Origin of the sequence: Streptococcus sp. 2018037, assembly GCF_019754195.1 — a bacterium.
In the GTDB taxonomy this organism is placed as follows: Bacteria; Bacillota; Bacilli; order Lactobacillales; family Streptococcaceae; genus Streptococcus; species Streptococcus hashimotonensis.
The window spans coordinates 1-57,671 of the sequence record NZ_JAIJZQ010000001.1 but is presented as its reverse complement, the minus strand read 5'-3'; the positions used below and the strand labels follow the sequence as shown (position 1 = coordinate 57,671).

54 protein-coding genes (1 of these 54 running past the window's edge) are annotated in these 57,671 nt (G+C 42.4%); 17 read left to right on the top strand and 37 right to left on the bottom strand.

Features of this window, described 5'->3' with window-relative positions; genetic code table 11:
• The 4 genes from K5Q29_RS00270 to K5Q29_RS00255 all read left to right on the top strand — a co-directional run.
• Positions 1-147, top strand: partial view of a hypothetical protein gene (locus K5Q29_RS00270; RefSeq protein ID WP_024410710.1) — the 3' portion only. 54 nt of this gene lie to the left of the window's left edge; the window shows 147 of its 201 coding nt (coding positions 55-201); its start codon lies off the left edge, out of view; its stop codon occupies positions 145-147.
• Positions 148-160: 13 nt separating this feature from the next.
• Positions 161-1,243 carry a DUF3278 domain-containing protein gene (locus K5Q29_RS00265; protein ID WP_024410709.1) on the top strand — a complete coding sequence of 361 codons (1,083 nt, stop codon included), beginning with the start codon at positions 161-163 and terminating at the stop codon, positions 1,241-1,243.
• A 12-nt stretch (positions 1,244-1,255) separates the two neighbouring features.
• Positions 1,256-1,603, top strand: a complete 348-nt coding sequence (locus K5Q29_RS00260) for a hypothetical protein (RefSeq protein WP_024410708.1) — start codon at positions 1,256-1,258, stop codon at positions 1,601-1,603.
• 387 nt (positions 1,604-1,990) lie between these two features.
• Positions 1,991-2,419 carry a NusG domain II-containing protein gene (locus tag K5Q29_RS00255; RefSeq protein ID WP_024410707.1) on the top strand — a complete coding sequence of 143 codons (429 nt, stop codon included), beginning with the start codon at positions 1,991-1,993 and terminating at the stop codon, positions 2,417-2,419.
• A gap of 41 nt (positions 2,420-2,460) precedes the next feature.
• Here the strand turns inward: K5Q29_RS00255 and menA are convergent, their stop codons facing one another.
• The 5 genes from menA to K5Q29_RS00230 all read right to left on the bottom strand — a co-directional run bounded on the left by menA (position 2,461) and on the right by K5Q29_RS00230 (position 7,995).
• On the bottom strand, positions 2,461-3,417 hold the full coding sequence (gene menA / locus K5Q29_RS00250; protein WP_024410706.1) for a 1,4-dihydroxy-2-naphthoate polyprenyltransferase: 957 nt from the start codon (positions 3,415-3,417) through the stop codon (positions 2,461-2,463).
• Positions 3,410-4,459 (bottom strand): FAD:protein FMN transferase, encoded by a 1,050-nt coding sequence (locus K5Q29_RS00245; RefSeq protein WP_024410705.1) that lies wholly within the window; start codon positions 4,457-4,459, stop codon positions 3,410-3,412. Before K5Q29_RS00245 ends, menA begins: the two co-directional genes overlap by 8 nt.
• A gap of 77 nt (positions 4,460-4,536) precedes the next feature.
• On the bottom strand, positions 4,537-5,016 hold the full coding sequence (locus tag K5Q29_RS00240) for an FMN-binding protein (RefSeq protein WP_002938006.1): 480 nt from the start codon (positions 5,014-5,016) through the stop codon (positions 4,537-4,539).
• Positions 5,017-5,094: 78 nt separating this feature from the next.
• Positions 5,095-6,084, bottom strand: a complete 990-nt coding sequence (locus tag K5Q29_RS00235) for a polyprenyl synthetase family protein (protein WP_024410704.1) — start codon at positions 6,082-6,084, stop codon at positions 5,095-5,097.
• Positions 6,085-6,102: 18 nt separating this feature from the next.
• On the bottom strand, positions 6,103-7,995 hold the full coding sequence (locus tag K5Q29_RS00230; RefSeq protein ID WP_024408256.1) for an NAD(P)/FAD-dependent oxidoreductase: 1,893 nt from the start codon (positions 7,993-7,995) through the stop codon (positions 6,103-6,105).
• 183 nt (positions 7,996-8,178) lie between these two features.
• Here K5Q29_RS00230 and K5Q29_RS00225 point away from each other — a divergent pair, with 183 nt between their 5' ends.
• The 4 genes from K5Q29_RS00225 to K5Q29_RS00210 all read left to right on the top strand — a co-directional run bounded on the left by K5Q29_RS00225 (position 8,179) and on the right by K5Q29_RS00210 (position 12,456).
• A complete protein-coding gene (locus K5Q29_RS00225) occupies positions 8,179-8,718 on the top strand; it encodes a Gx transporter family protein (RefSeq protein ID WP_024382894.1) in 540 nt (179 codons plus the stop codon).
• 262 nt (positions 8,719-8,980) lie between these two features.
• A complete protein-coding gene (locus K5Q29_RS00220; protein WP_221876855.1) occupies positions 8,981-10,330 on the top strand; it encodes a TrkH family potassium uptake protein in 1,350 nt (449 codons plus the stop codon).
• Positions 10,331-10,341: 11 nt separating this feature from the next.
• Positions 10,342-11,007, top strand: coding sequence for a TrkA family potassium uptake protein (locus K5Q29_RS00215; protein WP_002938014.1), 666 nt, complete (start codon positions 10,342-10,344; stop codon positions 11,005-11,007).
• 111 nt (positions 11,008-11,118) lie between these two features.
• Entirely contained in the window at positions 11,119-12,456 is a 1,338-nt protein-coding gene (locus K5Q29_RS00210; protein ID WP_105138976.1) for an MATE family efflux transporter, read from the top strand.
• A gap of 21 nt (positions 12,457-12,477) precedes the next feature.
• Here K5Q29_RS00210 and K5Q29_RS00205 read toward each other — a convergent pair whose 3' ends face one another.
• The 11 genes from K5Q29_RS00205 to K5Q29_RS00155 all read right to left on the bottom strand — a co-directional run bounded on the left by K5Q29_RS00205 (position 12,478) and on the right by K5Q29_RS00155 (position 22,714).
• Positions 12,478-12,849 (bottom strand): hypothetical protein, encoded by a 372-nt coding sequence (locus K5Q29_RS00205; RefSeq protein ID WP_044682633.1) that lies wholly within the window; start codon positions 12,847-12,849, stop codon positions 12,478-12,480.
• A 139-nt stretch (positions 12,850-12,988) separates the two neighbouring features.
• The gene (locus K5Q29_RS00200) at positions 12,989-13,246 is read right to left on the bottom strand and encodes a DUF896 family protein (RefSeq protein ID WP_105138977.1); all 258 of its coding nucleotides are present in this window, start codon (positions 13,244-13,246) and stop codon (positions 12,989-12,991) included.
• Positions 13,247-13,255: 9 nt separating this feature from the next.
• Positions 13,256-15,292: a glycine--tRNA ligase subunit beta gene (gene glyS, locus K5Q29_RS00195; protein WP_105138978.1), complete on the bottom strand. Its 2,037-nt coding sequence runs from the start codon at positions 15,290-15,292 to the stop codon at positions 13,256-13,258.
• Positions 15,292-16,209: a glycine--tRNA ligase subunit alpha gene (gene glyQ, locus K5Q29_RS00190; RefSeq protein WP_002939388.1), complete on the bottom strand. Its 918-nt coding sequence runs from the start codon at positions 16,207-16,209 to the stop codon at positions 15,292-15,294. Before glyQ ends, glyS begins: the two co-directional genes overlap by 1 nt.
• Before the next feature lie 33 nt (positions 16,210-16,242).
• On the bottom strand, positions 16,243-16,617 hold the full coding sequence (locus tag K5Q29_RS00185) for a DUF1398 family protein (protein WP_313770355.1): 375 nt from the start codon (positions 16,615-16,617) through the stop codon (positions 16,243-16,245).
• Between the two features lie 243 nt (positions 16,618-16,860).
• A complete protein-coding gene (locus tag K5Q29_RS00180; protein WP_105138979.1) occupies positions 16,861-17,565 on the bottom strand; it encodes a B3/4 domain-containing protein in 705 nt (234 codons plus the stop codon).
• A 182-nt stretch (positions 17,566-17,747) separates the two neighbouring features.
• Complete coding sequence (locus K5Q29_RS00175; RefSeq protein ID WP_024384527.1) at positions 17,748-18,440, bottom strand: methionine ABC transporter permease; 693 nt, start codon at positions 18,438-18,440, stop codon at positions 17,748-17,750.
• On the bottom strand, positions 18,441-19,505 hold the full coding sequence (locus tag K5Q29_RS00170) for a methionine ABC transporter ATP-binding protein (protein WP_105121256.1): 1,065 nt from the start codon (positions 19,503-19,505) through the stop codon (positions 18,441-18,443). It abuts the gene before it with no gap.
• Positions 19,498-20,865 (bottom strand): M20/M25/M40 family metallo-hydrolase, encoded by a 1,368-nt coding sequence (locus K5Q29_RS00165; protein ID WP_105138980.1) that lies wholly within the window; start codon positions 20,863-20,865, stop codon positions 19,498-19,500. The genes K5Q29_RS00170 and K5Q29_RS00165 overlap by 8 nt, the downstream gene beginning before the upstream one ends.
• Positions 20,866-21,021: 156 nt before the next feature.
• On the bottom strand, positions 21,022-21,873 hold the full coding sequence (locus K5Q29_RS00160) for a MetQ/NlpA family ABC transporter substrate-binding protein (RefSeq protein WP_024384525.1): 852 nt from the start codon (positions 21,871-21,873) through the stop codon (positions 21,022-21,024).
• Positions 21,874-22,024: 151 nt separating this feature from the next.
• Complete coding sequence (locus tag K5Q29_RS00155; RefSeq protein WP_105138981.1) at positions 22,025-22,714, bottom strand: gamma-glutamyl-gamma-aminobutyrate hydrolase family protein; 690 nt, start codon at positions 22,712-22,714, stop codon at positions 22,025-22,027.
• A 381-nt stretch (positions 22,715-23,095) separates the two neighbouring features.
• Between K5Q29_RS00155 and metE the strand changes: the two genes are divergently transcribed.
• Together metE and metF are read left to right on the top strand one after the other, a co-directional pair.
• Positions 23,096-25,345, top strand: a complete 2,250-nt coding sequence (gene metE / locus K5Q29_RS00150; protein WP_221876854.1) for a 5-methyltetrahydropteroyltriglutamate--homocysteine S-methyltransferase — start codon at positions 23,096-23,098, stop codon at positions 25,343-25,345.
• Between the two features lie 3 nt (positions 25,346-25,348).
• Positions 25,349-26,209 carry a methylenetetrahydrofolate reductase [NAD(P)H] gene (metF, locus tag K5Q29_RS00145; RefSeq protein WP_029172100.1) on the top strand — a complete coding sequence of 287 codons (861 nt, stop codon included), beginning with the start codon at positions 25,349-25,351 and terminating at the stop codon, positions 26,207-26,209.
• A gap of 349 nt (positions 26,210-26,558) precedes the next feature.
• On the opposite strand, the gene K5Q29_RS00140 is transcribed toward metF, so the two are convergent.
• Positions 26,559-28,019, bottom strand: a complete 1,461-nt coding sequence (locus K5Q29_RS00140; protein WP_024414516.1) for an NCS2 family permease — start codon at positions 28,017-28,019, stop codon at positions 26,559-26,561.
• 344 nt (positions 28,020-28,363) lie between these two features.
• Between K5Q29_RS00140 and K5Q29_RS00135 the strand changes: the two genes are divergently transcribed.
• From K5Q29_RS00135 to serS, 6 genes are all read left to right on the top strand, one after another.
• Entirely contained in the window at positions 28,364-29,176 is an 813-nt protein-coding gene (locus tag K5Q29_RS00135) for a Cof-type HAD-IIB family hydrolase (RefSeq protein WP_024395413.1), read from the top strand.
• A gap of 221 nt (positions 29,177-29,397) precedes the next feature.
• A complete protein-coding gene (locus K5Q29_RS00130; protein ID WP_012775315.1) occupies positions 29,398-30,390 on the top strand; it encodes a PTS sugar transporter subunit IIB in 993 nt (330 codons plus the stop codon).
• Positions 30,391-30,421: 31 nt separating this feature from the next.
• Positions 30,422-31,231 carry a PTS mannose/fructose/sorbose transporter subunit IIC gene (locus K5Q29_RS00125; protein ID WP_015647302.1) on the top strand — a complete coding sequence of 270 codons (810 nt, stop codon included), beginning with the start codon at positions 30,422-30,424 and terminating at the stop codon, positions 31,229-31,231.
• Between the two features lie 17 nt (positions 31,232-31,248).
• Entirely contained in the window at positions 31,249-32,160 is a 912-nt protein-coding gene (locus K5Q29_RS00120) for a PTS system mannose/fructose/sorbose family transporter subunit IID (RefSeq protein WP_044681166.1), read from the top strand.
• Between the two features lie 59 nt (positions 32,161-32,219).
• A complete protein-coding gene (locus tag K5Q29_RS00115; protein ID WP_012027688.1) occupies positions 32,220-32,591 on the top strand; it encodes a DUF956 family protein in 372 nt (123 codons plus the stop codon).
• 217 nt (positions 32,592-32,808) lie between these two features.
• On the top strand, positions 32,809-34,083 hold the full coding sequence (serS, locus tag K5Q29_RS00110; protein ID WP_105138983.1) for a serine--tRNA ligase: 1,275 nt from the start codon (positions 32,809-32,811) through the stop codon (positions 34,081-34,083).
• A gap of 58 nt (positions 34,084-34,141) precedes the next feature.
• Here the strand turns inward: serS and K5Q29_RS00105 are convergent, their stop codons facing one another.
• The 16 genes from K5Q29_RS00105 to K5Q29_RS00030 form a co-directional block, all read right to left on the bottom strand.
• Complete coding sequence (locus K5Q29_RS00105) at positions 34,142-34,774, bottom strand: hypothetical protein (protein WP_105138984.1); 633 nt, start codon at positions 34,772-34,774, stop codon at positions 34,142-34,144.
• Positions 34,767-35,240, bottom strand: a complete 474-nt coding sequence (locus K5Q29_RS00100) for a GNAT family N-acetyltransferase (RefSeq protein WP_105138985.1) — start codon at positions 35,238-35,240, stop codon at positions 34,767-34,769. Before K5Q29_RS00100 ends, K5Q29_RS00105 begins: the two co-directional genes overlap by 8 nt.
• Before the next feature lie 64 nt (positions 35,241-35,304).
• Positions 35,305-36,078: an acetyl-CoA carboxylase carboxyl transferase subunit alpha gene (locus K5Q29_RS00095; protein ID WP_105138986.1), complete on the bottom strand. Its 774-nt coding sequence runs from the start codon at positions 36,076-36,078 to the stop codon at positions 35,305-35,307.
• Complete coding sequence (gene accD / locus K5Q29_RS00090) at positions 36,075-36,941, bottom strand: acetyl-CoA carboxylase, carboxyltransferase subunit beta (RefSeq protein ID WP_105138987.1); 867 nt, start codon at positions 36,939-36,941, stop codon at positions 36,075-36,077. The genes K5Q29_RS00095 and accD overlap by 4 nt, the downstream gene beginning before the upstream one ends.
• A gap of 267 nt (positions 36,942-37,208) precedes the next feature.
• The gene (locus K5Q29_RS00085) at positions 37,209-38,576 is read right to left on the bottom strand and encodes an acetyl-CoA carboxylase biotin carboxylase subunit (RefSeq protein ID WP_105138988.1); all 1,368 of its coding nucleotides are present in this window, start codon (positions 38,574-38,576) and stop codon (positions 37,209-37,211) included.
• Positions 38,577-38,867: 291 nt separating this feature from the next.
• Positions 38,868-39,290: a 3-hydroxyacyl-ACP dehydratase FabZ gene (fabZ, locus tag K5Q29_RS00080; RefSeq protein WP_024378919.1), complete on the bottom strand. Its 423-nt coding sequence runs from the start codon at positions 39,288-39,290 to the stop codon at positions 38,868-38,870.
• Entirely contained in the window at positions 39,287-39,763 is a 477-nt protein-coding gene (gene accB, locus K5Q29_RS00075; RefSeq protein WP_105138989.1) for an acetyl-CoA carboxylase biotin carboxyl carrier protein, read from the bottom strand. The genes fabZ and accB overlap by 4 nt, the downstream gene beginning before the upstream one ends.
• The gene (gene fabF / locus K5Q29_RS00070; RefSeq protein WP_105138990.1) at positions 39,764-40,999 is read right to left on the bottom strand and encodes a beta-ketoacyl-ACP synthase II; all 1,236 of its coding nucleotides are present in this window, start codon (positions 40,997-40,999) and stop codon (positions 39,764-39,766) included.
• A 25-nt stretch (positions 41,000-41,024) separates the two neighbouring features.
• Entirely contained in the window at positions 41,025-41,759 is a 735-nt protein-coding gene (gene fabG, locus K5Q29_RS00065) for a 3-oxoacyl-[acyl-carrier-protein] reductase (RefSeq protein ID WP_024412946.1), read from the bottom strand.
• Between the two features lie 9 nt (positions 41,760-41,768).
• Positions 41,769-42,689 carry an ACP S-malonyltransferase gene (gene fabD, locus K5Q29_RS00060; protein WP_105138991.1) on the bottom strand — a complete coding sequence of 307 codons (921 nt, stop codon included), beginning with the start codon at positions 42,687-42,689 and terminating at the stop codon, positions 41,769-41,771.
• Position 42,690: 1 nt separating this feature from the next.
• Positions 42,691-43,656: an enoyl-[acyl-carrier-protein] reductase FabK gene (gene fabK, locus K5Q29_RS00055; protein ID WP_002938889.1), complete on the bottom strand. Its 966-nt coding sequence runs from the start codon at positions 43,654-43,656 to the stop codon at positions 42,691-42,693.
• Between the two features lie 431 nt (positions 43,657-44,087).
• Positions 44,088-44,312 (bottom strand): acyl carrier protein, encoded by a 225-nt coding sequence (locus K5Q29_RS00050; protein ID WP_002938891.1) that lies wholly within the window; start codon positions 44,310-44,312, stop codon positions 44,088-44,090.
• Positions 44,313-44,371: 59 nt separating this feature from the next.
• Entirely contained in the window at positions 44,372-45,349 is a 978-nt protein-coding gene (locus K5Q29_RS00045; protein ID WP_099832534.1) for a beta-ketoacyl-ACP synthase III, read from the bottom strand.
• Positions 45,346-45,780: a MarR family winged helix-turn-helix transcriptional regulator gene (locus tag K5Q29_RS00040; RefSeq protein ID WP_012775319.1), complete on the bottom strand. Its 435-nt coding sequence runs from the start codon at positions 45,778-45,780 to the stop codon at positions 45,346-45,348. The genes K5Q29_RS00045 and K5Q29_RS00040 overlap by 4 nt, the downstream gene beginning before the upstream one ends.
• A 79-nt stretch (positions 45,781-45,859) precedes the next feature.
• Entirely contained in the window at positions 45,860-46,651 is a 792-nt protein-coding gene (locus tag K5Q29_RS00035) for an enoyl-CoA hydratase (protein WP_105138993.1), read from the bottom strand.
• Positions 46,652-47,089: 438 nt separating this feature from the next.
• Positions 47,090-47,731: an HAD family phosphatase gene (locus K5Q29_RS00030; RefSeq protein ID WP_024412224.1), complete on the bottom strand. Its 642-nt coding sequence runs from the start codon at positions 47,729-47,731 to the stop codon at positions 47,090-47,092.
• A 178-nt stretch (positions 47,732-47,909) separates the two neighbouring features.
• Here K5Q29_RS00030 and K5Q29_RS00025 point away from each other — a divergent pair, with 178 nt between their 5' ends.
• Complete coding sequence (locus K5Q29_RS00025; protein WP_002942489.1) at positions 47,910-49,265, top strand: aspartate kinase; 1,356 nt, start codon at positions 47,910-47,912, stop codon at positions 49,263-49,265.
• A gap of 481 nt (positions 49,266-49,746) precedes the next feature.
• On the opposite strand, the gene alr is transcribed toward K5Q29_RS00025, so the two are convergent.
• The 4 genes from alr to K5Q29_RS00005 form a co-directional block, all read right to left on the bottom strand.
• Complete coding sequence (gene alr / locus K5Q29_RS00020; protein ID WP_105147686.1) at positions 49,747-50,850, bottom strand: alanine racemase; 1,104 nt, start codon at positions 50,848-50,850, stop codon at positions 49,747-49,749.
• Positions 50,843-51,202, bottom strand: a complete 360-nt coding sequence (gene acpS / locus K5Q29_RS00015) for a holo-ACP synthase (RefSeq protein ID WP_012027718.1) — start codon at positions 51,200-51,202, stop codon at positions 50,843-50,845. The genes alr and acpS overlap by 8 nt, the downstream gene beginning before the upstream one ends.
• A gap of 114 nt (positions 51,203-51,316) precedes the next feature.
• Positions 51,317-53,842, bottom strand: coding sequence for a preprotein translocase subunit SecA (secA, locus tag K5Q29_RS00010; RefSeq protein WP_002938259.1), 2,526 nt, complete (start codon positions 53,840-53,842; stop codon positions 51,317-51,319).
• 319 nt (positions 53,843-54,161) lie between these two features.
• Positions 54,162-57,221 carry a transglutaminase domain-containing protein gene (locus tag K5Q29_RS00005; RefSeq protein WP_105138995.1) on the bottom strand — a complete coding sequence of 1,020 codons (3,060 nt, stop codon included), beginning with the start codon at positions 57,219-57,221 and terminating at the stop codon, positions 54,162-54,164.
• Positions 57,222-57,671: the final 450 nt, after the last annotated feature.

The window sequence follows — 57,671 nt, the reverse complement described above, 5'->3', positions numbered from 1 at the left end:
TTTGTCCTCCTTCAGCTTTGGGGCAATAGCAGAGCAGACAGCCTGCACACCATCAGCCAAGCAACATTCTGGGTGAAAGTACTGATTGCTGGAACTGTCTACTTCCTAGGATTATCTTACCTGCCACTCATTTTTCGTCGTAAGTAAATAGGAGTATCGTATGAAAAAGGAAACCTTTCAAGATAAATTAATCAAACGATTTTACGGTATCGCTGGTCCCCTAGATGAATACCGCAAGCAAGAAGCCTTCCGACTAGGCAATACCTGTTTTATCCTGCTCTTTTGGGGCACCATGGCTCTTACCCTACTGGCACTCGCTCTATCCAAACGCTACCCAGAAGTCGTTGCCTTTGGCTATCCCGTTTCTCTGCTCCTAAGCTATCTAGCAACCAGTAGCTACATCATGTATAAACTTCGCCACAGCCAAGTGGACAGTTTAGATGTAGAAGAACTGACTAGCAAGGAACAAAAGAAACTCAAGAGAGCCAGTATCAAATTCGCCCTCTATTTCACCTGTGGTATGTATATCTGGAACACTGGATTTGATGCCTGGATGGAGGGGCTCAATCCTCTCGATCACCTATTTGACCTCCGAAAATTCCTGTCAGCCTGTCTAGTCGGTGTTTTCATGGGCATTTACATTGAAATCACCCTGCGTAAACGCATGAAAAAAGCAGAACAACTAACTGTCAGCTCTGCTATTTCAAAAGAAGAACCCAAGTGGATCAAAAATATGATTAAACGTTTTTATGGTATCCGCGGTCCTTTAGATGAATACCGACGGACCGAGGCTGATGCTATCGGCGGACAGGCCTTTATCTACTACTTCTACTTCCTAGCTCTTGGAAATGCCATCGCCTACTTCCTAGCCTACCGCTATCCTCTGGAGGTGGCTACCTACTATCCAATGATCATTGCCTTCTTCAGTATTATCCTAATTGGTATCGTTAATATGCGTACCCTCCATGCTGACCTGCCTCAATATGACGTGGACGAACTGAGCCCTGAGGAAAGACAAGGACAGACCCTCAATCCACTCGTTTGGGGACTGGGAGTTGCACTGCTTTCGACAGTTTTTGCTGGAGTGGCAGACCTCTTTAGCCTCAATCTTCCCCTAATGGCCTCAATCTTGCACACAAAATCCCTCTTCTTCGGTGGCACGATGGGTATCTTTGCTAGCATTGCCCTGTCTGCCTTTGCCTATCTGCAAAAACTGGAAGCAGATACTGCCAAGAAAAAATAAGGAGCTGACACTATGGACAAACCTTTTACACCTAAACAAACCTGTCGCATTTTTGTCTTGTTTTATGGCCTCTTTTCTGCCTTCTTCATCTACTCTTACATGGTCAATGAGCCAATTAGCAGCGATTCGTTCTTGATTACGCTACCGACCATTCAGATCTTTAGATCCTATAAAACAACAGAGGAAAAACGCTACTTTCTCATTCAATCTGTCTTTGCACTGTTTGCCATGACCTTGACTTATTCTGTAGGCATTTGGCTAGGGCATGTCAAACCACTTGCCCTCATCCTTCCTGCTGGATTTGCTCTGGCTATTCTTTATCGGATTTATCTTAAAAAGGAGAAACCAGATAGACGTTGACAAACCGAAATTCATTTTCACTTTGATTGTTCTCTCCTATACAGCAATTTGTAGCATATATACATAACTACCTGACAGGGGACAATCCATCAATCCTTTTCTTACTATTCACTATACTTCCAATTTTAAATAGTGACTGGCAAACTACCCGTCCAGAATCAAATGTTGTCCAAAAAGCTATCTATCTTTATCATAAACCGCTGCTCTGGTTTCTCTTTGCAGGTTTTGCCCTAACTTTCTCCATTGGATTTTTCGCTGGGAAAATACAACCACTTCATGCTAGATTTTGGGGAATGTTAGCCATCCTACTCTTCTCTAGATAATTGAAAAAGTAATCTGTATCCAACATTTTACAAAGTAGGATTTTTTCTATAAAATAGATTGTATATGACATTCAAATCCATTCTCAAACAACTCAAACTATTTGATTATATCTTAATCGGATTTACCCTCATCTTATCCTTTCTTCCAGCAATTTTTACCTATACACATCTGACAACAGATACAAATGAGGTAAAAACGATTGCCTATGTCCGCATCAATGGTGAGGTAGTCGACCAATTTGAATTATCAAAGGACACTCCACATCAAGAAAAGACCTACTATCTCAATGAAGGGCAATACAACATCATTGAAGTTGATGGCGAACGCATTCGTGTTAAGGAAGACAATAGCCCAGACCAAATTGCCGTTATGACCAGCTGGATTAGTCAGCCAGGCGAATTATCCGTTTGCCTGCCACATAACCTGTTGATTGAAATCAAATCCGTCGGCGGAGAAAGCACTGATGAAGAAGAACTCATTTTACCACTATAACAAAGAAGACACAGCCTGATGAACGACTGTGTCTTTCATTTTTAGAAAATAAGGGCTAAAGCAAGTATCACCACATATAGCAACGCAAAGAGTACAAAACTCTTTACTGCCTCGATAAAGGTTTCCCGTTTGACTTGCTTTTTCAAAAATGTTTCTAGACTCTTATAGGCAGGCCAAACACCGATGAAACCGATCAGTGCCCAGATTGGTAAGAATCCAGTCAGACAGTAGATTATCCACAGCAACCATGGTAAACTTGCCAAGACAAAATACAATTTAAGAGCATTTTTCTTACCAATATAGTAAACCAGAGTATAACGATGGTTGCGAATATCTTCTTCTAAATCACAGGTATTGTTGGCCAACATGATATTGGCAATCAATGTTACCAAAGGAAGGGACATGAAAATAATTTCTATTATTTTTGTCCAAGAGAATTGCAAGGTCATCCACTGGCCGCTCACTTGGCTGGTCAGTAGCAAATCTGGTTGCTGAATAAATACAGCAAGAAAGAAAATCCCAAATCCCATGGTTACTCCAGAGAAAACTTCACCCAGTGGCATTCTCGAAAGCGGAATAGGTCCAAAGGTATAGAAGATGCCAATGAGGAAACAGAGAGCTCCCATCGGTAGGAGGAGCCAACTAGTCCGCCATACAAGGAGTAATGAAACCAGTAGAGAAAAAATAAGTAGGGCAAGGACGATTCCAATCATCTGACGAAAATCTAGGGAGAATTTTCCAATCACATTGCTTTCCTGACGATAGGTTTCATCCTTGGCCTTGTGGTAGTCCATGCTATTGTTGATGGCAGTTGTACACATGTCAAAGCTAAGGACGGCAATAATGAAGAGGAGAGTATTGAGCCAATTGAAAGCTTGATAGCGATACAGGCTCCATAAAATCCCCAGGATCATCGGAAAAACACTAGCTACCTTGGTCTTCATTTCAACAAATTCTAGAAATACAGGCAAACTGAGCCCTTTAGTTGATTTATTCATTAACAAGATGATACTCCTCATTCGTTAATTCAAAGCTTTCTTTCAAACCATCACTCAGATGAACGCCCTGCTCCTTATCGATGAAAACAGCTTCTACACCGTCAATCTGATTGATAAAGTCAAGACCTTTTTCCACACCTAGTAAGAAGAGAGTTGTGGAGAAGGCATCTCCTTGGATAGATGTTTTGGAAAAGACTGTCACACCTGAGATATCGTTTTCCACAGGATATCCAGTTTTGGGATCAAGGATATGGTGATATTTGACACCGTCCACCTCTAAGTAACGCTCATAAATACCTGAGGTAACAACCGAATCATGTGTCCCTGGCACAGAACCGACCGTTGATCCACGCACTTGGTCTGGGTCTTGAACTCCAACATTCCAACCATTTTGTGTCGTTGGCGAATCCCCCATAACCACTACATTCCCACCTAGATTGATGATAGCAGTCGTAATCCCTTTGCTGGCAAACAATTCCCTAACCTTATCTGCAATGTAACCTTTGGAAATGGCTCCTAATTCTAAGGTCATTCCTTCTTTGATAAAGACGGTCTTCTTCTCCTTATCTAAAGTAATGTCTTTATAATTGATAAATGGCAGAGCAGCTTTGATTTCTTCATCACTCGGCTTACGTGCATCCTCATCTCCAATTTTCCACAGATTGCTCACAGCTCCAATGGAAATGTCAAATAGCCCCTGACTTTCTTTACTCATGTCAATAGCTGTTTCAATCACTTCAAAGGTACGTTCATCAACCTTGACAGCTTCTTTTCCTGCTGCCTGATTGATACGGTAGACATCTGCCCCTTCCAAGTTTGTGGACAACAGACTTTCCATCTCCTTAATATAGGAGACAGCTTCATCCATCGCTTCTTCCTGATTTTCATGATAAATACTCAACTGCACTACTGTGTGAAGTAAGCTTTCACTACGAGTCAACGGAGTTTTCACAACAGATAAACTTTCGTTTTGTTTACCACCACAGGCAACAAGAAAAACCATCAGTAGGCCCACGAACAATAGACTTGCAATTTTTTTCACTGATTTTACCTTCCCCAAAAAATAAGAAGACACAGTAGCCAAACAAGTGCGACTGTGTCTTTTCTGTATAGACTTAATTAGTCAAGTTTTACAGTTTCTGTTTTTCCTTCAGCAGCTGCTGCAAGAAGGGCTTCTGTACTCTTCTTGAAGTCTTCAGAAGTATGAGTTGCACCTGATACAACTTCAACAGCTGAGAGTTCTTGTTTCTCAACCAAAGCTGCATTGAGTTGTTCAATTGCTTCACCGGCAGAAACTCCAGCTTTATCTTTCATTTTTTTGTTGTATTCTTCATTTGCTGATTTAAGACTTCCATCTTCTGCTTCGTAGTCAAATTTTGACTCACTAATTTTTCCATCTTTAACAGTCAATGTGTGAACAATTTTGTAGCCATAATCGTCTTTGCTTGACTCAGCTTTATAAGTACCATCTTTCAATACTACTGTTTCTTTAGTTGAAGACGAAGTTGAAGCAGATTCTTGTTTAGACCCGCAAGCTGCGAGTGCAAATACCGCACCAAGAACTACCAAACTTTTCAACACAACTTTAGTTGTTTTCATAACAATGCTCCTTTTGTTAAGTAAATAGTTTTATACTTATAATGATATACCTAATTAGAGAAAATGTCTAGTTATTTTTTAAAAATAATGACTAAAAACTATTGCCACCAAATTTTGCATAGACGCAGTCGATAACTGTGGTATTCTATCTACAAAATTCATCATTTTTTCCAAATAGCTAACAATCAGTTTCTCTGTTTTGGCAATAGCATGCGTTGCAAAAATCCTATCTGTAAGGATTTCCAACCCTTCTGCCGTAGGGGATTGAATATAAGCCCGCAATTGCTGCTGGATATACTTGTCTTCTCGCATGGCAAAAAGTAGCGGTGCAGTATAGATACCGTTTTGAATATCTTGCAATCTAGGTTTTCCTGATTCTGCTACATCCAGCTGATAGTCAATTAAGTCATCTCGTAGCTGAAATGCCATGCCAAGTGCTTGCCCAGACCGAAAAGCCATGCTACTGTCTTTCCTAGATTGGCCTGGTACAAAGCTCCCCAACTGACAGGCAAGTCCAAATAGAAAAGCTGTTTTTCCTTGAATTTGCTTGAGATAGGCTTTCATAGTCATATTGGCATCAAATTGATTGAGTAGCTGAGATAATTCCCCTCGAAGAATTGTTTCCATCAGCTTATCATTGCCCAAATCCAAATCATCACGTGATACTTCTAGCAAACGAAGCCCCTTTCCAAATAGTCGACTTGAATAGGCCAGAAGATAATCACCCGTGTAGATAGCGATTCGATTCGAAAATTGTTGATGAGCCGCCGTGACTCCCCGCCGTTTATCCGCGCCATCAATCACATCGTCATGAATAAGAGTCGCCAGATGCAGGACTTCTAAATGGGCAGCAAAATATAGCTTTGAACGGCTAATCTTTCCTTCCGTCATTTGTGCAAAGAGCAGACAGAGGCCAGCACGCAGGTATTTCCCTGGCGCCTCTACATATTCAACAATCTTCGCTGTAACTGCTGGATGCAGGACCATCATCTCAGATAAGATGATGGATTTTACCTCTTCAAGTCCCCTCTCAATCTCAGGATAGGTATTCCAAATTTGATGTACCACTAACTTTCTATATTTCCTTTATTTTTTATCCTTGATACGGTAAATATGCTTCGGCTTTCCATAAATCTTCTTGTCTAGGAAACGACCCAACCATGGCATAATCCAGTAATCTAGACCGAAGGCTCTACCCGCACCATTCATAAGAGAAATAGCTGCTGGGATGAACCAAATATTTACCCAGTAGAACATGCCTGACAGGCTGAACATAACTACCAAAGCAACGGTTGCAGCAGATACAATCCATACAAAGGCACCAGCAATCAAAGCCAGACCAATACCGATTTCTGCTACTGTCATAAATTTTTGCATAAAGAGTGCTACTTCTTGGTTTGGCATCATAAATTCCATGATAGTAGCAAACCAATCAGGCATTTTGTCCAAAACAGCCATCGGTGCTTCACCATAGGCATAGCTCAAACCAAAAATTGGTTCAGCTGCTTCTGCCGCAGCAGTTGCCGCTTGTGAGGCACTTGAAACCGCCTCAGCAGCAGATGCACCAGATACTGGATCAGCTAACCAAGGGAATGGGAAGACAACTTGATCCCCAAACCATGATGTTGTTCCAAATAGACCAAAGGCTTTCTTGATACCTTCGTAGAGCCATACTGAACCATAAAGGACACGCATTGGCACAGACCAGAGAAGATTTCCTTTGCCTGAAGTATGACCGCCAAAAATGTTTCGCTTATTCTGAATGTCAAAGAATTCATGACGAACATAAGAACCCATGTAGAAGAAACTACGGATGGTAAAGAAGTAGAGTAGGTTTACCATGTGTTTGACAGCCATTGCCATAAAGCCTGACATGTGGTATTTGTCCATCAAGAAGGCTACACCGTAGCGTGCTCCAATAGATACCATAAACCCATCATATTTACCTTTGTAGCTATGTTTTTCGCCACCTTTGATTGCTGCAATAATATTACTTGCCGCAGTATGACCTGTCTGTTCAGCTGCTTGTACAATCTGTGGAGTTGGTTTTCCTTCTGATTCTTCAAAGTAAACCAAGTCGCCAGCTACATAGACATTTTCCTTGCCTTTCGCTTCCATGAACTCATTGGCTATCAAACGACCTGCACGTGCTTTTTCAATACCAAATTCACTTGCGTCTGTATTGGCTTGAACACCAGCTGTCCAAATAGAGGTATAGGTAGGAATTTGACGACCTGATGAAAGTGTCAAGCTATCTTCTTGTACACTTGCTACACCATCGCCAAGAACCAATTCAACACCTTTTTTCTCAAGGTATTTGCGAGCCTTGACTTGCTCTTTTTCAGTAACCATAGCCAAGATATTTGGCGTTGCCTCAACAACCTTAAGTGAGAATTCTTTTGGATCCAACTTGAACTCACGCGCCAAAATTGGTACCCAGTCAATCAACTCACCGATCATCTCAATACCTGTGAAGCCAGCACCGATAACAGTAAAGGTTAAAAGAGCGCGACGTTTGGCTTCATCATGCTCACGCATGGCACGATAGCAAGCATCAATCATGTGGTCATGCAAACGTTCTGCTGCTTCGATAGACCAAAGTGTAAAACCGTGTTCTTTAACACCTTTCACACCAAAGTCATTAGCCTCACCACCCATTGCAAGGAGCAGGTAATCAAAATCCAGAGTTTGGTGTTCCGCAACTACTTGTTTCTTATCGTAGTCAATCTCAACAACCTTGTCTGTTACCAATTGAACCTTTGGATATTTTTTGAAGATACGTTGAAGGTCATACTTGATTGCATTGGCTTCTACACGCCCTGCCGCAACTTCATGCAACTCTGTCATATAGGTATGGAAAGAATTCTTATCAATCAAGGTAACTGTTACATCTTGATCCTTTTTAAAAGTTTTTCCTAGCAATCGAGCTGCTGCAATCCCCGCATAACCAGCACCGACAATCACAATATTTTTCGTCACAATGTTTCCTCCTTGTGAAAACCAAAACAAATTATATGCTTCCATTATAACGCATTCCAAGATAGTTGACAAGCAAATTTCAATAATTAGTAATATATGGCAGACAAAACTTGCCATAGTGAACAAAAACAAGTATGATAGTAAAATAGATAATCGACTAGAAAGAGTTTTTTCTCTACACCCATGAATTCTAAACGTCAAACACTTAACTTTATTACGATGCTGGCAGCTCAGGCAGTTGTCATTTCTTTGATTGAACGACTCATCACCCCCCCATTTGCTTTTGCTCCCGGTGCCAAGCTAGGACTGGGAAATTTGATTAGCTTAATTGCTATCTTTACCCTCCCTACAAAGGATAGCCTAAAGGTTGTCGCACTACGCTTGCTCATCTCAACCTTTCTGGGAGGCACCTTTTCAACCTTCCTCTATGGCTTTGCCGGAACTACTTTGAGTTATGTAGGAATGCTCTCTGCCAAGCAGCTCGGTCCAAAACGTGTCAGTCCTATTGGAATTTCTATTCTGGGTGGGATGTTGCACAATCTTGGTCAGCTTCTTGTTTTTGCTACCATCGCCCGTTCTTTCTATGTACTGAACTACCTGCCAATCCTCGCTTTTACAGGAATTTTATCAGGCTTATTGGTCGGACTGGCTGCTACCTACCTCCTCCAAAAGGTCGGACCTTTACGTCACTATCATCAACAAGTCTTAGCAGAATGGAAATAAATCTCCCTAGGTCAACTAAGGAGATTCTTTTTACGGTCCGCACCACTTTTTCATTACCCATAATAATTTCCCCATAATCCTGGTGTCATAAATAAAATGAGCCACCTCATATAAACACCACTTATAAAATCCATGGTAATAAAAAATAATGAAGCTTTCAAGTAAGAGAAAAAATAAGGTTCTTTGCGTGTTTTAGTCGTACATTTTCTTTCTTTTGTGCTACAATATCTTCATCTTTTATTTTTTTGAGAAAGGTAGAATTATGTCACCATTTAGGATTAAACTTTCTCCCAGTCAGCGAATCATTATCAGTTTCTTATTCGTGATTCTGACTGGATCAACTTTACTAAGTCTTCCCATCTCACAAATTAGCACCTCTACAGCAAGTTATTGGGATCATCTCTTCACATCTGTCTCCATGGTTTGTGTGACAGGGCTATTTACCAAAGCCGTTGCTGAAACCTATTCTATTTTTGGACAGATTATCTGTATGATGCTAATCCAAATTGGTGGTTTGAGCTTGATAGGATTCATCGGTCTCTTCGCTTTACGCGGTGGTCGTAAAATGAACTTCATCAATATGGCGACCTTACAAGAGGCTCTAAACCGATCTGACACAAAATATTTTCGTAACTTCCTCAAATCAGCTTTTGGTTTTACCTTGGCGGTCGAAGCCTTTGGAGCCCTCTTACTGTCCTTTCATTTTGTACCTGAATTTGGATGGGCAAGAGGTTTATTTACCTCGATTTTCGTAGCTATATCAGCCTTTTGTAATGCTGGTTTTGATAATTTTGGCGCAACTAGCATCATGCGTTATGTGGATAATCCTCTAATCAACATAACATTAGCCAGTCTCATTATTATGGGAGGTCTTGGATTCTCGGTTTGGTTTGACCTTCAAACTCAAATCGGGCAAAAACGTAGCCTACGAAAACTAGGATTCCATACAAAGATTGTTCTAGGGCTAACAGCCATTATACTGACCCTCGGAACTCTGACAACCTTACTCACCGAATGGAACAACCCTTCTACTATCGGGCAACTATCATTTGGCCATAAATTATTAGCCAGCTTTTTCCAGACGGTCACCATGCGAACCGCTGGTTTTGCCAGTATCGACTATACGAAGGCTGAACCGATTACCCTCTTACTCTATATCTTTCAGATGATGCTTGGCGGAGCCCCAGGTGGAACAGCTGGCGGTATTAAAATAACCGCCTTCCTAACCTTAGTGCTCTATGCTCGTAGCGAGATTCTCGGTCTCCCTCATACCAACTTTATGGGTCGAACCATCGATAACCTCAGCATCCGCAAAGCTTTTGCGACATTCTCAGTCTTCCTTCTCATGTTCATCATCGGACTCTTCGCACTTGCCCTAACAGATGATCGACAACCACTCCTATTTTTAATGTTCGAGGTCATGTCAGCACTAGCTACTGTAGGTGTTACGGCCAATCTGACTCCAAGTCTAACTATGGCCGGTCAAGCAGTCATTATGGCACTCATGTTCTTCGGCCGTATCGGTCCACTTTCTATTCTCGCAAGCCTTTCTGTTCGAAAATTATCTAAAACTGAAAGTCTTCAATACGCAAAATCATCTATGCTTGTTTAAAAGGAGAAATCATGCCAAACTATACTATCGGAATTCTCGGTCTGGGAGTTTTTGGTACTACCATTGCAAAAACATTACACAATTACGATTGCAATATCATTGCTATCGATAATCATGAGCAACGTATCAATCATCTAGAACCTATTCTCACGCGCGGTATTGTCGGAGACATCACCGACCGCTCGCTCCTACGTGCCGCAGGAATCGGTAACTGCGATGCTGTTGTTGTAGCTACTGGCGAAAACTTGGAATCCAGTGTTCTTGCCGTTATGCATAGCAAGGTCCTAGGTGTCCCTATGGTCATTGTCAAAGTCAAAGGAACAACTGCGAAAGAAGTCCTTCTTCGTGTCGGTGCCGATAAGGTTATTTCTCCCGAACGCGAAACTGGTATTTCCCTAGCGAAACAATTACTCCACCGCGACACAACCAGCCTCTTTGAGCTCGAAGGCAATGTTTCCATTGTCGAGTTTCACCCGCCAGTAAAATGGATTGGCAAAACACTTGGCGAATTAAAACTCCGCCAACATTATAAACTCAATATTATCGGTTACCGAAGTGGCGAAAATCAGGAATTAAACATCCAACTGACTCCTGACTATGTCTTCAAATCTGACGAACTCATCTTAGCAGTAACAGACCATAATACTGTCGATCATTTTGAAGAGCTGACAAATTAAATAACAAATTTACGCCCTATACTCCGTTTTCAGGAGAAATATTTTATCCCTAGAAAGCCTACTAGACTATCATTTATCTAGTGGGCTTATCATCTGTCAAAAGGAGACGTTATGAATGATTTAACCAAAGGAAAGCCGATTGCGGTCATCTTACAATTCGCTATTCCCTTGTTGATTGGATCTTTTTTTCAACTGGCCTATAATTTTGCTGATTCCATGATTGTGGGGCATACTTTGGGAAAAGATGCCTTTGCAAGTGTCGGTTCGACAGCCAGCCTGATTTTTTTAATCATCGGTTTTGCCCAAGGTGTTACCAATGGATTAACCATTATTTCTGCCCAACGCTTTGGAGCTGGCGACTTAGAGGGGCTTAAAAAATCTTTTGTCCACGGACTCTTCTACGCTTCCCTCATCAGCCTTTTACTAACAGTCTCAGCCTTAGCTTTTTTGAAACCTATCTTGGTCTTAATGCAAACGCCTGTGAGTATCATCGACCACTCCCATGCCTTTCTAACGGTCATGTTTGGAGGATTGACCTTTACTATTTTTTATAATTTCCTGTCTTCAGCCCTACGCAGTCTCGGAAACTCTAAAACACCTCTACTGGCTCTAGTTATCGCTTGTTTTATCAATATCGGTCTGGATTTTTTCTTTATCTTAGTCATGGACTGGGGCGTTTTCGGAGCTGGCTTTGCAACTATCCTTGCCCAAGCCTGTTCGGTCCTCTTTCTTATTTTTTACATTGTCCACAAGGTACCTCACTATCATATTGGACTAGCTGATTTAAAATTGGATAGAGATAATCTCAAGAAACATGCCCAGCTTGCTTTTCCAATGGGATTTCAAGCCAGTATTATCGCCATCGGAGCCATGACCTTGCAATTTATGGTCAACCAACTAGGAACAGACGCCATCGCCGCCCAGGCCATTGCCCTTCGTACTGACCAGTTGGCTATGCTACCCATGGTCAATCTGGGCTTGGCTATCGCAACCTTTACTGCTCAGAACTACGGTGCCAAGCTCTATGACCGTATTCGAGAAGGGGTACGCCACTCATTACTCCTCAGCATTGCTTGGGCCATTGTATTTGCGGTCATTCTCATCTTGGGCAATCGTTTCTTTTCTGGTCTCTTTCTGCCAAATGCCAGTCAAACAGTGCTGGACTTGGCTCTTGTTTACTACATCATTAACGGCTCTTGTTACTGGATTGTTGCTTCCCTCTTTATTCTTCGTAGCTTTATTCAGGGACTTGGCAAGGGCTTTATCCCAACACTAGCAGGCTTTGGGGAATTGATTTTCCGAGCAGCAGTCGCCATCATCGGTATGCAGTATTTCGGCTTTTATGGGACCGCCGCCGCTAACCCCGCCGCCTGGATTGGCAGTATCATCGTCCTGATTCCAAGTTCCATCATCTTTATGAAAAAGTTAAAAGCTGGACAAACCATTTAGAAAAGAAAACGCATGAAACTCTCATGCGTTTTTAAAATAATATTTTTGTAGAAATTGAATAAGCATAGCTTGCCAAAGAAGGACATAGCTGATACCTAAGAGGATCGCCAGGCCTCTATGCCAATTCACATCTGGAATGAAACTGAACAAAATGGAGAAAAGTAGAATGGTTACTACCATAATCTTGTCCCACTTAGATCCCCACGGTAAATACTCTGACAGTGATTTTTCAGGATGCTTTTTGACTTCTTGATGTAGGGAATAGCTTAGGCCCAGACCAACTCCTGTTGCCCCAACAAGATATGAAAAGTAGATATAGGGTAGGAAGAAAATCGTACTAAATGCAAATGCGATGTAGGTAAGAAACAAGAGAAAATAGAGTAGTTTTTTCATGACCAAGCCCTCCTGAGCCTATTTATCTATATCTATTTTATCATTTATAAATCAAATGAACAAGTAAATACATATTCTCAAAAGCACAAAAAAAGACTAGAAAACCTAGTCTTTTACTTGTTTTTTTAGTAACGTAAGTTTAGGAATTGGGATCATCCAAACTGCGGCCATGCAAGCCCTTTTCACGTTGGATTTGACGGAGTTTCTCTGGCGTCACGTCATTACCATCTTCATCAACCAGTTTAATCCCCTCAATATGATGACGGATTGCTCGACGATACCCCTCAATATATTCTTCCCTGAGCTGAGCCTGTTCAACTTTTTCCTCTGGTGTCAAGGTACCAGCTTTTTTCTTTTTAGCCAATTCATTGATCCGATCGATTTTTGCTTGTTCCATGTCTGCCTCCTACTTACTATTCAAGAGATTGAAGACCGCCACAGCACTTGCCTTATCCGCCAAGGCTTTCAGTAGAGCCAAGCGGTTGGCTTTGATTGCCGCATCATCTGCCATGACCATGGTATTGTCGAAGAAGGCCGCGATGACTGGGCTAAGAGCAAAGAGCTTGTCCAAGTTGCCTGCCATGTCTTCTGTCAGCTCCAAGCCTGCCACTGCAGCAGCAAGGGCTTTTTCCTGGTCATTTTCAAAGAGGGCCTCGTCAATGACAGTTGCCTCCGCCTTTTCAGCCAAGTTGAAGACACGTGACAAGTTTTCCACGGCTTCCTTGTAGTCAGCCTCTTTTGATTTTTGGAAAATAGCAGAGCTGGCTGCCAGTTGCAATCTGACCACAAAGGTTGAGCTGGCAAGTACAGCCTCACGGATGTCTTTCGGAATCGCCTTATCCATCATCTTCTCTACACGGGCACGGATAAAGTCCATCACAGCTGGCTGGTTGTCATAAGTCAAGCTGGCAAAGTTCAAGCTGTAGAGCTCCGCAATCAACTGATCCAATGGAATTTCCCAACCAAATGCTTCCAAGATCCGCACGATACCCTGTGTCGCACGACGCAGAGCGTAAGGGTCGTTTGAGCCAGACGGAATCAAGCCAACTGAGAAGAAGGAGAGAAGGGTATCAAACTTGTCAGCCAGTGCCAAGACTGCACCGACCTTGCTTTCAGGCAATTCGCCTTCTGCTGAATTTGGCAGGTAATGTTCACGGATTGCTGCTGCCACCGCAGGTTTTTCCCCTGCAAGAAGGGCATACTTCTCACCCATGATCCCTTGTAATTCGTCAAACTCGCCGACCATACCTGTCAAGAGGTCAAACTTGTAGATGTCCGCCGCACGTGCCACATCCGCTTTTTCATCCGCAGACAAGCCTGCCAAGTCAGCTAGTTTTTCTGCGATAACTTTGGTACGTTCCATGTGCTCGTAAAGTGAGCCGATTTTCTCATGGAAGGTCACGACTTTGAGGCGTTCTACCAAGTCGGCAATCTTGAGTTTTTGGTCCTCACGCCAGAAGAACTCACCGTCTTCCAGACGAGCCACCAAAACTTTTTCATTTCCTTTGATGACATTATCAATATACTGGTCGTTACCGTTGCGGACTGAGATGAAGTTTGGCAAGAGATTGCCAGATTTATCACGCACTACGAAGTAACGTTGGTGATTTTTCATAGAAGTCACCAAGACTTCTTCTGGTACTTCTAGGTACTTGGTATCAAAGGAGCCCATGAAGGCAGTTGGGTACTCGACCAGGTTGAGAACTTCATTGAGCAGGTCCTCATCTATCTCAACGGTCACATTGTGTTTGTCCTCGATAACCTTGATTTGCTCAACGATCATATTTTGACGCTCTGCGGGGTCTGTAATGACAAACTGTGCACGCAAGTCCGCCTCGTAAGAATCTGCACTTGCAATCTCAGTTTCATTTCCAAGGAAACGATGACCACGGCTGATGCGAGCGGATGAAATGTCCAAGAAATCCATGTCCAATGCTTCGTCGTCCAAGAGAACGGTCAAGGTGTGGACAGGACGGATGTAGGCGAATTTGTTGGATGCCCAGTTCATGCTGACCGGGAAGGTCATAGCCTTCAAGACCTCCGGAATACCGGCCAAGACTGCCTTAGCTGGCTGACCAGCTTCGTGTTTGGTCACGTAGACATACTCTTCCCCCTTGATCTCGCGGAATTCGATGTCTGCAGTCGTCAGGCCTTTGCCACGGACAAATCCTTCTGCCGCCTTGGTGAAGTTCCCGTCTGCATCCAAGGCAATCTTCTTAGCAGGACCCTTGAAATCTTCGGTCAAGTCTGTCTGCTGGTCCGCCAAACCACGCACACGAACAGCCAAACGGCGTGGTGTTGAAAAGACATCGATGCTATCAAAAGCCAAACGGTTGTCTGTCAAAAAAGTCGCCATGCGGTCACGCAACTGGTGCATGGCTGGGGTTACGATGTAGGCAGGAATTTCTTCCAAGCCAAGTTCAACAAGTAAATTCTTTGTCATTATTCTGCGTCCTCCTTCAACAATTCTGCTCGCGTTGCTTCGTCTAAAAGTGGGAAGCCTAGTTTCTTCCGCTCTGCCACAAAGGTTTTGGCAACGACACGGGCAAGGTTACGGATACGGGCAATGTAGCCTGCACGCTCAGTTACAGACACAGCTCCACGGGCGTCGAGCAGGTTAAAGGTGTGAGAACATTTGAGCACATAGTCAAAGGCTGGGTGAACCAAGCCCTCTTCCAAAGCCCGCTCTGCTTCTTTTTCAAACTTGGTAAAGTTTTCGAGAAGCATATCCTGGTCTGATACTTCAAAGGAGTATTTTGAATGCTCATATTCCGGCTGGATGAAAATTTCACCGTATTTAACGCCGTCTGCCCACTCAATATCGTAAACGGAGTCAACTTCTTGGATATAGGATGCCAAACGCTCCAAACCATAGGTTACTTCGGCTGTGACTGGACCTGTCGCCAAACCACCAACTTGTTGGAAGTAGGTAAACTGCGTGATTTCCATACCGTCCAACCAAACTTCCCAGCCCAGACCTGCTGAACCTGTTGACGGGTTTTCCCAGTTGTCCTCAACGAAACGAATATCGTGTTCCAAAGGATTGATGCCTAAACGCTCCAAAGACTCCAAGTAGAGTTCTTGGATGTTAGAAGGCGACGGTTTCATAACCACTTGGAATTGGTGGTGCTGATACAAACGGTTTGGATTTTCCCCGTAACGACCGTCCGCAGGACGGCGAGATGGCTCCACATAAGCCGCATTCCACGGCTCAGGACCGATAGCACGCAAGAAAGTATATGGGCTCATTGTCCCCGCACCCTTTTCCGTATCGTAAGCCTGCATGAGCAAGCAGCCCTGCTCATTCCAAAATTGTTGTAAGGTCAAGATAATCTCTTGAAATGTAAGTTTTTTAGACATATTCTTCCTTCTTTCTATTATATTTCAAAATTGCTAGTTCTCCACACTCGGTATGGTTTCCACAAAAACAGCCTGCTCTGCCTTGTCCAGATAGGAACAGGTCATGGCTGCTAGGTCAATGACCCACTTGTAAATGCCTGCTTCTGCTGTTTCTTGGCAGAAGGTAGGGAAATCTGTTTGCCCAGCCTGATGATTGCGTAAGATAGTCACAAACTGGTCCAGATTGGCTTGGTCCGAAACAGGTATCGTCACTTGATAGCCCTGCTTTTCCAGAGTCTGCCCTGTCTGTGAGCGATAGGTAACCTGTCCAGTCTTTGTAGTAATTGCCTCACATTCTTTGATGTAAAGCAAGAAATACTCGGTCGGCAGACAAAAAGAACCACATTCTCCTCCCCTGTCAACAGACATAGGGGCGTTGAGAACGCGGTTCCACCCTAATTTATTACTTCATTTGTATGATTGATAAGCAGTCGGACTTGGTCACGACTAGGAAAGCGCCAATTATTTCAAGACTGGCTTGGCTTTCACTCTCCCAAGCTCGCTAGACAGGCTTTTGAAACAACCTTCTTTCATGTTTAGTATTGTAGCAGAAAAATCAGCATTTGTCTAGAAAGACCACTATTTATCCGAATACAATCCCGCTGACAAATCCTACAAGGCTATTGCAGGCGTATCGCGATCTAGTAGATATTTTTCTGGTACTACTCCTAAGAATTTTTCTGCGTGTTGACTGATAAAATCAAGGGCATTTTCCAAATCTTCTACTCTATCAGAATTGACCAACTCCATGACCAAGAAAGCATTCTTTGTCTCATCCGTAATCATGGTTCGCTTACCATCGCGCCAATTGAAACAACGACAAACGGCTCCTTTATCATCCTTATAGCAAACTTCACCTGGTAGAGTTGGATTATTATTTTCATCACCAATGAGATAGAATTCATCTCCACCTTCAGTGATCGTTAGTTGGAGATTGCCTACAAATGTATCTATATCTTCTGCACCACATGGAAGACCGAAACGCAAACTTGCTGCATTATAAATATCCACTAAGGGCGAGATTGTCGAAACTGGACGGTCACTAGCAGAACGCTTCAAAAGTGCTTCAATACTAGAACGTGCACCTTTTTTAGTTTTGAATTTTTGATAAGCTTGGCGATACGTTTGGATGACTTCATTTTCACTAAAAGTATCTTCTGTAAGAAATTTCTGGGCAATTCCGTTGCTTTCTTCCAGTAATTTCACTAATTCATCAGGCGATTGCGCCGGCGTTTTATAATCTTTCAATAATAGAACTCCAATTTTTGCATCTGGAAATAGACTCCAAAAAGATGAATCAACAACAAAATGTGACATATTCTTGCTCCTTTTTTATACAAAATCAGCACCCTATGAACATCTTCAAAGACCTAACGACGTTCATAAAATGCTGTTGCATGACTACCCGGTGGCAGTAAATATTTGGTTGCTTTCATTGTATAATATAGCTATTAAAAAAGCAATTAATAAATCAAAATGCGAAATGCCTGATTTCCTTACTATCTATGACTAATCTTTCTAGTCAAGAAATCTCCAATAAACTGGATTACGAAGATGATAACCAAAATCAAAAGAGTTGCTAAAAAGGTCACATCATTATTATACCGTAGGTAGCCGTATGATAGCGCAACCTGTCCCAAACCACCTGCTCCGATAGCTCCTGCCATGGCAGTATAGCCGACCAAGGAAACAAGGGCAAAGGTCGTCACACGAATCAAGTCAGGCAGACCCTCACGCAGATAGACAAGGACAATATCCCAGAACGTCGCTCCTGAAGCCTGAGCCGCCTCAATGACACCACGGTCCAATTCTGACAAGACCACTTCAACCTGACGGGCAAAGAAGGGGAAGACTGAAAGGGCGAGCGGCACCAAAGCTGCCTCCGTACCAATCGTTTTCCCAACAATAATTTTCGTCAAAGGAGCAATGGCCGCCAACAAAATAATGAAAGGAATGGCACGGAAGATAGAAGCTACCTTATCCAAAATCCAGTAAACCGTCTTATTTTCAATGACACCCCGAGGACCAGTCAATACCAAGAACAAACCAGAAACCAAGCCCATCAAGCCACCAAAAGCAAAGGAAACAAAGGTCATGTAGAGGGTCAAATTAAAATGTGTTAACCAACCTGTCTGACCATCCCAGCCCAATTTATAAATATCTGGAAAATTCGTTTGAATCCATTCTAACATCTAGTTCGCTCCTTTCAAAATCGTCACTTCCACACGCGCCTCCGTCACTGCCTCGATCGCACGGTGCAACTGACCAGGTTCACCTGATAAGATCACTACCATCTCACCGACTGGCGTATGGTCCAAAATTTCAATATTGCCATAAAGAATATTGGCAGATACTTGATAGAATTTATACAAATCATTGACAATTGCCGTATCCGTGTTGGAACCAGCATACTTGAGTTGCACTAAAATGCTATTCTCAGGCAAATTCTTAACAATATCCTGCTGGTAAATTTTCACCAAGGCCTCATCAATTCCTGTTGCTGTTTTGATGAAGTCCTGTGTCAATTCTTCTTTTGGATGAGAGAAGATTTCTAAAACGGAACCTTCTTCGATCAAGTGACCATCCTGCATAACAGCCACACGGTTACAAATATCTTTTACAATCTGCATCTCATGGGTAATCATAACAATGGTCAAGCCCAATTTTTCATTCAATTCCTGCAAGAGTGCCAAAATCTGCTTAGTCGTTTTCGGATCCAAGGCAGAAGTAGACTCATCAGAAATCAAGATTTTAGGGTCATTGGCCAAGGCACGGGCAATGGCAACACGTTGTTTTTGACCACCAGACAACTGAGCTGGATAGTTTTCAGCACGGTCAGAAAGCCCAACCAAGTCCAACAACTTAGCAACTTTTTCTTTCTTCTCTTCCTTGCTTAACCCCGAATGCTTAAGGGCAAAGGCTATGTTTTCTTCTGCCGTCATTTGAGCCATCAGATTGAAATGCTGGAAAATCATGCCGATTTCACGGCGTTTGCTCCGCAATTGAGCTGGGGTAAGTGTGACCTTTTCTCCCTCGTAAATCACATCCTCATCGATAGTAATTTTACCCGCTGTCGGCACCTGCAACAGATTGATGACACGGACAAGGGTAGATTTACCGGCTCCAGAATAACCTACGATACCGTAAATATCCCCTTGATTGATATGGATGGTCACATCCTTTACCGCTTCGATGGTGCGTTTTTTCTGCTGGAAGGTTACATCAATATTATCTAGCTTAATCATTTCCTTACTCATAACTTGCAATTAACTCCTCTACTAATTCAACATGGCTATAGTAGTCAGCGATGCTGACATTTTCATCACCGGCATGGTCACGACTGTTGGCATTTCCTAATCCAAATCCTGCAATCGGCACACCTAGAGCATGAAAGACTGTGTGCATGGGTCCTGTCCCCGGTGACGTCGGCAAGACAGCAACTCCTTCTGGCGTCAACTTTTTAGCCAACTCAATCACATTGACAATGGCAGGGTGGGACATGTCACTTCGGTAGCTCATTTCCCCCAAAGTGAAGATAACCTCAACTTTGTCAAAACCATGTTTGTCCAAATGCTTGCGAATCTTATCTAATACATCGTGTGGCTCCAAACCTGGTACCAGACGGACTTCCATCTTAGCAGAAGCCTGAGCTGGTATGATGGTCTTGACACCTTGACCAAGATAGCCAGTTGACAAACCTTCAATGGTAATAGATGGCTCAAAATACAAACGCTTCAGAAACTCACGACGAGCTTCTACCAAGGTTGGAAGAGTCAAGCCATAAATGTCTTTCATAGACTGACTGGTCGCCAGTGCAAATTCTTCCACCAAGGCCAATTCACGCTCATTTGGCTCTTGCACTTGCTCGTAAATGCCATCTACCAGGATTCGTCCATCTGCAGCCCGCATGGATTGAAGTGCTGATAATAAATACCAGCTTGCCGAATCAATGACACCACCATAGGAAGAATGAATGTCCAAGTCAGCTGATTTGACCTGAAGATCAAAGGTCACAATTCCCTTATTTCCCCCAGCGATTTCTAGCTGATGTAGGCTATTGCGATGCCCCTGCTCCCAGACAAGCAAATCAGCACCAATCAAATGTTCTTTATATTTTGAAAGATATCTGTCCAAGTCGACAGAAGCTGACTCTTCTGCCCCTTCCATAATAAAAATCACATTGACTGGTAAATGGCCATTCTGTCTAGCTTGATATTTTTTCAAGGCCGACAGACGAGCTGTGATATGGCCCTTATCATCATCTACCCCCCGACCATAGATATAGCCATCGGAAATGGTCAATTCAAAGGGGTTACCCTTCTCCCAGACCTGATCGGCATCTGCAGGTACTGTATCATAATGATTGTAGAAAATCAATGTTTTCGCATCTGGCACCGAAGCCTTAAACATAGCCATGACAAAGGGTGCTGCATAACTATCATCCAAAACAACCTCTGCACCAGCTTCTTCAAACATATCTTTCAAGTAAGTCGCCACATCCAACAAACCAATCTGCTGAGCAAAAATAGATTTCTTTGAAATCAATACCTTCAACTTTTCAAAATAGTGCTGAATAATCGCATCATTTTCAAATGCTTGAACTTTACTATCTGCCATACTTTCTCCTCATACTCAATGAAAATCAATCAAATCTACTAACCAAAATCAAATACTCTCCCACATATCTGACTTTGGTTAAGAGATTTTTTCTTATCTCTATAAAAACAGATAGAGGGCTGAACAACTTTGTCCAGTCCTCGACCTATTTACATTTTACCAAACTGGTTCATCCATACCGTCTGAAGTCTCTTCAATAACTTTTTTCACTTCATCCGTGTGGTAGGCTTCGATAATTTTCTTAATCGCTGCTGCTTGCTCTGATTTTTCCCAATCGCTACGAGCTGCAATCAAGTTGTACCACTGTTTTGAATTTTCATCTTTTTGCTCTTTGTAAAGGGCATTTTTGTAATCCAAACCAGCTTCCAACACAAATGTGTTATTTACAACTGCTGCATCAACTGAGCTAAGTGAGCTTGCTGTTTGGCTTGCATCCAACTCAGTAATTTTCAAGTTTTTCTTGTTTTCAGTAATGTCAGCAATAGTTGCCAATTCTGTACCAGATACACCAACCTTGATCAAACCAGCTGCTTGAAGAAGGTAAAGAGCACGACTTTCGTTTGTTGGGTCGTTTGGAACCGCAATTTCTGCACCATCTGGAATTTCTTCCACTTTAGTGTACTTGTTTTTTCCATCAGCTGTACCTGAGTAAAGACGGATTGGTGCGATATAAGTATCCGCAATAGCAACCAAGTCTTCACCATTTTCTTCATTCCAGTTATTCAAGAAGTTATAGTGCTGGAATGCGTTGATGTCTACCTCATTTTCAGCTACTGCCTTGTTTGGTTGTGAATAGTCTGTAAATTGAGTGAATTCCAACTTCACTTCGTCCCCGAGAATTTCTTGAACTTTATTCCAACGAGCTTCTTCCGACTCACTCAAGCTCATCACACCTACTCGAACAGTTGTTGCAGATGAATCTGAACTTGAAGAAGAGTTACCACATGCAGCAAGTACACCTACTGATAAAGCAGCTGTTGCCAAACTAAATAATTTTTTTAATTTCATAAAATGATCTCCTTAAATTAGAACTGTATCTATCTTAACACAGAATTTTCTTTCTGACTAATTGACTTTTTTTATAGAAAGTTATAACTTTTCGTTATAACAAATACCCTTGCAATTATAAGCATTGATAATAAAAAGAGGGATACCCCTCTTAAAATATATCTACTAAATACTGAAACAGGTCTCGATGTTGCTTACAATCATTATACAAAAATTCTGGATGCCATTGGATACCAAACAAAGCTTGGTTCCCCCTACTTTCATAAGCTTCTATCGTACCATCTCTAGGATCCAAACCTGTCGCCACCAGTCCTGGAGCCAATTCTTTGATTCGTTGCTGATGGAAGGAATTAATAGGGCTCCCTTGGGCAAACAGTTGACCGATTCGACTTTTAGGTTTCACTTGTAAACGATGGGATGTCCCCGCAATACCATCTTGCCAATGATGAGCCACCTCTTGTTCCAAGCTTCCGCCTAGAGCAACATTCAACAACTGCATCCCTCGGCAGACTGCAAAAATTGGTTTTCCCTGACGAAGGGCTTCCTCAATCAAAGCCAGTTCAAATTCATCCCGTTCCAAGAGGTAATCATTACTATCAATCAAGCGCTCTTGACCGTATAGACTTGGGTCTACATGCTGACCGCCTGATAAAATCAACTTATCAATCATGTTGATATAGTCCTTGGCTAAGTCAGGGGCTCCCATAGGAATAACCATCGGTATACCACCAGCCTGACGAACACCATCTGCCAATTCACTCGCAACGGTTACATATGTTCTACCAGATTTAGTTGGAAATTCTTGCTCGTTTCCTGAAATTCCAATGATAACTTTTCCCATAAAAAGCCCCTTTCTTTCATTTTTTCCATTGTAGCATGGCTACCTAGCCCTGTCTAATATAGAAGTTTTATGGCTTGATAAAAAATAACTATCAGAACTACCTATAAACAATTGCTCGCAAACAAGAGTTCGCCTTTTGCTGTTTCATAGATAAAATCTATACCAAGCTTAAGAAAAGACTATGCTGAAGCCAGCATAAAAAAGGCAAGCTTGATAAACAGGCGTTTTTTCAAGCTTTTATATAGAAGAAATATCATAAAAAGCAGCTCCCTTTCAATCTGTTATAGCCAAAAGTTATAACTTTCTCTAAAATTTTACAATTATACAAGAGTCGTTTTTTCTGTTAGGATAGGGGCATAGAAATATTTTGGAGGAAAAACCATGACTACTACTATTATCGGCTTCCCACGTATCGGAGAACACCGTGAATTAAAATTTATCACTGAAAAATACTTTAGAAATGAAATTCCACAGGAAGAACTTTTGCTTGCTGCCAAAGAATTGCGTGCTAAACATTGGAATATTGTAAAAGAGGCAGGCATTACTGAAATCCCAAGCAACGACTTCTCTCACTATGACAATGTTTTGGATGCAGCTGTTCTCTTCAACATCGTACCTAAAGCAGTTCAAGAGCTTGACTTGACTGACCTTGAAAAATACTTCGCTCTTGCACGTGGTTATCAAGGAGAAAAAGGGGACGTTCGTGCTAGACCGATGAAAAAATGGTTCAATACTAACTACCACTATATCGTTCCAGCTATTGAAAAAGACACAGAAATCAAACTGGCTGGTCAAAAGATTTTCGACGAATTCCAAGAAGCAAAGGACTTGGGTATCACAACTCGTCCAGTTTTGATTGGTCCATTCACACTCTTACAATTAACTGATTTTGAAGAAGGTTTGACTGCTACTGATTTCGCTGATAGCTTAGTTGCAGCCTACGGACAAGTATTTGCAAAATTGGCAGAACTTGGCGCTGAAAAAATCCAGCTGGACGAACCTAGCTTGGTCAAGGATTTGACTGCTGAAGAAAAAGCCCTTTTCCTAAACATCTACCAAACTCTCTTGGCTGATAAGAAAGGCTTGCAAGTCCTCATCCAAACCTACTTCGGTGATGTGCGTGATATTTACACAGAATTGACAAACCTACCTGTTGATGCCATCGGTCTTGACTTTGTAGAAGGTAAGGAAACGGCTACACTTGTTGCGACAGGTTTCCCAGCTGACAAGACCCTCTACGCTGGTATCGTCAACGGTAAAAATATCTGGCGCAACAACTACGAAAAGAGCCTAGCTGTTTTGGATACTATTCCAGCTGAAAATGTCGTTCTAACAACTTCTTGCTCCCTTCTTCATGTACCATTTACAACTGCTAATGAAGAATTTGAGCCTGCTATCCGCAACCACTTTGCCTTTGCAGTTGAAAAATTGAGCGAATTACGTGATTTGGATGCCATCCGTAACGGTCAAGGCGAAGTTGCTCTCACAGCTAACAAAGAACTCTTTGCTCTTGAACGTGTGGGGCGTGACACAGCACTTGCTGACCGTCTTGCAAGTTTGACAGACTCAGACTATACACGCCTACCAGTCTTTGCAGAGCGTGAAGCCATTCAACGCGAGAAGCTAAACTTACCACTTCTTCCAACAACAACGATTGGCTCTTTCCCTCAAACCAAAGAAATCCGTAGCACACGCTTGGCTTTCCGTAAAGGAAATATCTCAGAAGAAGAATACGATACATTTGTTAAAACTCAAACAGATGAGTGGATTGCATGGCAGGAAGAAGTTGACTTCGATGTCTTAGTTCACGGTGAGTTTGAACGAAACGACATGGTAGAATACTTCGGCGAAAACCTGTCTGGTTATCTCTTCAGTAAGAACGGTTGGGTACAATCATACGGCATGCGTGGGGTAAAACCACCAATCATCTGGGGTGATGTAACACGCTTGAACCCAATTACTGTCAAATGGTCTAGCTATGCTCAAAGCCGTACAAACAAACCAGTTAAAGGTATGTTGACTGGACCTGTAACCATCCTCAACTGGTCCTTCCCACGTGAAGACATCTCTATCAAAGAATCAACACTTCAAATTGCTCTCGCTATCAAGGAAGAAGTTCTTGACCTTGAAGCAGCGGGTATCAAGATCATCCAAATCGACGAAGCAGCCCTTCGTGAAAAACTACCACTCCGTCGTAGCGACTGGTACAGCGAGTACCTTGACTGGGCAATTCCTGCCTTCCGTTTGGTACACTCAACTGTTGCACCAGATACACAAATCCACACACATATGTGTTATAGCGAATTTACAGACATCATTCCAGCCATCGACAATATGGATGCGGACGTTATCTCCTTTGAAGCCAGCCGTTCAAATCTTGTTATCCTAGATGAACTCAAGGCTAAAAACTTCCAAACTCAGGTAGGTCCTGGTGTCTATGACATCCACTCTCCACGTGTCCCTGCCGTTGATGAAATTGCACACACTATTCAAGCCATCCTTGCTAAAGTGCCGAAAGAAAAAGTCTGGATTAACCCAGACTGCGGACTCAAGACTCGTGGCGAATCAGAAACAAAAGCTAGTCTTATCCACTTGACTCAAGCAGCTAAGGCAGCCAGAAAGGAACTCTAATGTATGATCGGTCAAACCCCAAGTCTCTCATTTGAAATTTTTCCTCCAAAACCAGAAGTAGGCAATGAAAAGATTATCCAAACTCTCGATGAGATGCAAGGTTTGGCCCCTCATTTTATCAGTGTGACTTGTAGCAATAACAACCTTAACGTAGAAGAGACGACTGTAAAGTTGGCTAACCATGTGCACAATGAATTGCATATTCCAACTATCGCGCATTTGCCAGCTGCTTACTTGACAAAAGAAAAGGTCCGATCCGTTCTTCATTCTCTCGATGAAATTGATGTGCATCAGATTTTAGCACTTCGTGGCGATATCATTGAAGGTCTTCCCCCTAAAGAGGACTTCCAGTATGCAACCGACTTGATTTCCTTTATCAAGGAAGAAGCTCCTCAATTTGATATCATCGGAGCTTGCTATCCAGAAGGACATCCTGAATCGCCAAACGCAGTATCAGATATCAAAAACCTAAAAAAGAAAGTTGATGCCGGTTGTTCAACCTTGGTAACTCAACTTTTCTTCGATAACGAAGCATTTTATAACTTTCAGGAGAAATGTTCTCTAGCAGACATCGAAGTGCCTATTATCGCAGGTATTATGCCTATCATCAACAGGAATCAGGCACTTCGACTCTTGAAAACCTGTGAGAATATTCACCTCCCTCGTAAGTTTAAAGCCATTTTAGAAAAATATGAGCACAATCCTGAATCTCTTCGGGCAGCAGGTCTGGCCTATGCTGTAGATCAAATTGTTGACTTAGTGACCAATGATGTGGCTGGTATCCATCTCTACACCATGAACAACGCTGAAACAGCACGCACCATCCATCAGGCAACTCATTCGCTATTCAAACATTATAGTTAGAAAACTCCCCCTGAGCCCAAGCTCAGGGGTTATTCTATGCCCTGTGACTCCCAAAGACTACATGATAATTTGTTTCACCCCATCATGAAATTAAACCAGCAGATGTCTAGGTATGTGACATCTTGCTTACAATAACGAACAGCCATTTAAAATACAGTCACAAGGAGTAAAAATGCCACTAAGAGAAGACAGAGAAACGACGAAATGGAAAAATAAACTCCATCCGTTTGCAATTTACAACATTCAAGACAGTATTTTATTAACTGAATCACATTGATTCCCATATATTTTAATCGTAAATAAAAAAACTGACCTTCAAATGAAGATCAGTTCAAGGATAATAAACAGATTACAAGATGGCTAGAATGATGAAGTTCAGAATAAATAGAGCTGTAGCACCCCAAAGGATTGGATGAATTTCTTTAGCCTTACCTGTTGAAACTTTTACCAAGCAATAGAAGATAAACGCTGCTGCAATACCGTATGAGATTGAGAAGCAAAGTGCCATGAAGAAGGCTGCAAAGAAGGCTGGAAGAGCGTCTTCGAATTGGCTCCAATCCACATCTAGGAATGATGAAACCATCATGACACCGACAATAATCAAAGCTGGAGCAGTTGCTGCTGCTGGTACAATACCGATAAATGGCAAGATAAGAATTGAAAGAAGGAAGAGAACCGCTGTTGTAACAGCTGTCAGACCAGTACGACCACCTGCAGAGATACCTGCAGCCGATTCAACATATGTCGTTGTATTTGAAGTACCAAATAGGGCACCGATTGAAGTACCAATCGCATCTGCAAAGAGCGCCTTGTCCATCTTAGAGTTAAAGCCTGTACCATTTTCGAGAGCTTTCTCATCTTCTTCTGAGAAAATACCAGTCTTACGACCTGTACCGATAAAGGTACCAAGTGTGTCAAAGGTATCTGACAAGCTGAATGCAAAGATAGTCATCAAAACAAGTGGTAGACGGCTTGAGTCAGCAAAGAGCGAAGATAGACCACCAAAAGCTGCTAAGAAAGTCGTACCAAGCTCCGCAAAGGCTGTACCGATATTGTTATTTGCAAAATCAATGGTAGAAAGGTCTACAACACCCGCTGGAATTCCAGCTACAGTCGTTGCAATAATACCAATCAAAATTGCACCACGCACGTTCTTAATAACCAAAACAGCTGTCAAGAGGAGACCGAACACTGTTAAGAGAACACTTGGTTCAGTAAAAGTTGAAATAGATGGGACAACACCTCCACCTGCAAAAACAGAGAAAACACCATTTGAGAATGTTTCAGCTGTTGCATCTGCCGGAGCAACACCATTTACAGTAATAATATCTGAACCAGATGTCAAGAAGGTGATTAAATTAGAGTTTTTAAAACCAAGATAGGCAACGAAAACCCCGATACCTCCACCGATGGCATGTTGCAAGCTAATCGGAATCGCCTTAATAATGCTCTTACGAACCTTTGTAACGGTAATAAAAACATTAAACAAACCGCAGAGGAAAACCATTGCCAAAGCTTCTTGCCAAGTAAAACCAAGACCGATAACCACTGTATAGGTAAAGAAGGCATTCAACCCCATCCCTGGTGCCAAGGCGTAAGGTACGTTAGCAAATAATCCCATAACAAGCGTTGATACAGCACTCGCAATAATTGTCGCTAAAAAGACTGCCTGAGTCGGCATACCTGCCACACTCAATACGCTCGGGTTAACGAACAAAATATAGGACATGGCAAAGAAAGTCGTAAGACCTGCCATAATTTCTGTTGAAACCGTCGTTCCGTGTTCTTTCAATTTAAAAAATTGATCCATTTTTCATTTCTCCTTTAATTTACGAACGATAAAAACATTATAATCAAAAAACATTCTAATTTCAAGTTTTTTAATCTTGAAAACGTTATTTTGTTGATTTCCATCCTTTAACATTCGTAAATAACGAACATTAAAAACCTTGCGGACAATCTATAAAAAATTTATTGCTTCTTTGCTTTTATTATCTCCTTTTGTTATACTGGAAATTATTAGTTCAAGATATGGTTACCTACAAGTACTATTCTTTGACGCATAAAACAATTTCTCAGCAGGTTAACTACTACCTAAACACTTTTTGCTATTAAAAACTAGTATGACAAATCTAGAAAGGAATGCTATTAAATATGAAGAAAAAAATCATTGCTATCGATTTGGACGGCACATTGCTCAATAATGATAGCCAATTATCTGATTATACCATCTCAACTATAAAGAAGGTCCGCCAAGCAGGACACACCGTTCTTATCGCCACAGGTCGCCCCTATCGAATGGCTGAAAAATATTACCACCAACTAGAACTGGATACTCCCATGATTAATTTCAACGGTTCTTTAGTTCACATCCCTGGAAAGAAATGGCAATGGGAACAAAATATTTTAATCGACAAAAAATACCTACTCGAATTTCTAAAAGAAGAAGAAACATTCGAGGCAGATTTTATTGCCGGTGAATACAAGAATAAATTCTACATCACTCAAAAGAACTTAGACAAGATTGATCCAGCTCTGATGGGGGTTGAACAGATTACACCAGATACACTCATCAGACCTGAGTTAATTACCAGTGATCCTCATTCCATCCTTATGCAAACTCGTGCAACTGATAAGTATGAACTTGCAAAAGAAATGAATGCCTATTTCAAAGATGAGTTAGAAATCAATACGTGGGGTGGACCATTAAATATCCTCGAAACTTGTGCAAAAGGTGTCAATAAGGCAACCGCTCTGAGCTATGTTCTTAACCTCTACCAAGCCTCTCCTAGCGACTTAATTGCCTTCGGCGATGAGCACAACGATGTTGAGATGCTAGACCTAGCAGGAACAGCCTATGCCATGAAAAATTGTAGCGATACACTTCGTCCACATGCCGACAGATTGACAGCATTTGCTAATTTTGAAGATGGTGTCGCACGTGAACTAGAAAACCTATTTTTATAGACTTCAAAAAAACTGATAAACTGTCAGGTTTTTGTCATATTCGTTGCATATTTTTATCACTTTTCTGAAACACAATTATGAAAAGTTTCGGAAATATTTTGCACTTTTAACACAAACCTACTTGACAAATGTACTGAAAACGTTTTATAATGGTATAGTTCGAACATGAAAGCCCATTCAATGGTTTTTACATGAACAAGAAAAATTTAGGAGGATCAATAATGAGTATTGGAATCATTATTGCAAGTCATGGCGAATTTGCTGCTGGTATTCATCAGTCAGGTTCAATGATCTTTGGCGAACAAGAAAAAGTACAAGTTGTTACTTTTATGCCAAGTGAAGGTCCAGATGATTTATACGCTAAGCTAAATGCTGCCGTGGACGCATTCGATGCCGATGATGAAGTTTTGGTTTTGGCTGACCTTTGGAGTGGTTCACCATTCAACCAAGCAAGCCGTGTAGCTGGTGAAAATCCAGATCGTAAGTTTGCTATCATCACCGGTCTAAACTTGCCAATGCTTATCCAAGCTTACACAGAGCGTATGATTAACGCTGCTGCTGGCGTGGAAGAAGTTGCGGCAAACATTATCAAGGAAGCCAAAGATGGTATCAAAGTTCTTCCAGAAGAACTTCAACCAGCTGAAGCTGCTCCTGTTGCCGATGCTGCTCCTGTTGCACTACAAGGTGCTATCCCTCCAGGTACTGTTATCGGTGACGGCAAGTTGAAAATCAACTTAGCCCGTATCGACACTCGTCTCTTGCACGGTCAAGTGGCGACTGGTTGGACTCCTGCTTCCAAAGCAGATCGTATCATCGTTGCATCAGATACAGTTGCCAAAGATGAATTGCGTAAACAACTCATCAAACAAGCTGCACCTGGTAACGTAAAAGCGAACGTTGTCCCAATCAAGAAATTGATTGAGGTTTCTAAAGACCCTCGATTCGGTAACACTCACGCCTTGATTCTTTTCGAAACTCCTCAAGAAGCTCTTGAAGCAATTGAAGGTGGTGTTGAAATCAAAGAATTGAACGTTGGTTCTATGGCTCACTCAACTGGTAAAACAATGGTTAACAACGTATTGTCAATGGACAAAGATGACGTTGCAACCTTTGAAAAATTGCGTGACCTCGGCGTTGAATTTGATGTGCGTAAAGTACCAAACGATTCGAAGAAAGACTTGTTTGAACTTATCAACAAGGCAAACGTTCAATAAATCGATCTGTTAGTATAGAAAGGATTACAACATGTCAGATATTACACTTATTTCTGCAATTCTCGTTGTCATCGTTGCCTTCTTCGCTGGTCTTGAAGGTATCCTTGACGAATTCCAATTCCATCAACCATTGGTAGCTTGTACCCTTATCGGTCTTGTGACTGGTAACTTGGCTGCAGGTGTTATGCTTGGTGGTTCTCTACAAATGATTGCACTTGGTTGGGCAAACATTGGTGCAGCTGTTGCTCCTGACGCTGCTCTTGCTTCTGTAGCTGCTGCAATCATCATGATTAAAGGTGGCAACTTCTCAACTGAAGGTATTGCCGTTGCAACAACAACTGCTATCCCTCTTGCCGTAGCTGGTCTTTTCCTTACAATGATCGTTCGTACTATCTCAGTCGGTCTTGTACACGGTGCTGACAATGCTGCTAAAGATGCAAACTTCGCTGCTGTAGAACGCTACCACTTGTTTGCTCTTCTCCTTCAAGGTTTGCGTATCGCTGTTCCTGCAGCTCTTCTTCTTGCAATTCCTGCAGAAGCTGTTCAATCAGTACTTGAAGCAATGCCAGCTTGGTTGTCAGGTGGTATGGCCGTTGGTGGTGGTATGGTTGTTGCCGTAGGTTATGCTATGGTTATCAACATGATGGCAACTCGTGAAGTATGGCCATTCTTCGCACTTGGTTTTGCCTTTGCTGCTATCAGCCAATTGACACTTATCGCACTTGGTGTTATCGGTGTTGCAATCGCGCTTATCTACCTCAACTTGTCAAAACAAGGCGGATCAGGTAACGGTGGTGCTTCATCTAACGACCCAATCGGCGACATCCTTGAAGACTACTAAGAGAAGGGAGATTCATCATGTCAGAAAAAATTCAACTTTCCGTAAGCGATCGTAAAAAAGTTTGGTGGCGTTCAACCTTCCTTCAAGGTTCATGGAACTATGAGCGTATGCAAAACTTAGGTTGGGCTTATGCAATGATCCCAGCTATCAAAAAACTTTACACTAAAAAAGAAGATCAAGCTGCTGCTCTTGAGCGCCACTTGGAATTCTTTAACACACACCCATACGTTGCATCACCAATCCTTGGTGTAACTCTTGCCCTTGAAGAAGAGCGTGCTAATGGTGCTGAAATCGATGACACAGCTATCCAAGGTGTGAAAATCGGTATGATGGGACCTCTTGCTGGTATCGGTGACCCAGTCTTCTGGTTTACTGTTCGTCCAATCCTTGGTGCACTTGGTGCCTCACTTGCACAATCTGGAAATATCATGGGACCAATCATCTTCTTCTTTGGTTGGAACGCAATCCGTATGGCCTTCCTATGGTATACACAAGAATTTGGTTACAAGGCTGGTAGCGAAATCACTAAAGACATGTCTGGTGGTATCCTTCAAGACATCACTAAAGGTGCTTCAATCCTTGGTATGTTCATCCTTGCCGTTCTTGTTCAACGTTGGGTATCTATCAACTTCACCGTTGACCTTCCTGCAAAACAATTGTCAGAAGGTGCTTACATCGTCTTCCCAGAAGGCACTGTAACTGGTACTGAACTTCAAGGTATCTTGGGTGACGCCCTTAGCGGACTTAGCCTTTACCCAACTCAAGCACAAACATTGCAAGGTCAGTTGAACAGCTTGATTCCTGGTTTGATGGGACTTCTCCTTACTTTCCTCTGCATGCACTTGCTTAAGAAGAAAGTAACACCAATCACAATGATTATCGGTCTCTTCATCGTAGGTATTCTTGCTCGTTTCTTCAACATTATGTAATCAAGGACCCCGCTCTTGCGGGGTTTTATGATATAATGAATATCTAGGGAGAGAGCACTATGGCACAATCACAAAATACAAGCGTTGAACTACAAACCACAGGGGTTTCCTACATGGGCTTTGGTGGCAAGGTTGGTAAATTTCTAATTGGTGACAAGGCACTTGAATTCTACCCAGATAGCAACGTTGAGCGTTATATCCAGATTCCTTGGTCAGAAATGACTAGCATCGGTGCTAACGTTTCTGGCAAAGCAATCAGCCGTCATTTTGAAATTTATACAGAGAAAAGTCGATTCTTGTTTGCATCTAAAGATTCTGGTAAGATTCTTAAAATTGCTCGTGAACATATTGGCAATGAAAAAGTTGTGAAATTACCGACTCTTATGCAAACAATCGGCAGAAAAATTTCGAATCTATTTGCCAAAAAATAAAAATTCAAGTATAATAGTAGAAACGGATAAGTAGCTTCTAGCTCCTTCCAGAAAGTCTGCGGTCGCTGTGAGCAGATAGGAAAAAGTTGTGAAATTCTACCGTTATGAAATTATCAAAATACAATCAAGTGCACAGAATGTGAAGCTGGATGGAACCGCGGTAAATATCGCTCCAGCATCTCTCATTCTGTGTTTTTTTATTCTAAAGGAGACATCTATGCTAGATATCAAACGTATTCGTACAGATTTTGACGGAGTGGCTACCAAATTAGCTACTCGTGGTGTGGCTGCCGAAACCTTGGCAGACATCAAGGAATTGGATGCAAAACGCCGTGAAATCTTGGTTACTGTAGAAGAATTAAAAGCTGAACGTAACACAGTTTCAGCAGAGATTGCCCAAGCAAAACGCAACAAGGAAAATGCTGACGACAAGATTGCTGCCATGCAAAAACTGTCTGCCGATGTAAAAAACTTGGATGCTGAACTCTTGGAAATTGATGAAAAACTAAATGCCATCCTTGCAGTTCTTCCAAATACACCGCACGACTCTGTCCCTGTTGGTGCAGATGAAGAAGAAAACGTGGAAGTTCGCCGCTGGGGAACGCCTCGTGAATTTACCTTCGAGCCAAAAGCTCACTGGGATTTGGGCGAAGACCTAGATATTCTGGACTGGGAACGTGGCGCAAAAGTAACTGGTGCACGCTTCCTCTTCTACAAGAACTTGGGTGCTCGTTTGGAGCGTGCCCTCTACAACTTCATGTTGGACGAGCATATCGTAGAAGGCTATCAGGAAATCATCACACCTTACATGGTCAACCACGACTCTATGTTCGGTACTGGTCAATATCCAAAGTTCAAGGAAGATACTTTTGAGTTGGCAGACACTAACTTTGTCCTCATCCCAACTGCGGAAGTACCATTGACCAACTACTACCGCAACGAGATTTTGGAAGAAAAAGACCTGCCAATCTACTTCACAGCCATGAGCCCATCTTTCCGTTCTGAAGCTGGTTCTGCTGGTCGTGACACCCGTGGTCTTATCCGCCTTCACCAATTCCACAAGGTTGAAATGGTCAAATTTGCCACACCAGAGCAATCTTATGATGAATTGGAAAAAATGACCGCAAACGCAGAGAATATTCTCCAAAAGCTAGGCTTGCCTTACCGCGTTTTGGCCCTCTGTACAGGTGATATGGGATTCTCAGCTGCTAAGACCTATGACTTGGAAGTCTGGATTCCTGCCCAAAATGCCTACCGTGAAATCTCAAGCTGTTCAAATACCGAGGATTTCCAAGCTCGTCGTGCCCAAATCCGCTACCGCGATGCTGCTGACGGCAAGGTTAAATTGCTCCACACCCTTAACGGCTCTGGTCTAGCAGTTGGCCGTACAGTGGCTGCCATCCTTGAAAACTACCAAAACGAAGATGGTTCTGTCACCATTCCAGAAGTTCTCCGTCCATACATGGGTGGGGTTGATGTGATTAAGCCATAACCTATCCCAAGAAAAAAACAAACATCATGACGATGCTTGTCTGCCATTAACCCACTGATTATTCGGTGGGTTTTGTCATATTCAGATAAGGTTCTAGTAGAGAAAAGCCGTTAGTCAAGCGTTTTCGCAGCTCCTCTTCAGAGGCAGTCGTTCTAAATGGTACATCATACTTGACCAGTACTTTTCGAACGCGTCCTGCTTCGACGGCTTCTAGTAAAATCTGCCTATTCTCCTCAGTTCCATCCAAGCGATAAAATACCTTTCCCTCTTGCACCCAGTAATCAAGTGGTGCCTGAATCGGGCAGTTCAGCACACGGTTTTGCTGAAAAAGAGAGGTCTCTACCTTCTTTCGCTCAATGAAGCTAACTTCTACTGAAATCCCCGCTTCAGCTCCCTTACCATACAGACGAATGGCGAAAGCTGGGGCCGACGGACTAGCAGAGGGTAGGCGGTAATAGGTCCAAAAATGCGGTCTGCAAATCTGGGCTTGGTTCATCCATTGACTAACTCTTTCTGGCACAAAGGGACTGACTTGCTCAGCTAAGGCTAAACTTAATGTCTGAAACTCCTTGCGTGCTGCCTGTGCTAAGTTTCTTAAGGTTGTCATGTCGCTTACCGAAGCTCCTGCCTTTTCAGGCTTGCAATAATGAACTCCTTGATAATCCAAGTATCTATGACACTGTTCAAGCATCTGAACCTCCTATCCACTTCTCCATATAGACCATATCCATGCCTTCCTGCTCAGGCTCGGTTTTGATAGCCTTATAGCCTAGACTTTCGTAGAAAGCGACCAATCTAGGCTCCTGTAAAACCGTACAGAGTACCCACCGCTTGACTGTCGGATAGAGTTGTTCTAACTCTAACATGGCCTTATGACCATAGCCTTTTCCTCTGTGGTCTGGATCAATGCCAATCAGACCTAGCCAACCCTGGTCTGCATCTTCAGCGACCGTTGTTCGTACCAGTCCGACTGTCTGACCCTCTTCGACAATCTTGTAGTAGTTGCAATTTGGTCGTGCAAACCGTGATTGGAAGTAGTCCATAGTTTCAATGGCAGGGTTGTATTGGTCCTGATAGGTTTCATACAAGGCTGCAAATGCTCGGTGTTGAATGGGCAATAATTCTTCTGCGTTTGATAGATCTGCTTTTACTAACATGGAAAACCTCCTGAAAATTATTTTATCCATTGTATCAAATCTAGCAAAAAAATACTAGGTCTTCCTAGTATTTTCTAAAGCGTTGATAACGGTTTTCGAGTAGTTGATCAAGTGGCAAGGCTTGTAGTTGAGCCAACTGGCTGACCAGATTTTCCTTGATGTCAGACAAGACTTCCTTGGTCGCTCTGCCATTTTCCAAAACAACCCGATCGACCACTTGGAATTTCTCCAACTCATAGGAAATGATCTTCATGAGTTCTGCTGCTTCCATGGCCCGACTGCCGTCTTTCCAGAGGATAGAGGCGAAGCCTTCAGGGCTGAGGACGGCGTATATGGAGTTTTCCAGCATCCATACCTGGTCTGCGACTGCCAGGGCAAGTGCTCCACCAGAGCCTCCCTCGCCGATGATAATGGCGATAATGGGTACCTTGAGGTCGCTCATCTCCATGAGGTTGCGGGCAATTGCCTCGCCCTGTCCACGCTCCTCGGCACCAACACCTGGATAGGCTCCAGCGGTATTGATAAAGGTGACAACGGGACGACCAAACTTCTCCGCCTGCTTCATAAGGCGAAGGGCCTTGCGGTAGCCTTCTGGGTGAGGCTGACCAAAGTTGCGTTTGAGGTTGTCCTGGAGATTCTTCCCTTTTTGGATACCGATGACTGTCACCGGCTGATCGGCTAGAAAGCCGATACCACCCACTACAGCTTCGTCATCGCGGAAATTCCGATCGCCGTGCAGTTCGATAAAGTCATCAAAGAGTTGTGTGGCATAGTCCAAAGTCGTCAGGCGAGCTTGGTCACGTGCCAAACGGATCATACGTGCTACATCACTGGTCATCTGACACCTCCATGCATTCTCAACAAGCGACTAATGGTCGCTGGCAAGTCCTGACGCTTCACAATGGCATCGACAAAGCCGTGTTCTTGTAAAAATTCAGCCTTCTGGAAATCGTCTGGCAGATTTTCCCGAACAGTTGACTCAATAACCCTACGGCCTGCAAATCCAACCAGAGTCTGTGGCTCAGCCAGGATAATATCGCCTTCCATAGCAAAACTAGCCGTCACACCTCCTGTTGTCGGGTCTGTCAAGACCGTCAGGTAAAAGAGGCCAGCATTGGAATGGCGTTTTACAGCCGCCGAAATCTTAGCCATTTGCATCAGGCTCATAATGCCTTCCTGCATCCGAGCACCGCCAGATGCGGTAAAGAGGACAACTGGCAGTTGCTCCTCAATAGCCAGTTCAAAGAGGCGGGTGATTTTCTCACCGACCACTGTTCCCATTGAAGCCATGATAAAGTGAGAATCCATGATTCCAAGGGCAACTGGTTGTCCGCCGATTGTCGCCTTTCCTGTCAAAACAGCTTCGTCTAAACCTGTCTTTTGACGGGTGGCTGCCAGTTTTTCTAGATAATTAGGGAAGTCCAAGGGATTTTTGGTTTCAATCCCTGTAAACAATTCCTCGAACGAGCCTTTATCGACTGTCAATGCCAAGCGTTCCTGGGCTGTAATCCGGAAATTATAGGAACAGTGTTGACAGGTTTTCTCTGGTCCCAAATCCTTCTTGTAGAGGATTTCCTTACAAGCTGGACATTTGGAAAAGAGTTCATCTGGCACCTCTGGCTTTGCTTGAGGTGCTGACTCTATCCGCGAACGATTGGGGTTGATGCGGATATATTTGTCCTTTTTGCGAAACAAAGCCATAGCATTCTCCTAGTTTACTTTTTTATCGTCATTTAGTTTTTCTTTTATTACTTCGATGAGTGAAAAGCTCCAGTGGAGGTTTTCAGCCTACCACCTTTGATTTAAAGAGTGGTAGTTTGAAACTCCGTTTCCTTATTTCCAACTTCAAACACTCCACTGGACGATTGAAATTGCTTGCAGCTTTTGATGCGAACTTTGTTCGCTCTATTTCCAACCTCCAACTATCCACCAGATAGTTGGAGCGAGTACTAAAAGTAAACTAAAAGACTATAATTCTGCTTGATAGCGGGGTAAAAATTCTTCCATGAGGTAGGCGGTGTCGTAATCACCAGCCACCACTCGTTTGTTGGAAATCAAGTCCAGCTGGAAGTCAGTATTGGTCACCACTCCGTCAATTTCCAATTCGTAGAGGGCTCGCTGCATCTTCATCAGGGCTTCAAACCGATTTTCCCCATGCACAATAACCTTGGCAATCATGGAATCATAATATGGCGGAATGGTGTAGCCTGGATAAACTGCCGAATCCACACGCAAACCAACGCCACCACTTGGCAGATAAAGATTGGAAATCTTACCTGGACTTGGGGCAAAATTGAAGGCTGGATTTTCAGCATTGATACGGCATTCAATGGCATGGCCTGTAATCTGCACATCTTCTTGGCGGACGCTGAGTTCCTGACCAGCCGCAATCTTGATTTGCTCCTTGACAATATCCACACCGGTAACAAATTCGGTAACTGGATGTTCCACCTGTACCCGTGTGTTCATTTCCATGAAGTAAAATTCGCCCTTGGCTTCGTCCAAAAGGAACTCAATGGTTCCCGCATTTTCATAGCCAACTGACTGGGCAGCCCGTACCGCTGCTTGACCGATACGGTCCCGCATGGTTTGACCAATGGCGATAGACGGAGCTTCTTCCAAGACCTTCTGGTTGTTGCGTTGAAGGGAACAATCCCGTTCTCCCAGATGAATGACATGACCGTGCTGGTCCGCCAAAATCTGTACTTCGATGTGGCGGGCTGGATAGACGACACGCTCCATATACATGGATCCGTTGCCAAAGGCTGCCTTGGCTTCGCTGGAAGCCGATTCGAAGGCAGGCACTAGGTCTTCGGCTTTTTCCACCTTACGAATCCCCTTACCGCCACCACCTGCCGATGCCTTGAGCATGACAGGGTAGCCAATCTTTTCAGCGATTTCAAGGGCTTCTTGGCTGGTCAAGACCTCACCGTCTGAGCCTGGAATGACAGGCACTTGAGCCTTAATCATCTCTGCCCGAGCATTGATTTTATCCCCCATGGTATCCATGACCGTCCCAGAAGGGCCGATAAACTTGATGCCGACCTCTTCACAGAGGGTGGCGAATTTGGAGTTTTCACTCAAAAATCCAAAGCCAGGATGAATGGCCTGGGCACCTGTCACAACAGCCGCCGAGATGACCGCCTGCATATTGAGATAGGAATCTGTCGAACGAGCAGGTCCGATACAGACAGCCTCATCTGCCAACATGGTATGGAGGGCTTCCTTGTCAGCCTCTGAATAGACAGCCACCGTCGCAATCCCCAACTCCCTGGCCGCACGAATAATCCGCACCGCAATCTCACCACGATTGGCAATCAAAATCTTCTCAAACATGATGAATCCTATCTCCTTTTTAACATAGAATAATTGTTATAACAATCACAGTCCTTAACTAGTTTGAAAAATAAAGGACTGTTTCATACTCAATGAAAATCAAAATCAGGCTAGCTCCAAAGGTTTGGGAAACCTTTGGAGGTTGGAGATAGAGCGAACGAAGTTCGTTTCTCCAAGAGCAGATAGCCCCCTGCACTTTCTTATTTTATGGTAGCAGGCTGTCAAGCTCCACTGGAGCTTGACACTCATCAAATCAAGTCAATAACGGCTGAGTTTGATTTTCGAAGAGTATTATTTTCCAATAGCAAAAGTCAACACCCCCGACGCAGCCAGTTTTCCGTCCACTTCTGCCTTTGCCTCAACGACCGCAATGGTTCCGCGGCGTTTGACAAATTTAGCTGTCATGATCAACTGGTCACCAGGTACAACTTGCTTCTTAAATTTAACCTTATCCATGCCGGCATAAAAAACCAGCTTGCCCTTGTTTTCTTCCTTGGACAACTCCAAGACACCTGCGGTTTGTGCCAAAGCCTCCATGATGAGAACACCTGGCATGACAGGATAGTCTGGGAAATGCCCGTTGAAGAAGGGCTCGTTAATGGTCACATTTTTGAGGGCGACAATCTCATCTTCCGATACTTCAAGGACACGATCGACCAAGAGCATTGGATAGCGATGAGGAAGAGCCTCTTTAATTTTCAAAATATCAATCATTTGATGCGTACCAATCCTTGTCCAAATTCTACAACGTCCTGGTTAGCCACCAAAATCTCTGTGACCACACCGTCACGGTCAGCAGGCACTTCGTTCATGACCTTCATGGCTTCGATAATCATGAGGGTCTGCCCTTTTTTGACCGTGTCACCTACTGCTACAAAGGCTGGCTTGTCAGGGGCTGGTGACAAATAAGCCACACCGACCAAAGGACTTTCCACCACTGCACCTTCTGCCACAGGGCTTGAGCTGGCTTCTGCTGGAGCTGGCTCACTGGTTTCAACTGCTGGCACAGGGGCTGGGCTTGCAGGAGCTATTGGAGCAAGCGGAGCTTCTACTGTTGGACTCGGAGCCGCTGTCGCCTGCTGGTTTTTACTGAAATGCAAGGTTTCCCCAGCATTGCTATATGAAAATTCTCGCAAACTTGACTGGTCAAACTGACTCATCAAGTCCTTTATTTCTGTAATATTCACTTAAGCCTCCCAGCGTTTGAAAGCAATCACCGAGTTGTGACCTCCAAAGCCAAATGTATTTGAAATGGCATGGCGGATTTCCATATCACGCCCTTGTCCATAAATGACATCTGCTTCAATATCTTCAGATAATTCTGTCGTACCAGCTGTCTTTGGCGCGTAAGAATGACGCATAGCCTCAATGACAGCTGCCGCTTCAACTGCACCCGCAGCCCCCAACAAGTGACCTGTAAAGGACTTGGTGGAAGAAACTGGCGTGTTCTTGCCGAAGACGGATACGATAGCTTGGCTTTCCCCTTTTTCATTAGCCGGTGTCGAAGTACCATGGGCATTGATATAGTCAATATCAGCTGGCTCTAAACCTGCTTCTGAAATGGCCAACTTCATGGCCTTAATAGCACCCAGACCTTCTGGATGTGGAGAAGTCATGTGGTAAGCATCGCAAGTATTTCCATAACCAACGATTTCAGCCAAAATCGTCGCTCCACGCGCCTCTGCGTGTTCCAAACTTTCCAATACTAAAACCGCAGAACCCTCTCCCATGACAAAACCATTGCGGTCCTTGTCAAATGGAATAGACGCACGTTCTGGATCCTCAGTTGTCGACATAGCTGTCAAAGCTTGGAAACCACCGATTGCAAACGGAGTAATGGCTGCTTCTGCTCCACCTGCCAACATGACATCTTGGAAACCAAACTTGATTTCACGGAAGGCTTCTCCTAAGGCATCATTTGATGAAGCGCAGGCTGTGATGATACACTTGCAGACACCATTTGCACCGACCTGCATAGCAATATTTCCAGCCGCCATATTTGGCAAGGCTTTTGGAAGAGCCATGGGACGAATGCGTTTTGGACCTTTTTCATTCATACGAGCAACTTGCTCTTCAATTTCCAAAATACCACCGATACCTGTTGATAAGATAACGCCAAAACGATCACTATCCACTGTCTCTGTATCCAGCTGTGCATTAGCAATCGCTTCTTTAGCTGCATAGAGTGCGTAGAGCGAGTAATTATCGTAGCGATTTGTATCTTTTTTAACGAAATATTTGTCAAAAGGAAAATCTTTTAACTCCGCTGCATTCAGTACGCTGTACTCGCTGGTATCAAACTTGGTAATCTTTCCGATCCCAATTTTCCCTGCTTTCAAACTATCCCAGAATTCCTCTGGCGTATTTCCGATTGGAGATGTCAGACCGTAGCCTGTTACTACTACACGATTTAATTTTGTCATTTTCAGTCCTTTCTCATTAGGAAACTTACTGCATGGTCAAGCCGCCGTCAACCGCAATCACCTGCCCTGTTAGATATTCTTGCTTGGCAAGGAATACCGCAACATCAGCTACTTCTTCTGTCGCACCAAAGCGTTTCATAGGAATTTGTGCAGTCATAGCTTCTTTAATCTTGTCAGATAAAACATCTGTCATATCAGACTGGATAAAGCCCGGCGCAATCGCATTGACACGAACATTTCGCCCTGCAACCTCACGGGCAATGGCTTTAGTAAATCCAATCACACCTGCCTTAGAAGCAGAATAGTTGGCCTGTCCAGCATTTCCAATCAAGCCAGATACACTTGATAGATTGATAATAGCACCCTCACGAGCCTTTGTCATTGGTTTCAAAACAGCCTGCGTCATATTAAAAGTTCCAGTAAGATTTACCTTCAGAACCGTATCAAAATCCTCTTCTGTCATACGAAGAGCCATACCGTCTTTGGTAATCCCTGCATTGTTGACCAAAATATCGACGCTACCGAGGGTTTCGATGGCTTCTGCCACCATTCGTTTGGCATCTTCCGCGCTTGAAATATCTCCTGAAATAGCTAGGACTTTCACATCGTAATCTGCAAAGCTATCCAGAATATCTTGCCCTAATTGACCACGACCGTTCAGCACCACATTGGCACCAAGACTGGCAAACTTATGGGCAATGGCCAAGCCGATTCCTCGACTTGAACCTGTTACAAAAACATTTTTATTTGTTAATTCCATGATTCCTCCTCATGATTTGTTTAATACTATTTGTAGCCCCGCTATATCTTCAATTGCTACAACATGCGCTGTCTTATCGATTTTCTTGACAAATCCTGATAAGACTTTACCTGGACCGATTTCAATAAAGTTAGTCACGCCAGCTTCCTGCATGGTTGCGATTGACTCATAGAAACGGACTGGTTCCATCACTTGACGGGTCAAGAGGGACTTGATGTCCTCTTTTTTCATGACCTTGGCTTCTGTATTACCGACCAGCTCTACTTGGAAGTCCGCAAATTCCACCTGCTCCAAGGCCTGAGCCAGTTGCTCCGAAGCTGGTCGCAGAAGAGCCGTATGAAAGGGGCCAGACACATTGAGTGGAATCATCCGTTTGACACCTGCTTCCTTCAGCAATTCAACCGCCTCATCCACTGCAGCCACCTCGCCTCCGATGACGATTTGGACTGGTGTGTTGTAGTTGGCTGGGGAAACAATCCCAGAGGTAACTGACGAACAGACTTCTTCTATCAAGTTGACATCTGTGTTGAGAACAGCAACCATCTTACCAGTTCCTGCTGGCGCAGCCGTTTCCATATATTCACCACGCTTAGCAATCAGGGCAATCGCATCTTCAAAGGCCAAAGCTCCCGATGCCACCAGAGCTGAATATTCTCCCAAGGATAGACCAGCTACCATGTCGGGTTTTATTCCCTCTTCTTCCAACAGTCGAAAAATAGCCACAGAAGTAGTCAAAATTGCCGGTTGGGTATAGCGAGTCTGATGTAATTTATCCTCTTGATTGTCAATTAGGTCGCGAATGTCATACCCCAGAATCCGACTAGCCCGGTCAAACGTTTCTCTAACTATCGGGTAATATTCGTAAAGGTCGCGAGCCATCCCCACTGTCTGAGCCCCTTGACCTGCAAAAAGAAAAGCTGTCTTTGTCATCCTATTCTCCAACCGAAGCCCAACGGCTTGCCTCTTCTCTAATCACTTTGGCTGCTCCATAATAGATGTCTTTCAAAATATCTTCACAAGATTCTTCTTTAGAAACCAGACCAGCAATTTGACCAGCCATCACGGAGCCATTTGTTACATCACCATCAACAACTGCATTGCGGAGTGCTCCCGCACCAAGTTCTTCAATAGCATCTGCCGAAATTTTACCTGCCAAGAAATCTTTCTCTGCAGCTGCATAAGCAGATGACAACTTATTCTTGATAGCTCTCACAGGATGTCCAACAATAGAAGCAGATACAGTTGTATCAATATCCTTAGCTTTTAAAACTTTTTCCTTATAAGCCTGATGGGCATTGGACTCTGTAGCTACTACAAAACGAGTTCCAACTTGCACCGCTTCTGCACCCAACATGAATGCTGCTGCTGCACCTGCACCATCTGCAATACCTCCAGCAGCAATAACAGGAATAGATACGGCTTCAACAACCTGACGAACCAAGGTCATGGTGGTCAATTTACCAATATGACCTCCGGCTTCCATACCTTCAGCAATAACAGCATCTACCCCTAATTTTTCCATGCGTTTCGCAAGGGCTACACTCGGCACAACAGGAATAACTGTAATCCCTGCAGCATGGAGACGCTCCATATACTTCCCTGGATTTCCTGCTCCTGTGGTGACAACTTTCACACCTTCTTCGATGACCAAGTCAACGATATCGTCCGCAAATGGTGATAGAAGCATGATATTGACACCGAAAGGCTTGTCTGTGATAGACTTCACCTTGTCAATATTTGCCTTAACCACTTCTTTAGGAGCATTTCCCCCACCGATAATGCCCAGACCACCAGCATTTGAAACTGCACCAGCCAAGTCACCGTCAGCCACCCAGGCCATACCACCTTGAAAAATTGGATACTTAATATCGAGCAATTCTGTTATTTTCGTCTTCATAATTCCCTCATCTTTTTTTCTTGCTTACCTAATCATTTGAATATCAAATCATTAGGTAAACAAGTGAAGGATTGCCCCCTCACTCAAAAAATAGTTTGATATTTCAATGTTTTGATTATCAAAGTATTTAATTTAAGAAAAATGCTAAACAGCACTTTTCTTAGCCATCCTCTTCCTTATATTATCTTTGAAATAAGGAGAGGAATACTATAGTCTTTCAGTTTGCTTTTAGTACTAGGCAACGAGCTGTAGATAGCTTCAATAGTCCAGTGGACTATTGAAGGTTGGAAATCGTACTTACGATAGCAAGTAACATTCGTAGAGTACGGCATTGCGAGTTCAAATAAACAAAAGTTTATTTGAAGTTGGAAATAAGGAAACGAAGTTTCCTCATTCGTTGACGTAATAAAAGGTAAACTGAATGACTATAATTATTTTGTTTTTTCTTCAACGTAGGCAACCAAATCGCCTACAGTTGTCAAACCTTCTTCCGTATCGATTTGGATGTCGAATGCATCTTCGATTTCAGAGATAACTTGGAAAAGATCCAATGAATCTGCATCCAAATCTTCAAAGGTTGTTGTAAGGGTTACTTCTTCAGCATCCTTACCCAATTCTTCAACGATGATTTCCTGTACTTTTTCAAATACTGCCATGATAAATGTCTCCTTTTGGAAAATAAAATATTTTAATCTTGCCTAGGGCAAGGAATTAACTAAAGTTGTAAGAGTAGAGTTCCCCATGTGAGGCCTCCACCGAAACCAGCCATGAGAACAGTCTGGCTTCCATCCAATCGCAACATTCCGCTCTCTACACATTCTGATAAAAGAATAGGAAGACTTGCTGCGCTGGTATTGCCATATTTATCCATATTTGCTGGAAATTTTTCACGCGCCACTCCCAATTTACGAGCCATCTTATCTAGGATCCGTATATTGGCTTGATGGAGCAAGAAATAATCAACGCAATCCACAGTCATATCAGCTTGTTCTAGCAGCTCTGCCATGGTTGCCGTAACATCCCTCGTAGCAAATTCAAATATAGCTCTGCCCTCCATTTGGATAAAGGGTTCCTGACGGCTTTGTGTCGAGAATGGCGTCTCTTTCTGGTCTATCCCTGCTGTCAGACTAGCACCTCGACCGCCATCCGTTCGCAAGATTTCTGCTAAAAAGCTCGGTTGCTCACACGCTTCCAGCAAAACTCCTCCAGCACCATCTCCAAATAAAACAGCCGTTGATCGATCCGACCAGTCGACAGATCTAGATAGAGTCTCTGCTCCAATGACAAGTCCTCTCTTATAGACTCCTGAAGCAAGCAATTTTTCCGCTGTTGATAGCGCAAAAACAAATCCTGAACAAGCTGCAACGAGATCATAGGCGAAAGCCTTTTTCGCGCCAATTGCTGCTTGAACCATAGCTGCCGTAGATGGCATTGAAGCATCTGGAGTAATCGTTGCTACGATGATGAAATCAATTTCACTAGCATCTAGCTGAGACTTTTCCAGTAATTTTCTAGCCACTTGACTAGCCAAATCACTCGTCGTCTCTCCAGTAACAATGTGCCGTTGACCGATACCTGTACGGCTACGAATCCACTCATCACTGGTCTCCATTCGTTGAGCCAAATCATCATTGGTCACAATCTTCTTCGGAAGATAGTGGGCCACCTGACTGATTTTAGCATGGTTTCTCATTTCAAATCCTCCAAGAAGTGATAGAGTTTCATGAGTCCTTTCTTCATTACCTGATACTCTGCATCATCCATACCATCTGTAATCTGCTTAACCATTTCATTGTGAAATCGTTGATGCAAACGATAGACCAGTCGACCTTTTTTGGTCAGGTAGAGATGAACAACTCGCCGATCTTTGGTCGAACGAATACGTTCCACGTATCCTTTTCTTTCCAAATTGTTCAAGCTAGTTGTAACAGTACCTAAGGTTACCATCAAAGTCCGAGCAACATCACTCGGAGTAGCTCCATCAATACTTCCTATCACATCAATCGTGTGCATTTCCTTAATCGAAATATCATTGAATCGGCTACCACGCAGACTTGTTTCTTCAATCACCAACACATTGTTAAAAATGGCCGTTAGATATTCATTTACTTTTGGATCTTCCAAAACAGGCCTCCTTTACTTTGATAGTCAAAGTATAAACCATAAAACTTTGATTGTCAAACATTTTTTACTAATTTAAAAATTAATCTCCCGTAAACACTGGTCTACGTCGTTCTGCATGCGCTCGAACTCCCTCTTTAAAATCCTCTTTATAGGCTAATGTTTCTTGCAAATCCAGCTCTAATCGGCGATAAGACTCCCAGTCTTTAAATTGACTTTCCCATGTCAGTTGTTTGATTGCTGCATAAGAATTTACTGAGCTTCGCAAGAGTTTTTTTATGACCTGGGCAACCGTCTTTTCTAGTTTTTCTGGCTCTGCCAATTTATAAATAATCCCATATTCTAAAGCCTTATCCGCTGATAAGCCCTCTCCAGTCATCGCCAAGTGACTAGCACGATTTGCCCCAATAGCACGACTCAGTAGAAAGAGCCCCCCCGCATCCGGCGCAAGTCCAACACCTACAAAGGCTTGGATGAATTTTGTCTTGCTGGAGGCAATAACAAAATCAGCTGCCACCGCCATATTAGCCGCGGCTCCAGCCACTGCCCCATCTGTCACCATAATGACCACTTTAGACAATTTCTTCATCGCAAACGAAATATCATTCACCAGCTCTGCTATTTTTACCAAAGAAGCAATATCATCATCATCAACTGCACGCTTCATCTCAACTAAATCTCCACCCACTGAGAAAATGGAACCCTGTGCTTGAATTTGTAAAATTTTGACGGAGGCATCCCCTTCTGCAAGGCGGATTGCTTCTAAGATTTCTTCACACATAGGAATATTAAAACCATTTGCCACTTCCGGTCTGTTTAAAGTTAGAATCGCTACGGAATCAATTACTTCATAACGAATTGTTTGGTAGACCATTCCCTTGCTCCTTTCAAAATAGTTTGATAATTGAAAGATTTGAACATCAAATTTCAAATTCTTGTTTTCCATTGTAACACAGTTTTTACAATTGTCACTTTTTTTCTAGCAAGGAAAGTGTGACGTCCGAAAAAGAGGGGGGCTATCATCAAAATATAAAATTTAGATATGCTAGAAAATAACGTGTCTAAGAACCTACATTCACACGCAAAGCGCCTTGGCTTTTTCGCTCATCAAGGCAATTTTTGAGGGAAATACTGACTGTATTTTGAAAAAAACAACCTCAATATGCAATTCTGAACTGTAAATATAGGCTCTAAGTTTAATTTACAACTTTCATTTTTTCACGTTAATACTTTTGGAAGATTTAACTGGATTCTGAGCTATAAATACCATTTTTCACCGAGAACTAATACTTGGACTACAATATAATATTTCTTAAAATCGCAATAAATCAAAGGCATCTTCAAGATTGTCTACCAATCTATCTGCTTTTGACTGATCAATTCCATAATGCTGGTCTCGAATTGCCCAAACTGTCAAACCTGCTTTTTTAGCCGCTTCAATTCCCTTAGCACTATCTTCAAATACTAAAATGTCCGATTTAGCCACTCCTGTTGCACTGGCTGCTTTCACATAAACTGCGGGATCTGGTTTTGGGGCCTCACAATCCATCGCTGAGAAAACATGACTAAAGTGAGAGCGTATACCAGCATCTAGTAGAGCACGTTCGATTTCTGAACGGTCGGTATTTGAAGCCAAAACTACAGGAATACCTTGGATAGTTAATCTCTCCAATACCGCTTTAACTTCAGGAAAAATCCTCTCTGCATAAGGGGTTGGTCGCTTTTCTTTATACACACGATATTCTTCTTCCAAGGCAGGGACATCCCAGTTATCATAATCATCCCCTAAAATCCGTTGCCAAATTTGACTAGCCCTTCCACCGACAAATATAGATGGATCCAAATGATCAACCGATAAACCTTTTGTCGCTAAAAAATTCACTCGACGTTGAAAATAGAATGTTTCAGTATCAAAAAGTACACCATCCATGTCGAAAATAATTGCTTTTACCATACTCTCGCCTCCTATTACTTTAATTGTAACACAGTTGAAAGAAAAAAATATTTTTCTGAAATTTTCATACTTACCTCTTGTTCGTTTTTCGATAAAATTCTTGGCAAGATTTATCTGAACATACTGACAATTTCATATCATTCTGCTATAATAGAAAAAAATATCCAAGGAGATGAGAATGAAAGTTATTAAATTTGGGGGAAGCTCACTTGCTTCAGCTGGACAGTTAGAAAAAGTTTTCAATATTGTTCAATCTGATTCAGAACGTCGCTTTGTTGTTGTGTCTGCACCTGGAAAACGCAATGCCGAGGATACTAAAGTTACTGATGCGTTGATTAAATATTATAAAGAATATGTTAACGGAAAAGATGTGACTGCCAGTCAAGAATGGATCATCAACCGCTATCAAGCAATGGTTGACGAACTTGGTTTCACAGCTAACAGCATGAAGAAAATCGCAGACAGCATCATCTCTTTGGCCAGCCTACCAATTGATGATAACGAATTTCTTTACGACGCTTTCTTAGCAGCTGGTGAAGATAATAACGCCAAATTGATTGCCGAATATTTTACCCACAGAGGATTGCCAGCACGCTATGTCCATCCTAAAAAAGCTGGTATTATTGTCAGCTCCGAACCAGGAAATGCTCGCATTTTGCCTTCCAGTTATGACAAAATCGAAGAGCTTCGTGATACAGATGAAGTACTCATTATCCCAGGATTCTTCGGTGTAACTGTTGATAACCAGATTTGTACCTTCTCACGAGGTGGATCGGATATTACAGGTTCCATCATTGCTGCCGGGGTTAAGGCTGACCTCTATGAAAACTTTACAGATGTCGATGGTATTTTTGCTGCCCATCCTGGCATCATAAAAAATCCACATTCAATCAAAGAATTGACCTATCGTGAAATGCGAGAATTAGCTTATGCAGGTTTCTCCGTCCTTCACGATGAAGCCCTCCTTCCTGCCTATCGCGGGCGGATTCCATTGGTTATTAAAAATACCAATAACCCAACTCACCCTGGTACCCGAATTGTACACAAACATACCGAGCAAACAGTTCCTGTTGTCGGTATTGCTGCAGACGATGGTTTTGTCAGCATTAACTTGTCTAAATACTTGATGAACCGTGAAGTTGGTTTTGGTCGTAAGGTATTGCAAATTCTCGAAGATCTCAATATTCGCTGGGAGCACATGCCGACCGGGATTGACGATTTATCCATCGTAGTCCGTGAGCGTGAATTGACTCCTATTAAGGAAGAAGAAATCCTTCGTCAACTCAATACGAAAATGGAAGTTGACAAGGCCGAAATCGAACATGGTTTATCTATTATCATGATTGTTGGTGAAAATATGAAGAGCCATGTCGGTGTAACAGCTACCGCTACCACCGCCCTCTCTAAACAAAATGTCAACTTGGCAATGATTTCACAGGGAGCCAGTGAAGTTTCTGTTATGTTCGTTGTCAAAACCGAAGAAAAGAAACGCGCTCTGCACGCACTCTATGAAGCTTTTTTTAACGAGCAATAATCACAACGAGGTCGATCATTTCCCTCTTCATACTCTTCGAAAATCAAAATCAGACGTTGTTGACTTGATTTGATAATTGTCAAGCTCCAGTGAAGCTAGTCTGATTTTAATTTTCATTGAGTAGCAATTAAAATTTGAATAAACAAAAATAGCTTAGAATCAACGTTTCTGACGATGCAATTCTAAGCTATTTTTTTAGGCTTTTTATACGAAAGCTCAAAGTTAGTGTCAACATCTCAGCGCAGTGGTTGATTGGGTTTAACAGTCCAGTGGACTATTTTAGCCCGAGCCAACTGCTTGGAAGTGAGGGGAACTCTTTTTGACCTAGTCGAATCTTTCCCACTCCCCTTACATCGAAGTAATAAAAGTCAACTAAATGACGATATTTGTATTATAGACAATATCTAGGTGACACTTCTCTAATATTTTATCCTTCTATTCTAGCGAAAGAGGCGTATTATCGTCACTTTTACTATCGCTGTTATTCAAAAATTCGAGGTAGGCGATCTGTCAAAAGACAAACCACCTCGTAATTTATGGTTCCGATGCGATCAGCCCACTCCTGAACAGAGATCGTTTTATTTCCATCTTGACCGATTAGGGTGACTTTTTGACCAAGTGGATAAGCATGAGGTAAACGAATGGTGATCTGGTCCATCGAAATACGCCCTACAATTTCACAGGCCTGCCCATCAACTAGAACTGATAAGCCCTGTAAACTTCGTACGAGACCATCTGCATATCCTATCGGAACGGTCGCAATCCATTCTGAATCGGTGCTGTGATAAGTAGCTCCGTAGCCAATTGTTGTGCCAGCTTCAACCTGCTTTACATGAACAATTTCAGATACGAGAGATAAGGCTGGTTGAACCTCAAACGGGAGTTCTAGTACTCGTCCACTTGGATTAAGTCCATAAAGAATGTTTCCCAAACGAACCAGGTTAAATACTGTATCAGCATGCCAAATGCTTGTTGCTGAATTGCTGGCATGAATCCAGCGCGGAGTAATTGGTAGAACATCCAAAAATTCTTTAAAAACAGACAGTTGACACTCGAAGTGCGCCTGATCAACCTCATCCGCAGTAGCAAAATGAGTATAAACCCCTTCGATGTCATACTCTAATTCTTCAAGGATAGCAATCGCTTGTAGCAAATCGGCTATTTTTCTAAAACCAATCCGCCCCATACCAGTATCTAGCTTAAGATGGACAGTTAGACCAGATAAATCAACCTCTAAGTCTTTTGCATCTTGCAACCAGTCCAGACTGGCAACTGTCACACTGATATTGAGTTGATGAGCTACTGGTAAAAAACGTACAGGAACCACTCCTAAAATCAAGATAGGATGCTCGATACCCGCTTTACGTAACTCTAATGCTTCATCCAAATTCGAAACACAAAAACCAGCTGCTTGACTGGATAACTTTTTCGCTACCGCAACAGCTCCATGACCATAAGCATTCGCCTTAACAACAGCAAATGCTTCGGTCTTATGGGGCAAGTTGGTCATTACTTGCTCGAAATTTTCCGCAATCGCATCTAAGTTAACCCGAATTTGCGTGGGTCGATGTTCACTTTCAATCATCTTTCTCCTCCAAAATCACACTAGCTTGTACAAAATTTCCTGAATGGCTAATGCTGAGCCAAATATTCCCATCAAAGGGACTCTTCGTCACATAGGGAACTCCTTTGCTGGTATTCAGAATTTCAATATCATGAAATCCTATCTTACCAATACCTGTCCCCAAGGCCTTGGTCAGCGCTTCTTTGGCTGACCAACGTCCAGCTAAATATTCTAACTGACGGCGACCGGACAGGCTTTGATACCGTTCAAATTCTTTCTCTGTGAGAATCTTTTTGGGAAACCCTTGGTGTTTGATTCTGGCACTTTCAATCGCCTCCATCTCCTGAAGGTCAATGCCATGTCCTACTATCATTAATCTGTCTCCTTTTGCATAGTCATTTCATTTATCAAAATAAACGAACTGACTCTAGTGACTTGTCTAAAAATTGCAAAAGGACTGGACAGCCGTCCAGTCCACGCGTCATTCCTATTTACGGCCGTGACAATTTTTAAATTTCTTACCCGACTGGCATGGGCATGGATCGTTACGATCAACACCTTCAAAAGATACATTCTCCTGAATTGCATGCGATTGGTTCGGCATAATATTCTTAACAGCTGTCGTATGTGCTTCTTGACTTGTACGCTCACGCTCAATATTGTCATGAATTTGCGCCTTCATCATCAAGCGGGTTACTTCAAACTCGATAGCCCCAATCATATCGTTAAACATAGTAAATGCTTCTGATTGATATTCAACGATTGGATTGTTTTGAGCGTATCCACGAAGACTGACTGCATTGCGCAATTGATCCAAGGCATCAATATGGTCTGTCCATTTGTTATCCACAACACGAAGGATAAGAACTTTCTGGAATTCGCGTACACGTTCTTCATCGCGTAATTTTTTCACTTGCGAATCATAGACTCTCAAGGCACGTTCATAGAGCTCTTCGACAATCTCTTTCTGATTCATTGCTTCAAAAGTAGCTTTACTCAAGGTATCATCTTCAACGAGATTTGCATGCGCAAATTTGATAATTCCATCAATAGCTTCATCTTTCGAACCAAGGAAATGACCAGCAACTTGGCGTTCAATCGTCCGTTTCATCATCGCTTTGATTTCAGGAGCCAAATCACGGTCAGCAGTAATAACATCCTGGCGTTGGCGATAGATGATTTCACGTTGCTCACGCATCACATCGTCATATTGAAGGACTTGTTTACGTGAGTCGTAGTTGTTCCCTTCCACACGCTTCTGAGCAGATTCAACTTGACGTGTCAACATTTTAGACTTGATAACAGACTCTTCTTCTGTTAGATTCATACGCTCCATAAATACTTTGATGCGTTCTGAACCAAAGCGTTTCATCAAGTCATCTTCAAGAGATAGATAGAATTGTGATTCACCTGGGTCACCTTGACGACCTGAACGTCCACGAAGCTGGTTATCAATACGACGACTTTCATGGCGCTCAGTACCAATAACACATAGCCCACCAAGTTCACGTACACCTGGACCTAACTTAATATCGGTACCGCGTCCCGCCATGTTGGTCGCAATAGTGACCGCACCACGCTGACCAGCATTCATAATAATCTGCGCTTCACGATAGTGGTTTTTAGCATTCAATACTTCGTGAGGGACACCTGCAGCTACCAATTTTTGAGAAATCAAATCAGAAGTTTCAACCGCAACTGTACCGACCAAGACAGGTTGCCCTTTCTCATAGCGTCTCTTCACATCCGCAATAACGGCATTGAATTTGTATTCTAGACTTGGATAGAGTAAATCTTCGTGGTCAACACGCGCGATTGGGCGGTTAGTTGGGATTGGTACAACACGGATGTTGTAGATTTCACGGAATTCTTCCTCTTCTGTTTTACCAGTACCCGTCATCCCTGATAATTTTTTATACATACGGAAAAGGTTTTGGTAGGTAATAGAGGCACTTGTCTTAGACTCGTTTTGAACCGGTACACCTTCCTTAGCTTCGATGGCTTGGTGAAGTCCATCAGAGTAACGACGACCTTCCATCGTACGACCTGTAAATGGATCGATAATCATGACCTCTTGGTCTTCATTGACCAGATAGTCAATATCATAGGTCATGATGTAGTTGGCACGAAGCGCATTATCCAAGAAATGGGTAATGGCTACATTTTCAATATCGTAAAGGTTATCTAACTTGAAGAATTTCTCTGCCTTGTCAATACCTGAATCAGACAGACCAATCGTTTTAGATGGAATGTCAATGATGTAATCTTCTGTTGTCAAAGATTTAACAAGATTATCTGCCAAGAAATACAACTGGTTTGTTTCAGAACCTTGTGCACCAGATACAATCAACGGCGTACGAGCTTCGTCAATCAAGATTGAGTCAACTTCATCGACCAAGGCGTAATTGAGAGGACGTTGAACCATGTCTTCTGCACGCACAACCATATTGTCTCGGAGGTAGTCAAAACCAATCTCTGAGTTGGTCGAATAAGTAATATCGCAGTTATAGGCCTCACGTTTTTCCAAGGGGGATTTAGCAGCTAAGTTGATACCAACTGAAAGACCAAGCCATGAGTACAATTCACCCATTTCAGTCGCATCACGAGTAGAAAGATACTCGTTAACCGTCACTACGTGAACACCTTGACCAGACAAGGCATTCAAATAAACAGGCATCGTTGCAGTCAGAGTCTTACCTTCACCTGTACGCATTTCTGGAACGTCACCGTTGTGAAGAACGATTCCTCCCATAACCTGAACCTTGTAGGGATAGAGACCCAATACGCGACGAGCTCCTTCACGGACTACCGCATATGCTTCGTACAAAAGATCGTCGAGGGATTCACCGTTATTGTATCGCTCCTTAAATTCTGCTGTCTTAGCTTGCAACTGTTCATCAGTCAGCGCTTCCATTTCATCGGCATACGAGAAGACCTTGTCTGCCATTTTCTCAAGTTTTCTTAGCTCTCCCTTATCATTTTCAATGAGAGAACGAAGTACATTTGTTACCATATCATTCATCCTATTTCAGTTTTAGTCAATAATATATTGTAGCAGAAAACTAGGCAATTTTCAAGGTTTGGCACTAGGATACAGCCTAAATAAATGAAAATGCTAGCTTAATATTACTATTTTTACCACAAAACACCTCCTAGTCACAATAACTCCTAGGAGGTGAAAAATTTATGAAATTTTAAATGAGGAATCTGCGATATATCGGAGATTTAGAAATTCATTAAAAGCTCAGTTATCATATTATTCAGTTAATAAAAGCTCACATGAATAATTTTCTACACAAAGGTAAATATTATCTTCAACCTGTATTAATATATTATTTTCCTCGAGAAAAATATCTCATGAAGAAACTAGTAGATAAAGCTACCCAAATTGTTACTAAGCTGTTAAGTACATTTTCCGAAGTAAAGACCTCTTTTTTCTCTGTCTCTTGATTCTCAATTGTTGCATTCGAATCAACCACTTTTTCTTCCTCAACAGGATTATTAATACGTTCAGGAGAAGTCGGCACTTTCGCCTCACTAGCTACTGCACTTCTCTCTTGAGGAGAAGTTGCAACGCCTACAGGCTCAACTGTTGAAATTGCTTCTTCAAACAATGTCGCAGATAAAGACTGAGGTTGAGGCACCGCGGCTGAACCAGCATCTTGAACATGAATATCTGATGTCGGAACAGAACCTGCCTCATGAGTATTTGCTTCAACTCCATTTGGCATAGTTACAGCTACTTCTCTGTCTAAATATTCAACTTTAGGAACCTCTAAAGTAAGTGAGGCAGAACTTGTTTGTGGAGCAGAAACCGGTGAGTCAGCTACTTCTTGTCTAGCTACCACCACCTCTGTAGAAATAGTTTCCGATGAAGGTTGGGATGCTGAACTACTCTCAGCTACACTTTGTTCTGTTACTTCTGTTGCCGCATCTGTAGGAGCAATTTCTGATGAAGTTGGGATTTCAGAACTTACTTGTGGAGCAGAAACCGAAGTTCCAGCCATTTCTTGACTAGTTGTTACTGCCTCTGTAGAATTTGTTTCCGGTGAAGTTGGGGATGCTGAATCACTCTCAACTACACTTGGTTCTGTTACTTCTGTTGCTACATCTGTAGGTGTTGTTTCTGATGAAGTTTGGATTTCAGAACTTACTTGTGGAGCAGAAACTGATGATTCAGCCATTTCTTGACTAGCTACCACCACCTCTGTAGAATTTGTTTCCGGTGAAGTTGGGGATGCTGAATCACTCTCAACTACACTTAGTTCTGTTACCGCCTCTGTAGAATTTGTTTCCGGTGAAGTTTGGGATGCTGAACTTACTTGAGGAGAGGAAACTGTATTAACCTGCGCTTCACTCGATTCTTTGGATGCAACCTCAACATGTGGTAATTTAGCATCACTTTCTTCCTTAGAATCAACTGTATTCTGAGCTATTTCTGAACTCGGTGAAACCATCTCTGTATTTCCTAAAGATGAAGGCTCTGTTTTATCCTCTAACTCAGTTTTGGCTTGTAGTGCCTTAGGAGCTGGTGTTTGTTGAGAAGGAGCAGCTGAGATTGTATCCTGTGTTGAAGAATTTCCTTCTAGAAGCTCCTCAGATTGCTGTGCAGAATTAACACTTGGAGCTGAAGCATCCTTGGAATTTTGGGTGACTTCATCAGAATTAGCTTGTTTTTCTTCCTTCAAAGGACTTAATTGATTTTCAGAAACATTGTGATTGTCTTTGATAATGGCAGGATCTTCTTGAAGCTTTTTACCCTCCATTATTGCCAGATAAGTTTTATAATCATCTCCGTCTTCAAAATTTGCTGCAGCCTCTTTATCTAATTGCGATAAGAAACCTTTATTATTTTTCATAGAATTTTTAATTTCAGCAAATTCTTTTTCCGTGATATTTACAGATTTATTCAACTTGTCAATATCAGATACCACTGATTTCAAAATATATTCATAGCCATTTTTATGATCTAAATTTAAATCTTTTTTCTTTGCCTCTTCTATTTTTTCTTGCAAAACTTTGTAAATGTCTAATAAATGTTTTTTATTTTCTTGTGACACATATTTTGGCTCAACATATGCAATATGATCCAAACCAACCAAGGACTTTTCTTTGTTGAACAACAGTAAATCTGCTGTTTTTTGCCTCATAGCCCATTCTTCATATTCCTTGTTAATAACCATATAGTTATTTTGGCCTAATGGCAGTTTTTCTAGCTCTTTGCTATCAACTTCTTGATAACTATCTTTCCCGATATCATTAAAATGCTGGTCCGAATAAACAGTTTTCTGACCAATTCCTCGTACCCCTGTTGCGTCGATAGTATGCCATTTTCCATCATAGAATACTCGAGTTGTTGCGTGAGCGTCACCTTTAGCATTTACTCCTGTAACCACATAGGCTGGGAACCCCATAAAATTAAATGCTCGTGCCGCCGTTGTACTAAAACCAACACAGGTTGCTAATTTTCTTTGAGTAACAGCAAACAAATCTGAGGCAAAATAGTAAGATAAACCAGCTTTATTAATTCCAGTTGTATTAGCAGCCTCCCAATCATAATGAACCTTATTAGCCATGCTTAAAACAAAAGTTTTAACCTTCTCACTATCTGTTGGTTGAATACTAGCTTTTGATTCTTGAATCATTTTAAGAATCGTATCATCATTGGCAGCAAAGAGGTTTTTAGTAACATTCATTTTATTGACTATGTCGCTTACCCTTGCGTCTCGACCAAAGCCAAAATGACTATACTCGTTAAAAAATTTATTGTCAACAGAATACCCATGAGAATAGATTGTCAAGTTGTCATTCAGTACTCTAGCATGATTATCAGCTGTTTTGAGACCGGCAGCATCCAATAACTGTCTTTTGGTTGATTCAACATGAATTGGAAAGAGCGCATGAATCCTTTGAGCTGCATAATTTGTGATAGTATTATTCAGATTAGCTTGGTCACCTCTAAATTGTAATTCCTGAACTTTCTGCTTATACTCTTCTGGGCTATTAACAAGAATATCACCCTTGTTCATAACAAGAATATGTGGAGATTCATGAATATCTTGAGTAACTTTACCATTGATTACCAAAAAATCGTGGTTTTTACCAAATTCCTCTAGTTCTTTCCGAGTAGATAATGTCCCAACTCGATTCTCCAGTCCTAATTTAAAAACATTGAATCGTCGGTCCAAGGGGTATTCGTTTAATTTTTCGGAAAATGTTTTCCAGTCCAGAACCTCTATTTTATTGGTATTTTTTTGTGATTGTAAATGTGAGTTTTCATCTGCAAAAACAACCGGTTGTGATGCTCCGATAGATGCAAGCGCAAGAACCGAAGTAGAAAGGGTAAGTGTCAAAATAAGCCAGCGCTTACCATGCTGTTGAATTGGAATCATAAGTCCTCCATATAAATACTTCTGAGAATAATTTCCCAGCCTAAAATTTGCATTCCAATTGTAACACTTTTAACTATCTTTTTTCTGCCATCTATCTGTGCTTTTCCTGTTTTTATAGACTTTAGTGTCTCCGCATCATTACTTTAGATATAGCGTTTTCATACAATTGGGAAACAACAACTTTCCTCTGGTTAAAAAACATCACTGCACTATCGCTAATAAAAAGATTTTCAACCTTGCTCATGAATAATCATCAAGAGTTGTGGAACTTGTTTTTCTTTTTCATACCCGATGAACTCCAACAATGGCCAACTCTAATCTTTTATAGACAATATGTAAAGACCCCCAGTTGAGAATTCGTGGATTTACCTGTACACTAGAATAAAAAAACAATCAACTTCTAACAGGAATTACCACACTCAATTGGAGGTCTTATATGTTTCATTTTAC

Bases quoted from the DNA above. Each gene is read 5' to 3' on its own strand.
- K5Q29_RS00265 (WP_024410709.1), top strand. From the start codon at position 161: ATGAAAAAGGAAACCTTTCAAGATAAATTAATCAAACGATTTTACGGT.
- K5Q29_RS00260 (WP_024410708.1), top strand. From the start codon at position 1,256: ATGGACAAACCTTTTACACCTAAACAAACCTGTCGCATTTTTGTCTTG.
- K5Q29_RS00255 (WP_024410707.1), top strand. From the start codon at position 1,991: ATGACATTCAAATCCATTCTCAAACAACTCAAACTATTTGATTATATC.
- menA (WP_024410706.1), bottom strand. From the start codon at position 3,417: ATGAATAAATCAACTAAAGGGCTCAGTTTGCCTGTATTTCTAGAATTT.
- K5Q29_RS00240 (WP_002938006.1), bottom strand. From the start codon at position 5,016: ATGAAAACAACTAAAGTTGTGTTGAAAAGTTTGGTAGTTCTTGGTGCG.
- K5Q29_RS00225 (WP_024382894.1), top strand. From the start codon at position 8,179: ATGAATTCTAAACGTCAAACACTTAACTTTATTACGATGCTGGCAGCT.
- K5Q29_RS00220 (WP_221876855.1), top strand. From the start codon at position 8,981: ATGTCACCATTTAGGATTAAACTTTCTCCCAGTCAGCGAATCATTATC.
- K5Q29_RS00215 (WP_002938014.1), top strand. From the start codon at position 10,342: ATGCCAAACTATACTATCGGAATTCTCGGTCTGGGAGTTTTTGGTACT.
- K5Q29_RS00210 (WP_105138976.1), top strand. From the start codon at position 11,119: ATGAATGATTTAACCAAAGGAAAGCCGATTGCGGTCATCTTACAATTC.
- K5Q29_RS00205 (WP_044682633.1), bottom strand. From the start codon at position 12,849: ATGAAAAAACTACTCTATTTTCTCTTGTTTCTTACCTACATCGCATTT.
- K5Q29_RS00200 (WP_105138977.1), bottom strand. From the start codon at position 13,246: ATGGAACAAGCAAAAATCGATCGGATCAATGAATTGGCTAAAAAGAAA.
- glyS (WP_105138978.1), bottom strand. From the start codon at position 15,292: ATGACAAAGAATTTACTTGTTGAACTTGGCTTGGAAGAAATTCCTGCC.
- glyQ (WP_002939388.1), bottom strand. From the start codon at position 16,209: ATGTCTAAAAAACTTACATTTCAAGAGATTATCTTGACCTTACAACAA.
- K5Q29_RS00185 (WP_313770355.1), bottom strand. From the start codon at position 16,617: ATGTCTGTTGACAGGGGAGGAGAATGTGGTTCTTTTTGTCTGCCGACC.
- K5Q29_RS00180 (WP_105138979.1), bottom strand. From the start codon at position 17,565: ATGTCACATTTTGTTGTTGATTCATCTTTTTGGAGTCTATTTCCAGAT.
- K5Q29_RS00175 (WP_024384527.1), bottom strand. From the start codon at position 18,440: ATGTTAGAATGGATTCAAACGAATTTTCCAGATATTTATAAATTGGGC.
- K5Q29_RS00170 (WP_105121256.1), bottom strand. From the start codon at position 19,505: ATGAGTAAGGAAATGATTAAGCTAGATAATATTGATGTAACCTTCCAG.
- K5Q29_RS00165 (WP_105138980.1), bottom strand. From the start codon at position 20,865: ATGGCAGATAGTAAAGTTCAAGCATTTGAAAATGATGCGATTATTCAG.
- K5Q29_RS00160 (WP_024384525.1), bottom strand. From the start codon at position 21,873: ATGAAATTAAAAAAATTATTTAGTTTGGCAACAGCTGCTTTATCAGTA.
- K5Q29_RS00155 (WP_105138981.1), bottom strand. From the start codon at position 22,714: ATGGGAAAAGTTATCATTGGAATTTCAGGAAACGAGCAAGAATTTCCA.
- metE (WP_221876854.1), top strand. From the start codon at position 23,096: ATGACTACTACTATTATCGGCTTCCCACGTATCGGAGAACACCGTGAA.
- metF (WP_029172100.1), top strand. From the start codon at position 25,349: ATGATCGGTCAAACCCCAAGTCTCTCATTTGAAATTTTTCCTCCAAAA.
- K5Q29_RS00140 (WP_024414516.1), bottom strand. From the start codon at position 28,019: ATGGATCAATTTTTTAAATTGAAAGAACACGGAACGACGGTTTCAACA.
- K5Q29_RS00135 (WP_024395413.1), top strand. From the start codon at position 28,364: ATGAAGAAAAAAATCATTGCTATCGATTTGGACGGCACATTGCTCAAT.
- K5Q29_RS00130 (WP_012775315.1), top strand. From the start codon at position 29,398: ATGAGTATTGGAATCATTATTGCAAGTCATGGCGAATTTGCTGCTGGT.
- K5Q29_RS00125 (WP_015647302.1), top strand. From the start codon at position 30,422: ATGTCAGATATTACACTTATTTCTGCAATTCTCGTTGTCATCGTTGCC.
- K5Q29_RS00120 (WP_044681166.1), top strand. From the start codon at position 31,249: ATGTCAGAAAAAATTCAACTTTCCGTAAGCGATCGTAAAAAAGTTTGG.
- K5Q29_RS00115 (WP_012027688.1), top strand. From the start codon at position 32,220: ATGGCACAATCACAAAATACAAGCGTTGAACTACAAACCACAGGGGTT.
- serS (WP_105138983.1), top strand. From the start codon at position 32,809: ATGCTAGATATCAAACGTATTCGTACAGATTTTGACGGAGTGGCTACC.
- K5Q29_RS00105 (WP_105138984.1), bottom strand. From the start codon at position 34,774: ATGCTTGAACAGTGTCATAGATACTTGGATTATCAAGGAGTTCATTAT.
- K5Q29_RS00100 (WP_105138985.1), bottom strand. From the start codon at position 35,240: ATGTTAGTAAAAGCAGATCTATCAAACGCAGAAGAATTATTGCCCATT.
- K5Q29_RS00095 (WP_105138986.1), bottom strand. From the start codon at position 36,078: ATGACCAGTGATGTAGCACGTATGATCCGTTTGGCACGTGACCAAGCT.
- accD (WP_105138987.1), bottom strand. From the start codon at position 36,941: ATGGCTTTGTTTCGCAAAAAGGACAAATATATCCGCATCAACCCCAAT.
- K5Q29_RS00085 (WP_105138988.1), bottom strand. From the start codon at position 38,576: ATGTTTGAGAAGATTTTGATTGCCAATCGTGGTGAGATTGCGGTGCGG.
- fabZ (WP_024378919.1), bottom strand. From the start codon at position 39,290: ATGATTGATATTTTGAAAATTAAAGAGGCTCTTCCTCATCGCTATCCA.
- fabF (WP_105138990.1), bottom strand. From the start codon at position 40,999: ATGACAAAATTAAATCGTGTAGTAGTAACAGGCTACGGTCTGACATCT.
- fabG (WP_024412946.1), bottom strand. From the start codon at position 41,759: ATGGAATTAACAAATAAAAATGTTTTTGTAACAGGTTCAAGTCGAGGA.
- fabD (WP_105138991.1), bottom strand. From the start codon at position 42,689: ATGACAAAGACAGCTTTTCTTTTTGCAGGTCAAGGGGCTCAGACAGTG.
- fabK (WP_002938889.1), bottom strand. From the start codon at position 43,656: ATGAAGACGAAAATAACAGAATTGCTCGATATTAAGTATCCAATTTTT.
- K5Q29_RS00050 (WP_002938891.1), bottom strand. From the start codon at position 44,312: ATGGCAGTATTTGAAAAAGTACAGGAAATCATCGTTGAAGAATTGGGT.
- K5Q29_RS00045 (WP_099832534.1), bottom strand. From the start codon at position 45,349: ATGAGAAACCATGCTAAAATCAGTCAGGTGGCCCACTATCTTCCGAAG.
- K5Q29_RS00035 (WP_105138993.1), bottom strand. From the start codon at position 46,651: ATGGTCTACCAAACAATTCGTTATGAAGTAATTGATTCCGTAGCGATT.
- K5Q29_RS00030 (WP_024412224.1), bottom strand. From the start codon at position 47,731: ATGGTAAAAGCAATTATTTTCGACATGGATGGTGTACTTTTTGATACT.
- K5Q29_RS00025 (WP_002942489.1), top strand. From the start codon at position 47,910: ATGAAAGTTATTAAATTTGGGGGAAGCTCACTTGCTTCAGCTGGACAG.
- alr (WP_105147686.1), bottom strand. From the start codon at position 50,850: ATGATTGAAAGTGAACATCGACCCACGCAAATTCGGGTTAACTTAGAT.
- acpS (WP_012027718.1), bottom strand. From the start codon at position 51,202: ATGATAGTAGGACATGGCATTGACCTTCAGGAGATGGAGGCGATTGAA.
- secA (WP_002938259.1), bottom strand. From the start codon at position 53,842: ATGGTAACAAATGTACTTCGTTCTCTCATTGAAAATGATAAGGGAGAG.
- K5Q29_RS00005 (WP_105138995.1), bottom strand. From the start codon at position 57,221: ATGATTCCAATTCAACAGCATGGTAAGCGCTGGCTTATTTTGACACTT.